This is a genomic window from Allobosea sp. OK403 (assembly GCF_900113835.1).
In the GTDB taxonomy this organism is placed as follows: Bacteria; Pseudomonadota; Alphaproteobacteria; order Rhizobiales; family Beijerinckiaceae; genus Allobosea.
This window is the reverse complement of the sequence record NZ_FOQV01000009.1, coordinates 1-57,671: the sequence shown is the minus strand read 5'-3', so window position 1 is coordinate 57,671 and position 57,671 is coordinate 1. Positions and strand designations below refer to the sequence as shown.

Genomic DNA, 57,671 nt, shown 5'->3' with positions numbered 1-57,671 from the left:
GCATGGCGGCTGGCGCGTCGTGATTCAACTGTCGGCAGCGAAGCGACGTCATATCTGCCGCCCGCCGATCCCCATCATCCCAGCACCCCCTTGACCATGTCCGGATCCGAAGCCGATGTGGGTTCATCCATCAGCAGGATCTTGGGCTTCATATTAGCCGTGAGCCGCCACGGCTGCCTTCGCGAGGATACCGGGATCCACCGCCTTCAAATTCTCGATGGCCAGCCGCCGTTCGAGCTTGCGCAGCGCCCATGAGAGCGTTGTCGTGATGCAGAAATAGATGGTGCCCGCGGTCAGAAACACTTCGTAGGGGGCGTAGGTGTTCGTCACTTCCAGACGCGCAACGCCGGTCAGATCGAGCAGCGTGATCGTGCTCGCCAGCGAGGTCGCTTTCACCGTCAGGATGATCTCGTTCTCGTAAGCGGGGAGCGCGGCGCGCATGGCGAGCGGAAGGGTGACCAGGAACTGCGTTTGAAACCATGACAGCCCCATGGAGTGCGCCGCCTCGACGAGCCCCTTCGGGATCAACCTCAGCGCCCCCGAGATGATTTCGGCGGTGTAGGCTGCCGAGTTCAGACCCAGCGCCAGGATCACGCAGAAGAACGGGTCGCGGAAGACGGGCCAGAGGAAGGAGCTGCGCACGATCTCGAACTGGGCGAGGCCGTAATAGACCAGAAAGACCTGCAGCAGCGCGGGTATGCCCCGGATGATCAGGATGTAACCGTTTGCAGGCAGCGACAGCCATGTCGACGTCGCATTTCGGGCAAAGGCCAGCGGCACGGCCAGGAGCATTCCGACGATCAAAATCAGGATGGCCAGCTTTCCCGTCATGCCCAGGCTTTTGAGCATCGGCGGAAGGACGTCGGCCATGATCGAGACATCCAGCATGGTGCCCTCACGCGAAGCCGCGATTGGCTCGGCTCTGCGCCCAGCGAAGCAAGACGGTCGCGATCGTCGTCATGACCAGGTACATGAACGCGGCGATCGCATAGACGTAGAACGGTTCCCGGGTGGATCCGGACACGACCGCCGAGGCGCGAAGCAACTCCTCCAGCCCGATGACGGAGATCAGCGACGTCTGTTTCAGAAGGATGATCGTGAGGTTGCTGAACCCGGGAAGCGCAAACCTCCAGGCCTGCGGGAGAATGACGTGGAAAAACGCGATTCTCTTTGAAAGCCCGAGAGCGTCGGCAGCTTCCTTCTGGCCTCGGGCCACCTGTTGGATGCCAGCTCGGATGATGTCGCTGGCATAGGCGCCGAAGATGAGCCCAAGGGCGAACACGCCGGCCGTGAAGCCGTTGACGTCGACATAAGCGCCGGTCAGCTTGGTCAGGGCAACGGTGCTGCCGAAATAGATCAGGTATATGACGATCAGGTCGGGGACGCCCCTGACGACTGCCGTATAGGCTTCGGCGATGTAGCGCAGAGGATGGGGACCGTAGATCTTCGCGGCGCCAAGCCCCAGGCCCAGAACCGAGCCGAAGATCAGGGCGAAAAACGTGACGGAGAGCGAAACGAGCGCGCCAGTGAAGAGCTGGTAGGTGTAGCCGGAGAAGAGGGTCACGTGCGCGCTCGCGCCAAAGGGCTGGGCTTGGCCGAAGTCTTGGGCTTGGCCAAAGTCTTGGGCTCGAGAGGCCTAAGCTTGATCGCCGCCTTGTTGCGAACGAACTGAGCGCCCGGGCTGTCATACCATGCCTGAAGCCTGCCACCGGACGTGCGTTCCGTGCCGTAGACGATCCACACATCGTCGGGCGAGCCGATGATCTGATCGATCCGAACCCGATCGGGATGCTGGTCCGCGTATTCGAGATAGACGAGCGCGGAATCGTATTTTCCGCCCAGCAGATTCTCGAAAATGATCGGAAGGGACCGTTCCGACACCCTGGTTTCCCATTTGTCGATGTCGATATAGCTCTCGGTCGCCGGCATGAGCAGGCCGATCGATTTCGGCGTCTCGACCTCCCTGCGGGTCAGGACGGCAAGATCCTTGCTGCGCGAGATGAACGTGTCGATCGCGAAGACTTCGTTGAAATGGGCGCCCATCGTCCCCGGCGTCGCCGGATGGACCGCGCATTGCAGCACGAAATCATAGAGGCCCGCTCGAAGCCCCGTGATCGCGACTTCGAAATTGTCGACCAGGGCGATATGCGCGTCTTCCAGCTGGTTGAACGCGATGTATTGCTTCGTCACCAGCTCATGGTTCGTCCCGGCCGGACCGAGCGTTGCAAAGGAAATCATGGCGTCATCCTGACTGGGAGGGTTGGCGCCGCAGGCCAACCCTCCAGGGGCGTTTCACATCAGCTTGAAGGTGAAGTATTTCGCCGTGACCTTGTCATAGGTTCCGTCCGCGATGATCGCATCGATCGCGGCATTGACCTTGGCAAGCAGCTCCGTGTCTTCCTTGCGCAAGGCAATCGCATTGCCGTCGCCGAGCAGGCCGCCGCTGTATTCTTCGCCGAGAAGTTCGAAACCTGCCGCTTCGGACTTCTTCAGGAAGCCGAGCATCGACGTGACCTTGTTGGCCAGCAGCGCGTCGACCCGGCCCGACAGCAGATCCATCTCGACATCGGTGGTCTTGTCGTAGCGGACGATTTCCGACTTCGCGTAGGTCTGGGTCAGGAAGGTGTCCTGGATCGAACCACGCTGCACGCCGATGCGCTTGCCGGCCAGCCCTGCAGGCGAGGTGTCCGTCAGGGTGCCCTTCTTGGCCGCGAACTGGCTGGAGGTATTCTTGTATCTCTTGGTGAAGGCGACCTGCTGCTTGCGCTTCTCGGTCACGCCCATGCTGGCGACGATCAGGTCGTATTTCCTCGCATTCAGGCCGGGGATGATGCCATCCCATTCCTGCGCCTGAATCGTGCACTTTGCCTGCATCTGCTTGCAAAGCGCGTTTGCGATGTCGACGTCCCAGCCGGTCAATTGGCCGGCATTGTCGACGAAACTCCACGGCGCATAGGTGCCTTCCGTCGCAATCCTAAGGGTCTTCTCCTGTGCCGACAGGTTAGTGGTCGTAACGACGGCGGAAAAAATCATCGCCGACGCAAGAAAGAGCCCACTGAAGCTGGATTTCTTCATTCAGATTGTCCCCTCTTTTTATCGTGACCGGCATTGAAAGCTCCTGACATCGAGCAGCACTCAGCCAGCGAATGGGCAATTTTCAGCGATTGGAACCGGCCGGTCAATTACGTGGAAAATATTTTCATCTAAGGAAAACACCCCATCTCACTCACCATTGAAGGGTTCATGATGCGCGCCTTTCTGCGATCCCTTCATGCGAGCCCGGACAGCCTCGGTGCGTGGGTCTTCCCGCACGATTAAATCCATCTCCACGCCATGAAGACAGGGATCACCGCGTTGGCCATAGTGGCTCGCGATGCTAGAATCCCGGGCCGGATACGAGCCGGTCCGATGCTTCGAAGACACCGCAGGGCCGTTGCGGCTTCATCACGAAACGGGGCGACTCTCTTGGCGCAGACGACAGTCAAAAAGAAGCCCACGGCGGCAAAACGCGTCCGGCGAGGCGCGCTTGCGATGATGATCCGGCCCAAGACCGACGACGCGAATGAAGACGATGCGCAATCCAGCGTTGCTTCGGCGAAGGCGAAGGAAACCGATGCGCTCGCCCTTGCGGTCGGCAAGGAAATTCGCAGCCTGCGCTTGAGCCTCAACCTGGCGGCCAACGCACTCGCCGAGGCGGCCGGCCTGTCCAATGGAATGCTCTCGAAAATCGAGAGCGGCCAGTCGACCCCGTCATTTGCGACCTTGCTGGCACTCTCGAGCGTGCTGAAGGTGCCGGTGGCACGGCTGTTCGCCAGCCACAACACGCATGCCGATTACTCGCTGGTGCGCGCCGGCAAGGGGATCGACGTGCAACGCCGAGGCTCGAAGACCGGGTTCAATTATCAGCTTCTGGGCCATCTTCTCTCTGGTGAAAAATATGCCGAGCCCTATCTGGTTACGATCAGCGACACAGCGTCGCCCTCGCCCGGCTTCCAGCACACCGGCTTGGAGTTCATGTATATTCTGGAAGGTTCGATGATATACCGTTATGCGGATACTTTGGTCGAACTGCATCCCGGCGATACGATGGTATTCGACGCCAATTCGATTCACGGGCACGAGCGGCTGCTGACATCCCCCGTGCGTCATCTCTCGGTTGTCTTCAACCTTCGCGCTTAGCAATGGCCCTTGATTTCGAGCTGTCGTCATTGCGAGCGCAGCGAAGCAATCCAGAAGGACGTCGAGCGCTGCCGCCTCTGGATTGCTTCGCTTACGCTCGCGATGACGGCTGAGGGTTCGAGCCGATCAACTCTAAGGCCCTGGGTATGAGAGCCTAATTGGAAACTCCAGCCCTCATGCTGGAGAGCCGCGGAGCGGCGTCTCGAAGGACGAGCACTATCCGCCGACAACCCGGCGCACCTCGCCATTCGCGGCCGGCGGCAGCGGCAGGGAGAGCAACTCGCTCACACGCGCCCTCACCTGCTCGACCGCCTTGTCCTTCACGGGGCCATAGCCGCGGATGTCCATCGGCGCCCTGGCGATCTCGGCTGCACCCGCGGGCCCCTGCTGCGGCAAGCGCTCCAGCAACTGGGCGACGATCCCTTCGTACCAGCCTATCAGGCCCCGCTCCATCCTGCGCTCGGCTGTATAGCCGAAGACGTCGAAGGCGGTCCCCCGCAGCCGCTTGAAGCGAGCCAGCGCCCGCAGCGGCGTCTGGATCCATTGGCCGAACTGGCGCTTGAGCGGCCGGCCCCGGGCATCCCTACCGCTCGCGAGCAGAGGCGGCGCGAGGTGGTAGTTCACGGTGAAGTCGCCTTCGAACTCGCGCTTCAGCTCGTCGAGAAACCCGCTCTGCATGTGCAGCCGCGCGACCTCGTATTCGTCCTTGTACGACATCAGCTTGAAGAGCGAGCGCGCGACCGCCTCAGTCAGTGCGGTGGAATTGAAGGGCGCCTCCGCAACCCGGACACGTTCGACGGCGTCGCGGTAGCGTCGCGCCCAGGCCTCGTCCTGATAGCCGACGAGAAATTCGGCGCGGCGCGCGATCACCTCGTCGAGCGTCTCGGGGCCGACCGCTTCCTCCCTGCCGTTGAAGTCCGGATCGGCGCAGGCCAGGCGCCCCGCTGCGAAGGCCTGCCGGTTCTTCTCGACCGCGACCCCGTTGAGCGCGATGGCGCGATCGAGCGCCGCATGCGAGACCGGCACCAGCCCTTGCTGCCAGGCATGCCCGAGCATGATGACATTGGCGAAGACGGCATCGCCGAAAAGCTTTTCCGCCATGGCGTTGGCATCGAAAGCGCTGACGTTTCCGGCTCCCGCCACAGTCTCGATTTCACGCAGCCGGCGGCGCGAGGCGAGATCGGCATCACGGATGCGGACGATGTCGCCGGTCGGCATCTCGGCAAGATTGACGACCGCTCGCATGCCGCGCCGATAGGTCGCCGACGCCTTCGGCGAGGAGGACACGACAATGTCGCAGCCGATCAGGGCGTCAGCCGCACCGTCGTCGATCCGGACCTGGTTGATGGCCGATGGCGTATCGGCCAGGCGGATGAAGGACAGGACCGGCCCGAACTTCTGCGCAAAGCCGGTGAAATCGAGCACCGAGCTGCCCTTGCCCTCGAGATGGGCCGCCATCGCGATCAGCGCGCCGATCGTGATGACGCCGGTGCCGCCGACGCCGGTGACCAGAAGATCGAACGGCTTGTCGAGCGACATTGGCGTCGGCGCCGGGAGGACGGCGGCGCGGGCGACGAAATCGTCTTCGGTCACGGTTTTCTTGCGCCGCGTGGCGCCTTCGACCGTGACGAAGCTCGGGCAGAAGCCGTTCAGGCAGGAGAAATCCTTGTTGCAGTTCGACAGGTTGATCTTGCGCTTGCGCCCGAACGGCGTCTCCTTCGGCTCGACGCTGAGGCAGTTCGACTCGACAGAACAATCGCCGCAGCCTTCGCAGACGAGATCGTTGATGTAGGCGAAGCGCTTTGGGTCCTCCATCGTGCCGCGCTTGCGGCGGCGACGCTTTTCGGTGGCGCAGGCCTGCTCATAGATCAGCACCGAGACGCCCTTCACATTGCGCAGCTCGCGCTGCACGGCGTCGAGTTCGCGGCGGTGATGAATGGTGATGCCGGCGGGCAGGTCGCGGCTTGAGAATTTCTCGGGCTGGTCCGACACCAGCGCGAGACGCTCGACGCCTTCGGCGCGGACCTCCTGCGCGATCGCCTGCACGCTGATCGGCCCGTCGACCGGCTGACCACCGGTCATCGCGACGGCGTCGTTGTAGAGGATCTTGTAGGTGATGTTGGCTTTGGCCGCGATCGCCTGGCGGATCGCCATCGACCCGGAATGGTAATAGGTCCCCTCGCCCAAATTCTGGAAGATGTGCCCCTTGCCGGTGAACAGCGACGAGGCCGCCCAGTTCACGCCCTCGCCCCCCATCTGGATCAGCGAGGTCGTCTCGCGGTCCATCCAGCTCGCCATGAAATGGCAGCCGATGCCCGCCAGCGCCTTGGAGCCTTCGGGCACCTTGGTCGAGCTGTTGTGCGGGCAGCCCGAGCAGAAATAGGGCGTGCGCGTCGCGCCCGGCACCTGGATGAGGCGGCCGGCTTCGGGCACCAGGCTCGCCGCCCGCTCGGACAGGCGCAGATCGGGAAACAGCGCATCCAGGCGCCGCGCAACGATCGGGACCAGCATCCTGGGCGACAATTCGCCGATCCAGGAGATCAGCCGGTTGCCGTCCTCGTCGCGCTTGCCGACCATGGCGTGGGGCTTGTGGCCGGGGTAGTCGTAGAAATACTCCTTGAGCTGACTTTCGATGATGCCGCGTTTTTCCTCGACGACGAGGATCTCGCTCTTGCCGCGCACGAAATCGAGCGCATCGCGGCGCGCCAGCGGCCAGACCATCCCGACCTTGTAGATGTCGATTCCAAGTTCTCGGCAGACCGCCTCGTCGACGCCGAGCAGGCGCAGCGCCTCCATCAGGTCGAGATGGCCTTTGCCAGTGGTGACGATGCCGAAACTGGCTTCGGGAATGTCGTAGATGCGGCGGTCGATCGGATTGGCCTCGGCGAAGGCGAAGACGGCCATCTTCTTGGCCTCCATCCGCTCCTCGATCTGGGGCCCGGGCAGATCGGGCCAGCGATAATGCAGGCCGGTTGCAGGCGGCGTGTAGGCGGGCGCGTTGAAATCGCGCGGCGGCAGAATCTCGACCGATTGGCCACTCTCGACGGTTTCCGAGATCGCCTTGAAGCCGACCCACATGCCGCAATAGCGCGAGAGCGCGTAGCCATATTCGCCGAAGGCCAGGTACTCGCCGATCGAGGCCGGATTCAGCGTCGGCATGAACCAGGCCATGAAGGCGACGTCGGACTGGTGCGGCATTGAGGACGACACGCAGCCATGATCGTCGCCCGCCACGACGAGAACGCCGCCATGTGGCGATGAGCCATAGGCGTTGCCATGCTTCAGCGCATCGCCGGCGCGGTCGACGCCCGGCCCCTTGCCGTACCACATCGCAAAGACGCCCTCGACCTGCTTGTCGGGATTCGTCTCGACCTGCTGCGAGCCGAGCACGGCGGTCGCGGCAAGGTCCTCGTTCACCGCCGGCAGGAACGCGATCTTATGCTGCGCGATCAGGTCCTCGGCGCGCCACAGCTCCAGATCGACACCGCCGAGCGGCGAGCCGCGATAGCCCGAAATGAAGCCCGCCGTATCGAGGCCAGTGGCCTTGTCGCGCCGTGCCTGGTCGAGCGCGATGCGCACCAGCGCCTGCGTTCCGGTCATGAAGACGCGCCCGGAGCTCTTCGCGTAACGGTCGCCAAGCGCGTAGTCGCGAACCGGGACATCGTAAGCCATGAGCGAAATCTCCCGCATGTTATTATTGCGGTCGATTCAACCAGAATTCTCTGGAAAATCCTGTCTGACTTTGTATGTTTTGCCTGTAATTCGGTCTATCCTACCGAAAATTGCTGCAACATCGGTGGAAATTTCCAGAATGGCGAAGATCGAGCTCAGCGCCCAGGACAGCAAGCTGCTGCAGATCCTGCAGTCGGATGCGCGCGTCTCCAATCAGGATCTGGCGGATCAGGCCGGCATGTCCGCGTCCGCCTGCTGGCGCAGGGTGCGGATGCTGGAGGAGGCTGGTGTGATCGCCAGCTACATGGCGATCGTCGACGCCGAGAGGGCGGGGTTTGGCTTCAGCGCGATCGTGCATGTGACGCTGCTGCGTCACGAAGCCGACCACGTGTCCAATTTCATCGCGCGCGTCGCCCAGCAACCCGAAGTGGTTGAATGTTTCGCGACCACCGGCGAGGCGGATTATCACTTACGCGTCGTCTGCCGCGACAAGGACGACTACAACGTCTTTCTCGAGCAGTTCCTCTTCCGCCTGCCGGGCATCGCCCATGTACGCACCAATCTGGTGCTGAAGGAGATCAAGCTGCACGGCAAGATTCCGGCCTAGGGAGATGGTGCGGCCACCGCGAGGTTGTCATGCATCAGCATGCGAATTCGAGCCCTCGAGGGGTTGCGCGCAGGCAACACCGGGATCGTCACAACTTGTCGCGCGTTGCGAGAAGGAAGGCCGGAAAGACGGGATGCGGCGCGCTCGTCGCGGGGGTCAGTTCGGGGTGACCCTGGAGGCCCAGGAAGAAGGGGTGCGCTGGCCATTCGACGGCATCGACGACGCGGCCGGCGAAGCTGGACGCGCTGACGACGAGGCCCGCCTCCTGCAGATCGCGACGCAGCGACGGGGCCAGATGGAATCGATGGTTGCAGCGCACGCGCATCGTCTGCGTTCCCATCAAGGCGGCGAGACGCGTGCCCGGTACGAGATCGACGTTTGCATCACCGGTGCGATGTTCGGGCAGGATCGCAGAGCCATCGGCGGTCGTCTCCGCGGCCATGGCGACGAAGCTCTTGGTTCGCGCCTCGGGATCGGCTTCGGCGAGGTTGACCATGCCGTCCCCCAAGACCCTTTGCGCGAAGGCGGTCGTCATGGTCTGCATGCCCAGGCACAGGCCGAGCACGGGAACGCCGCGAGCCAGCGCAAATCGCGCCGCACGGATCTGGCCGGGGACATTGCCCATGTCCGAACCGCCCGGCAGGAGGATGCCGGCGGCATCCTCGTACAGCGCTGCATCGCTGTCCCGCGGATCGATGAAACGGATGGCGATCGCGAGATCGAGGGCCGCAATGGCGTCCTGCAGCGAGGCGAGCGCAGCCGGGTAGACGTTGCGATGGTCGTGTTCGCGCCCGACGAGACAAATGGCACGGGATGGCTGGCTGGACCGGGCGTGGGCAGGTGCCGCTTCCGCCTCCTCCGGCACTGCGGTCTCCTCATCGATCGGGATGCCGGCCTGCAGCGCGCCTGCGCGCAGCAGGCGGCCGTCCTGACCGAAGCTGGGATGAATCGGCACCACGACATCGACTTGGCGCGCCTCTGACAGGATCTCCACAACGCTCGCCGCCGCCGCGATCGGGCGCCCCAGCATGCGCTCGGCGAAATAGAGCCCGCTCGGCCCGAGGCCGCCGGCGGCATGGACATATTGCTCGGCGTCGGGATGCGCTGCGAGATCGAACATCGCAGGCAGATGCATGAAGCGCGCGCCGCGCCGGCGCGCCACGACCGCCGCCGCTGCTCCGAACCGGGCCGGACGAGCCGTGTGGTCGATCACGAGATGGAGCGTCACGGCGTCCCCATGGTGCGAAGCGCGCGGTCGAGATGGATCAGGCCACTTTTTGGTTCAAGCCACTTTTTGGTTCAAGCCACTTGCAGCAGCGCTCTGTCGATGGCGCCGAGCACGCGGTGGCCGGTTTGCGTCACCACGATCGTCTCGCTGACGCCGACGGTAAAGCGGCCATAGATGCGCAGCGCCGGCGGCAGGTGGAACGCCATGCCGGGCTGGAGTTCGGTCTTGACGCCCTTGTTCAGATTCAGGATCGCGCCTTCGCCCCAATCGGGCGCGAAGGAGATGCCGACGCTGTAGCCGAGGCGCTTGCGGAAGGCGTCGGTATAGCCAGCCTTGTCGATCACGGCCTGGCAGGCGAGATGAGGAACCTCGCAGGCGACGCCCGGCCGGATTTCGTCCAAGGCCGCGGCAAGGGCATCCTGGCAGGCCTTCATCATGTCGCTCGCCACGGCTGGCGGCGCACCGAGCCAGGCCGAGCGCATCAGCGCGGCGTGGTAGCGGTCATGGCAGGCGGCCATTTCCAGGAAGGCGGGGTCGCCCGCCTCGATGCGGCGGCGTTTCCAGGTACCGTGCGGCACGCCCGAGCGCGGACCCGACGAGACCAGCGGCTCCATGCCCATATATTCCGAGCCGGCCGCGATCGCCGCGCCCATCATCGCCGCCACGAGATCGTTCTCGGTCGCGCCCAGCTTCACGGCGGCCAGGCCCGCCTTCATCCCGGCATCGACATAAGCTGCGGCATAGTCGAGCTTCTCCAGCTCCAGCGGCGACTTGATGGCGCGCAGCGCCTCGACGATACCGGCCGCATCGCCGATGGTGCCGAGCTCGGCCTGGAGCGCTTCATAGACGGCGATCGGCAGGAACCAGCCGCGCTTGTCGATGGCGACGCGCTTGCCGGAGAGGCCCTTGTCGCGGATCACCTTGGTCAGGAAGCCGACCGGATCCTCGCCGTCCTGGTAGATGGCGGCATCCGCGATGAAGGTGTTGGCGATGAAGTTGAAATATTCGAGCTGCCGGATGACGAAGACGGGGTCGCCCTCGACCGGCAGCACCAGCGCCTGGAAGGTGTAGTAGCCCGGCGTCTGCTGCCCGGTGAGGTAGAAGATGTTCTCGGGCCCGGTGACGACCATCACGTCGAGCTCGGCCGCAGCGAGACGCTGGCGCGCCCTGGCGACGCGGCCGTCATATTCGCTCTTCGGAAAGGCCGATTCCGAGCCCTGTACGACGCTGCCGATATCCATCGCTCAATTCTCCCAGAGTGTTTCGGTGCGCTCGCGCGCGAAGGAAAGGCCGAGGCCAGGCCGCGCCGGAGCGAACACCAGGCCATCCGCATAGACGAGACCGGGCGCCGGATCGTTGCTCAGGCCGTCGGCACCGTAGAGCTCGGCGAAACGCGGCTGCGTGGCGACGCACAGATGCAGCGCGGCGGCGGTGGCGAGGCCACCCTCATTCATCTGCCCGATCATGCAGGGCACGCCGGCCACTGCGAGCGCCCGGGCGGCGCGCAAGGCGGGCGCGAGGCCGCCGAGCTTCACCAGCTTCAGATGCGCCATCAACCTGTGGCCGCCAGTGGCCAGGCGCATCGCGTCGTCCTCGCCCCTGACGCTCTCGTCGAGCATGATCGGGATCGGGCTGGCCTCGGCGAGCTGTGCCAGCAGCTCAAAGCCAACCGGCGCAACCGGCTGCTCGACATAGGTGAGATCGAACGGCGCCAGCGCGTCAAGCCGTGCCGGCGCATCCGCCAGGCTCCAGGCCGCATTCGCATCGACCGCGATCTTGACGTCGGCGCCGAAGCGCGCGCGCAGGCTGCGGATGCGGGCGAGATCATCGGAGAAATCGGCCGCGCCGATACGCACCTTGAGATCCCTGAAGCCGCGCCCGACATAGGCCTGCGCCTGACGCAGGAAGGTCGCATCATCCGATATGAACAGGGTCTGGTTGGTCGGATAGGCGATGGGCACGGCCGCGGATTTGCCCAGCTCGGACTTGCCCAGCTCGGACTTGCCCAGGAACGCCGCCAGCGGCTGGCCGGCGCGTTTGGCGGCGAGATCGTGCAGGGCGAGATCGACCAGCATGCGCAGCGGTGCGCTTGCGCGCGACAGCAGCGGCGGCGGTGCGGCCAGGAGCATCTCAGGGGCGGGCGTCAGGTCGAGGCGCGGCAGCAGCGCGAGCGCCTCCGTGACGACATCCTCCGCGGCGAGCCCGTTGAGATAGGCGATGTTGATCCGGACCTCGCCTGTGGCCTTGATGCCATCGGCGTCCTGCAAAGCGAGATAGAGCGTGTCGAGGCCCGCGACCGGCCCCGACGAGGCCGTGTGCAGCAGCAGGCCGCCGCCATAGCTCAGCATCGCCCGGTGCAGGGACAGGCGCATCGGCTTTCCCCCTCAACCCGACAGCATCGCGACGGCGACGTCGCGATAGATCAGGCTCGCGGTCACGAACTCGTCGGCCGGTACGAACTCGTCGGCCTTGTGCGCGACGGAGAGCGAGCCCGGACCGATCACGACGCCCTCGGCGCCCGTCGCGCGGAAATGCACGAGGTCGCAGCCGCCCTGGAAGCCGAACGGTCCCGGCTCGGCGATGCCGTGGCGGCGCGCCGCCGCAAGGCTGCGTTGCACGATCGGACGGTCGGGGGCGGTCTCGGTGGCGCCGCCCGTAGTGGCTTTCCACTCCAGGATATCGGCGCGCAGGCCGAAACGCGCATGGGCCTGTTTCAGCAGCAGCGCGATCTCCGCCTTGACCCCATCCTCGTCCTCGCCCGGCACCATCCGCCGGTCGAGCAGCAGGTCGCAGGCGCCGGGCAAGACATTGTCGGCATGGCCGCCATGGATGCGCGTCACGGTGAGGCTCGCCTCGCCGACGAGCGGGTGGGTGCGGCGTCGGACATTCGCCTCATGCTCCTCGGCGACCATGGCGAGAAGCTGCCCGGCGCGCAGGACGGCGTTCTCGCCGAGATGCGGCGTGCCCGAATGGGCCGGGACGCCGTGGACGCGCACGAGCGGGCGCAGGCTGCCCTTATGGGCGCTGTAGATCGTGTTGGAGGTCGGCTCGCCGACCACGGCGGCATCGATCTTGGGCCGCTTGGCGGCGTAGTGCTTGGCCCCTTCGCTGGCGATCTCCTCATCGGCGACGAAGATGGCGAGCAGCGTGCCCGACCAGCTCTGACGCGTCGCGGCCAGCATGCGCACGGCCTCCAGCATGGCCGCGAGCGGACCCTTGCAGTCGCAGGCGCCGCGCCCGTAGAGGCGCCCTTCAGCCTCGCGCAGGATGAAGGGATCGCTCGTCCAGCCTTCGCCGGCGGGCACGACGTCCATATGCGTGTTGAAGGCGAAGACCGGCCCCGGCCCGTTGAGCAGGCGCGCCTCCACATTGACGCGGCCGGGCTTGTATTCGTCGAGCGTGACGTCGAGGCCGATCTCGCGCAGCCGCGCCGCGACATAGTCGGCCACCTCCAGCTCGCGCCCGGGCGGGTTTTCCGTGCGGATCGCGATGAGCTCGGCGAGCTCGCGCTTCATGCGGGACGCGTCGGGGGTGGTTGTCATGGCGTGTCTCGAAACCGGCCGCTCAAGGCCTGATGCATGATGCCGAAAAGTGGGAACCGGTTTTCGGACGACGTCATGCGCTCGCTCAATGCAGGATCTGGTCGAGGAATTGCCGCGCCCGCGCATTCACGGTGCCGCCGAAGAAATCCGCGCTATTGGCGATCTCGACGATCCGCCCGGCTTCCATGAAGACGATGCGGTCTGCGGCGCGCTTGGCGAAGCCCATCTCATGGGTGACGACGATGCTGGTCATGCCCTCGGCCGACAGCTCCGCCATCACATCGAGCACCTCGCGGATCATTTCCGGGTCCAGCGCCGAGGTGGGCTCGTCGTAAAGCATCACGGCCGGCTTCATCGCGAGCGCCCGCGCGATGGCGACGCGCTGCTGCTGCCCGCCGGAGAGTTCATCGGGGTAGCTGTCGGTCTTGTCGGGGATGCGGACCTTCTTCAGCAGCCCGAGCGCAATGTCATGGGCATCGTGACGCGACAGGCCGAGAACCTTCATCGGTGCGAGCATGATGTTCTCGGCGGCGCTCAGATGCTGGAACAGCTCGAAATTCTGGAACACCATGCCGATCTCCTGCCGGATCAGCGGTGCCGCTCTCAGATCCCTGCCGATATCCTGCCCCTTGAAGACGATGTTGCCGCGGTCGGGCGGCTCCAGCAGGTTCACGCAGCGCAGCAGGGTCGATTTGCCGGAGCCCGACGGCCCGATCAGCACGACGGTCTCCTTCTCGTGAACCTCCAGCGAGCAGGTCTTCAGCGCCTGGAGCTGGCCGAAGCTCTTCTCAATGCCGATCAGTTCAAGCAGCGGGCGTTGCGCGGTCATGACGGCCTCCCGCGACCCTGACAGAATGCGTGCCTTGAGGATGGGTGCCTCATCGGATGTCGGCCGCCGCGGTCAGGCGCTCGACGAGCGGCTTGGCCTGCCTTCGTGCACGGGCCCGCTTGGGGTCGAGCGCCTGCTCGAGCCAGGCCTGCCCCGCCATGAAGATTGTCGTGAGCACGAGATAATAGATGCCGGCGGCCGAGAGGGCCTCGAAATAGCGGAAATTGGCGCTCGCTGTCTGGTTCGCGATCAGAAGCAGTTCCTCGACCGCCACAACGGAGACGAGCGCGCTCGTCTTCAGCATCCCGATCATCTGGTTGCCGACCGGGGGAAGGATGATGCGCAGCGCCTGCGGCAACACGACGTGACGCATGACGCCGGCACGCGTCATGCCGAGCGCAAGGCCGGCCGTGCGCTGGCCCCTGGTCACCGATTTGATGCCGGAACGCAGGATCTCCGCCATATAGGCGCCCTCGTTCAGCGACAGCGCGATCACAGCCGACATGAAGGCCGACAGGCGAATGCCGAAGCCGGGCAGGACATTGTAGATGAAGATGATCTGGAACAGCACGGGCGTGCCGCGGAACAGCCAGAGATAGAAGAGCGCGATGACGCGCAGAAGCGTCAGCCTCGCCTCCTGAAGCAGGGCGACGACCAGCCCCGCCAGGATGCCGAAGAACAGGGACGTCACGGTGATGAGCAGCGTCATCAGCGCGCCGTGAAAGAAGATCGGCGACAGCACGTAATCGAGGACGAGCTGAAAGGACATCAGGACACTCGGCCATGCATGGTTCTGAGTGCCCGTCTGACTTCTCCCCGAGCCCTCATCCTGAGAGTCTGTCCGACACTTTGGTAAATGATTTCAGTATCTTGTAGTTTCGTATCGAAATGCGCCGTCATCCCGGGCGGAGCGAAGCGCAGACCCGGGATCCATGCCGGAACGCCTATCGCGAAAGGTTCAGGCATGGATCCCGGGTCTCCCTGCGGTCGCCCGGGATGACGGCGCGATTGTTGCCAAGGGCCAGGCTTCTGAAAATAAGGACATCATTATCGGCCAGGCTCTGAGGAGCCATTCCCTTGGGAATGGCGTCTCGAAGGATAAGGGCTGAAGGTTCCAAACGGTCTCTGAGGTCTCGCATGGTTCTGAGATCTTGGCTGCGCGGCAACGTCACGGCGGCCTCGTCAGGCGAGACCGCCGGTCTTGCGGAACTCAGTTGAAGATGGAGACCGAGGCCGGCAGCTTCCACTTCGTCAGAAGGCCCTTATAGGTTCCGTCCGCGACGACCTCCGCGATGGCGGCCTTGAGCGAGGCCTGCATCGCTTGATCGCCCTTGCGGGTGGCGATGCCGATCGAGGTGTTCGACTCGAACTCCGCCCCGACCGTCTCGAAGACCCCAGGCAATTCGTCGAGCACCTTCGCCGCACCCGGCGTCGAGTCGTAAACCGCGTCCGCTCGCCCCTGACGCAGGTTCAGCCAGGAATCCTGCGCGGTCGGAAAGGTCTTCACATCGACGCTCTTGAGGCCCTTGTCCTTGCAGTTCTTGTCATCGGCGCGAGCCTGGCTCTCCTGGATGCCGCCGAGCGTGACGGCGATGGTCTTGCCGCAGAGCGTCTCGTTGCGGCCGGTGATCTTGCCGGCATTGCCGGCCTGGACCACCACCATGTTGCCGATCTTCATGTAGGGCACGAAATCGACCTGCTCGGCCCGCGCCGGGTTCATGTACATCGCCGAATTGATGATATCGAGCCGCCCGCCCTGCAGCGCGGGAATGAGCCCCTTGAACTCCATGTTCATCGGCGCCGGCTTGGCCTTCAGCTTCTGGCTGATCGCTTCGACGAAATCGATATCGAAGCCGGTGAGCTTGCCATCCTTCTGGAACTCGAAGGGCGCGAATGTCGCCGCGACGCCATAGGTCAGCGTGCCGGCCTCGACGACGCCGCTCTTGGGCAGCTCGGCGGCCATGGCGGCGTGGACCAGCCCCAATGGCACTATGAATGCTGAAGCGAGTTTTCGAAGCATGCCATTCCCCTCGTCGCGAACAGATTGCTCTATTAGTCAGCAACAGTACAAGCCGGAACCGGAAAGGAGTCAACGCAGCCCCCGCGCGGCGCTTGATCAAATACCGGGCACGCACTGGCGAAATCCGCGCCGGAATCTGCTTGCCGCTGGCGCAATGTGAAGGCGAGGCTCGCATCTCTTGGAACCGCCCGCTCAACCGTGGCGCCGCTGCGCTTGCCCAAAACCGCAACCCCATTGTATCGATTGTTTGAAAGAGTTCGATCAGTGCGATCAGATAGGGACAGGATGGCCCGCGGTTCGAGCCAGCGGCGGCACAAGCTCGCCAATCAAATTCTCGATGTCGTCCGCGAGGCGCGCTTTGAACCCGGACACCATCTGCGCGAGCAGGCGCTCGGCGACCTGCTTCAGGTTTCGCGGACGCCGATCCGCTCGGCGCTGCAGCTCCTCGCCGAGCGCGGCATCCTCGAAGCGCGCCGCAACCATGGCTATTTCCTCCTGGCGCGCCCTGAAGAGCTCTACCGGCTCGAGCTAGAGGTGCCCTCGACATCCGATCAGGATCTGTATGCGCTCATCGTGCAGGATCGCCTGGTCGGGCGGCTGCCGGTGACCTTCATCCAAAGCGATATCGCGCGACGTTATGAGGTGGACCGCGCCGCGCTCCAGCGGACGCTGCTGCGCCTGCTCGACGATGGCCTCATCCATCGCAATACCGGGCGCGGCTGGAGCTTCGTGCCGACATTGGACACCAAGGTCGGCATGCACGGCAGCTACGCCTTCCGCAGCATCATCGAGCCCGCCATCCTGCTGCTGCAGGACTTCCGGGCGGATGCGGCCATGATCGAGCGCAGCCGCCTGCAGCACCTCTATCTCGTGGCCCACCCCGCGATCGAAACGGTGGACCGGGCCCAGCTGTTCGAGACGGATGCCCAGTTCCACGAAATGCTGGCGGAGTTCGGCGGCAACCCGTTCTTCCTCCAGGCCATCCAGCAGCAGAACCGCATGCGGCGGCTCCTCGAATTCGGCGGCTATGTCAATCGCCGCCGGGTCAAGGACTGGTGCCGCGAGCACCTGGCCATTCTCGACGCGGTCGGAGCCGGCGCCCGCGAGAAGGCGGCCCAGATGATGGGCGAGCATCTGAAAAACGCCTTCGCTGCAGTCCCGAACTTCAGCCTCGAGGATCGCAGCCCTCACCTGGCGAAACAGCGCGCCTGACAACAGTGGCGAGTTCGTCGCGGGACGACGACTGTCGTCGCTATCGCCCATGAAGCGCGTCAGTCGACGCCGCCACGCTGGGTGAACGCAGCCCGGGACCACGCCGCTCAAGGGCCGGATCGCCGTCAGGTTCTGAAGCATGAGGCCAGTGCGGCGAGCCTGCGGATGTCTGCTTCTGCTTGCGCCGCCCCCCGGGCGCCGAGATCGTAGCTCGCAACCATCGTGGCGCCTTGCATCACGCCGGCCAACCGGTTCTCCGGATCATAGGCGTAGGCGTAGGCGAAGCTTCCGTCCGAGATCAGGTTTCCGTTGCCGTCATAGCTTGGCGCTACCTGTAATCCCCAAATACAGAAAGATGGAGCTTACAGTCATCGACGTCGGAGCGAGCTTCCTTTTTATTTATTCTCAATGTGGAAGATATAACTTAAATTCGAGAAAAAAACCGGCACTCTCAATTGATTCTCGAGCTTTTGCGAAAAATAACTTGGCTTGTTCGCTCATAGAAAATCTTCCGACTATACTAATGGCAATCGGCAGACCCTGCGCATCAGGAAATTTCTTAACTATCTCTCCGCTTTCGATAAAACTTAAATAGGAGTTCAATTTTTCCTGCAGAAGAAGGAGATGAGATCCTTCATCATGGCTCCAATCAAGATGATCGCTAATGGTAAGCACGACACGCCGCGTAGCGCGGTCGAGGTTCACAAAATCTACCTTGTCGGTTTGCTCAATGGACATCTGTCAAGGACCTCGAATAATATCTACTGCTGTTGGCGGTATCTTGATGCCGCCAGGGAAGCCAGGCTTGCCGGCGCCAACGACTGTTCCACCCTGTTGCCCAATCTCCGGAAATCCCAATCCCTGATTCCGCGTAAGTGACGCTGTTGGACTGGCTTTGCATTCGATGCACCTTATTGTGCCGACTGAGTCTCGCGTCAAAAAATCCAACCTTGTTCTCACTCCGCTTTGCGTTTGAATAGTTACCTGACGGCCGATAGTCACACCAGTTTGCTCCAAACTCGCACCTACGGCATTCTCGAACGCATTTCCGGCAGCTCTATTTGCGAGAACTTGATGCGGGATTGTCGCTGCTGCGTTCGTTTCTCCTAGCGCACCCGCCCTAACTGCCATAATTGGCGCGCTCATGCCCAGCCCAACGAGCGCGGGTTCAGCACGCTGTAAGAACAGGCCGGGATCAGAAACAGCATCTTGCGCCATATCCCGAAAGCCCGACGGGATACGCGAAAGCGCGTCAAAGCTGGAGCTGAGATAGCCGGTGAAGCTCTGAAGCAAGCTTCCCCCGCCTCCGGGGGACTGCCGTTCCCATCCCCATGGATCGATCAGGTTCAGCGGATCGTTCCCGACATAGGCGTAGAGGTTGAGCCCGCCTTGTGTCCCGATCGGGTCGGGCTGGAGGAAGCGGCCGAGCGCGGGGGCGTACATGCGGGCGCGGTAGTAGTAGAGCCCGGTCTCGGGGTCGATGCGCTGGCCGGTGTAGCGAAAGGTGCCTGTCGATGCCGCGCTCTGGCCGAAGGGCAGATAGCCGGCCTTGGCGAGCGTGCCGGTGGCTGATGCCAGCGTCGCCTGTACGGAACCCTGGATATCGGGAATGAAGCTCGTGCGCGTCGCGGATGGGACCTCGATCTGGTTCAGCGCCTCATTGGAGCCCAGGCCATAGGCATACCAGCGCAGCACCTGCCCGCTCGTGCCGTCATATTCCAGCACCTCGCGATTATCGGCATCGGTGACGAACACCGTCTTGGCTGAGCCGACCGTCTTCTGCTTGCGCCGGCCCTGGGCATCGAAATCATAGCTCGCGACCGTCGTCGCGCCTTGCATCACGCCCGTCAGCCGGTTCTCCGGATCATAGGCGTAGGTAAAGCTTCCATCCGAGGCCAGGTTGCCGTTGCCGTCATAGCTCGGCGTGACCGCGCCGACGGCCGTGTACTGGTCGAGATTATTGGCGGTGTAAGTGGTCGTGCTCGCGGCCGCAGGCGAGAGCCACCAGCTGGCATCGTTCGTGGTCTGACCGATGCGCTGATTGGCCTGGTTATAGCTGTAGCCGAAGGCGACGCTGCTGGTCGTCGGCGCAACCGCCGGCGCCGGGGTCGGGTTCCAGTTCACCGCGAGCGGGCGGTTCAGCGCATCATAGCTCAGGTTCGTCGCGAAGCTCACGGTTCCGCCCGAAGGCGGCAGCGCATTGACCAGCGACGCGCCGGTATCGCTGACCGAGATCACCCGCCCGGCGAGATCATAGACGTAGCTCACCTGATATTCGCGCGATAATTAAAATATAAAACCTCACAAACAAATATAATTTAATTTTATATCTTACTCCATGAATTTATTTCTTTCGAAAAATCAGGATCTTTACTCAATTTAACAATAATATCCTTAGTTTTCTGTGATTTAAATCTCTTTAAGCCGCGCAAAATTAACAATCTACTATCTCCATTCCTCTTATCATCCAGTAAATTACTGATTTCATCAATAAATTCGTCCGAGCAAATCACAGAGATCGCGGTTGCCAACCCATTCTTGAATCCAGTCCCCGCGTTTGATTTTTTATATTCATTTAATATCGTTGACCAAGCATATGAAGCGTCAGGGACAGCTAATGAGCGAGCGATCGCCTCTTTTGTGCGATCTGAATAATCTATAGAAAGATGCCTCAACAGTATTGGTATTATTCTCGCATAATTATTATTACTATTGACTAACTCCCATACGGATTCAAAATTGAACCCTTCCTCCTTAAGCTCAGCCAAAATATCATTTTGCTCAATTTTATCTCTCGTATCAAGAGCGATTCTAAATTTATCCCTCTTAGATTTCTCTAAAACATAATCGTGATTCAATTTTAAATTATTTATCAATTCTGACGCCGATATTCTTTTCTTCATGTTGATAATCCTCGTCAATATGGTGGTATAATGAGAGGATTAATATTTCCACTCTCTATGGCGCGAGCCAATGGTCCAGAGATATTTGTTGTCCCTCTCATATATAAGTCAAAACTTCGCCCAGTTGACTGAGCAAAATCGGAATAATCTCTCAATTGCCGGGTAAAGCTCAAATTCGCAACATTCTTCACTTCACTCACCACTTGACCGGTGAGGCCGTCCGGAATCCTCACTAGGCCATTGATCGGGATAGCAATCTTAGGGCCAATATCATACGCACTTCGAACCGCGGTTTCACCAGCCACACCAATCTCTCGTGCGGTCGCGGTTGCTATAGATCTCACAGATCTAACGCCGGCTTGCACCTCCGTGCTAGCACCAAAAGTTGCAATTCCAAGCGCTGCATCGCCCAAGGCCATTGCCCCGTAGATGGCTGCGTTTCCATAGTTGCCGGCTCTGAATTCCTCCGGGACACGGCCGCCATAGTAAGCCCCCGGCACCGCGTTGACGAACGACGTCAACAACCGCTGACCAAAGGAACCCGCCGTTTCCTGCACCCAACCAGTCGGATCGATCAGGTTCAGCGGATTATTCCCGACATAGGCATAAAGGTTGAGCCCGCCTTGCGTCCCGATCGGATCGGGCTGGAGGAAGCGGCCGAGCGCGGGCGCGTACATGCGGGCGCGGTAGTAGTAGAGCCCGGTCTCGGGGTCGATGCGCTGGCCGGTGTAGCGGAAGGTCCCCGTCGATGCCGCGCTCTGGCCGAAGGGCAGATAGCCCGCCTTGGCGAGCGTGCCGGTGGCAGAGGCCAGCGTCGCCTGCACGGAACCCTGGATATCGGGAATGAAGCTCGTGCGCGTCGCCGACGAAACCTCGATCTGGTTCAGCGCCTCATTAGAGCCCAGCCCATAGAAATACCAGCGCAGCACCTGCCCGCTCGTGCCGTCATATTCCAGCACCTCGCGATTGTCGGCGTCGGTGACGAACACCGTCTTGGCCGAGCCGACCGTCTTCTGCTTGCGCCGCCCCTGAGCATCGAAATCATAGCTCGCGACCGTCGTCGCGCCTTGCATCACGCCCGTCAGCCGGTTCTCCGGATCATAGGCGTAGGTAAAGCTTCCATCCGAGGCCAGGTTGCCGTTGCCGTCATAGCTCGGCGTGACCGCGCCGACGGCGGTGTACTGGTCGAGATTATTGGCGGTGTAAGTGGTCGTGCTCGCGGCCGCTGGGGAGAGCCACCAGCTGGCATCGTTCGTGGTCTGACCGATGCGCTGATTGGCCTGGTTATAGCTGTAGCCGAAGGCGACGCTGCTGGTCGTCGGCGCAACCGCCGGCGCCGGGGTCGGGCTCCAGTTCACCGCGAGCGGGCGATTCAGCGCATCATAACTCAGGTTCGTCGCGAAGCTCACGGTTCCGCCCGAAGGCGGCAGCGCATTGACCAGCGACGCGCCGGTATCGCTGACCGAGATCACCCGCCCGGCGAGATCATAGGCATAGCTCACCGTCGGCTGGCCGCTCGAGGCCTTGGTCGTCTGCCGGTTCAGCGTGTCATAGGCGAAGGAAATCGTCTGGTTCGCGCGCGTCTGGCGCGTCTGAACATTGTTGTCGTTGTCGTAAGTGAAGGTCTCGGTGCTGGCGTTGGGATAGGTCGCGACGCTGAGACGGTCGAAGCCATCATAGATGTAAGAGGTGACATTGGTCAGGCTGTTGCCGCGCGCGATCGTCAGGCTCGCCGGCAATCCGTCCGGCGTATAGCCCTGCTGCAGCAGCGGATTGCTCTGGACGGCGAGGTTCGAGACCGAAATGCGCCGCCCCGCAAGATCGTAGCCATACTGTGTCTCCCGGCCGAGCGCGTCACGGATGCTGGCCGGCCGGTCGGCCACGTCATAAGCATAGCGCGTGATGTTGCCGTTCGCGTCGGTCGACGTCGCCGTCTGCCCGCTCGGGGTATAGGTCGCACTGGTGGAACGCAGGAACACGCCATTGGCGCTCTGCTGCGTCAGCAGCACACGGCCGTCGGGATCATAATTCAGATCGGTGACGATGCTGCCGAAAGCCGCGCCGGTGGGGGGAGCCACGCTGCGGACCAGGCGGCGATTGGCGTCATAGCTGTTTCGGGTGACGTTCCCGTTGGGATCGATCGTCGAGGTGAGGTCGCCGAGGCCGTTATAGGCCGATCGCGTGGTCTGATTGAGAGCCCCGGCACCTCCGGCGTCCCTGACGATCTGAACGACATTGCCCTGCTCATCATAGGCATATTGCGTCACGGTGCCGACCGGATCGACCGAGGAGAGCGGCTGGCCATAGGCATTGTAGCTTATGCGGGTCGTAGCCTTGTATCCTGCACTGCCCGCATCCCGGACCACCGAGAGAAGGTTGCTGGTGACCGGGTCATAGGCCAGCGCCGTGATGAGTCCGCGCGGATCAATGGTCTGCGTCAGTTGGTTGAAGGGCGAGTTGTATTGGAACGTGGTGGTCAGGGGCGAAAGCGGCGAGCCTGGTTTGGCGGTCCGCATCGTCGCCATGACGTTGTGCTTGAGATCCAGCGAATAGGCATAAGCCGCCGTGCCACCTTCCGGGCCCGTGGTCAGCACCAAGCGGTCTTGCCCGTCATATTGATTGGTCGTGATGTTGACAGCGCCATTCTGCTGCACTGTGTCGCCGAAGACCGTTCCAAAGCTGCCGCTGAGGACGGTTGCGTCCCTGACGATCTTGCCGCGCGGTGTCTGGTAGGTAACGCGACGACCGCCGGCCGGATCGACGATTTCGCTGCGGGAGCCGGCGAAATAAAACTGCGAGACATTGCCGTTGGCATTGGCCTGCCTGACGACATGCCCCAGCCCGTCATAGTCGTTGCTGACATAGGGGATGCTGGGATTGGACGGATAGAATACCTGCGTCAGCTGACTCTCGGCGTCGTAGGCATAAGTCGTGACGCTGCCGAGCGGGTCTGTCGCGGAAACCAGATTGTCGCCGCTATATCCGAAGGTCACGCTCCGCTCGCCGTCAGACACCGCGCTGATGCGGCTCCCCACATAGGACAGCGATATCTGCCGCCCCAAATTATTCGCCACGGTCAGAAGATTGCCGGATGCGTCATAGGCGAAATCGACCGCCATGCCGTTGGGGTGACGCCAGGTGGCGATGTTCGAAGCGGTCTTTCCAGCAGGCGGCGCGCCGAAGCCGAGCGTGACGCCGTCCTTGGCGACATAGCTGTAGGCGCTGGGAATGCCGGAATTCAGCGCTGTTCCGGTCAAGGTTGCCGCCGAGCCGAGGGGGGCGGAGTAGCCAATGCTCGTGGCGCCATCGGTACGGGGCAAGGCGATGAAGGCCTCAGAGGTTTCCGGCTGCGAAACCACGACGGAGTTGTTCGTCAACTGGTCGCCGAGCCAGCGATTGACCATCCAGGCCAGGGTCAGCGATTGCACGCTTTGGCTACTGCTCGTCAGATCCTGCGAAACATAGATCGCGGCGACGGCAGAGGCAGCGTCGATGGCGGAACTTGCGCCCAGACCCGCATAGGGATCGCTGTTGAAGCTTGCGCTATAGGAGAAACTGTGGCTCCAGCCCTTGCCTAGGCCGACATCCGTCTTGCTGGACGACGAGCGATAAGTCCGGGCGAACGATAGCGAGTACGGAAACGAACCGCTGCCGATCGACAGATCCGCTTGATTATATACATTCGCCCCCGTCACCAGATCTATGGGATCCGAGACTTTCTCGGATCCCGGCGCGGGCTGCGAATTGAAAAAGGCTGGAACATTCAAGACACCGGGCAGCGTCGGAATCGTACCGACCATGTTCGAAATCTGAACAAAGGTCGGAATGTTGGTGCCGCTATAGCCGCCGCTCAAGCCGCCACTGATCTTCTGACTGACGGTGATCGCGCTCGGCGTTTGCGTCATTATTGTGTAGCCAGCGCCGTGCCAAAGTCCAACAGTCGCATTCCCGTTGATCGGTAGCAGGGCCTTGTTGCCCGCCGGACTCCCCGTGGATTGGCCGTTGCTCGAAATTGCCGCATCGATGACCGCTAAATCACTGCTTCCATAGGTCGATACCAAATTCGGCCTGATGACATTGAAATATGATTGCAAGCCCGCAGCTGTCGTCCCATCAGCTAGGAACGTCTTTGCTCCAGACGCAGCGTTCAAATCGATGAGCTTTACGGTCGAAACCGCAGCCATATTGGGCGTCGGCGCTTGCGTTTGCTCAAGGACCGCGGATTCAAATATGCTCAGGGCGGCAGACAGAGAAAATATCGCTCCGACTTGAACCGAGTTGAATTGCGTGTTGCAGTTTGGTTGTTGCCAGCATATTTGCAGCGTATTCCGGAGTAAATTCTGCGGTAGATCGACAAAAGGCCCTTGGGTGCCGCTATTGGATTGGATCTCGCTTTGCGCGACGACCCCCATGCTGAATAGAAACTGGGAACTCGCCAGCGACATCCGGTCCGCGATCTGCTGGTAAGCCGCAAGCTGGGCCAACCAGTTAAAGCTCAGCACCGCAAGGCTTTCGCCCAAAACCGTTTCCAGCGGAGAGCCCGCAATCGATCGCGCATTTGCGAGCTGTCGGCGATGATAATCGACCATGCCGCGGCTAGCCTTCCCATAGCCGGAACCCAGGAGGCTCGACCCTCCGACCTTGAAACTCAAATCAAAGCAAAGCGAAGCGTTCTCAGGCCCGAAAAAGGACACGCACTGGTTTTCCAGGCCCGGCGACTGAACCGAGACCCTGGCCGGATATGATTGGCCGTAGGGGCGAGACGGCGCCCGATTTGAACCCGACGAGGGCACGGCGCCATCGATCAACAGGGTCAGGATATAGTTGCCAACGATATTCGGATCGACTTCAGAGAAAACCGTAACCCGTTTCGTGTATATCTCGTCTGAATACACGATAATGGAATCAGGCTGAGGAGAACTGCATGTTGCCTCGGGGATGTATCGTGTGAACGCGATGGCGATGCAGGTTCGATAAGCGTTCGGGATGACCGACCAGGTCTGAATGCCGATAGGCTGATTTGTAGACAGATAAGGCAAGCTCAGCAGGCGGATCGGGGATCCAGAGAGCGGAACGATAACCTTTCCGCCGACGAGCTCCCCCAATGTCATCGCCGGATTGGAGGCTTTGATGTTGCTGACAAGGTTCTCCGCATAACGGGTCATGCTCGCGCGTAGAGCAGCCCTGTTCACGGAACTGATCGAATTCGAATCTACGACACCGCCGGAACTCCCAATAAACGCCTGCCGGTCATAACCTATTCTACCAGCAAGATTTCCGGCCGCCTGAACGCTGGAGTTCGATTTCAAACTTGGATCGAAAACGTAGTTGGTTCCGTTCAAATTCACCCGGACCCAAACATGCGCAATGTCGATCTGAATGAGAGTGCCGTCGGAGGAGTTGATCACGACGCCTGCGATCGGGACGCCTCCATTGGCGAGCAATTGCGCAATCGCTGTGCCGTCGTTCTTGACCCCGAGCCAGTTGGAAGCCACGGCGCCGGTAAGGGTAATATAGCCGTATTGATACGCGGCCTGGTTATTCCCAGCCGCATTCAAAAGAGCCACGAATAATTGGGCCTGATCCCAATCATTACCACGACCGTCGAGCAATGTTCCGAGCGGGCCTTTGTTGCTTCCAAATAATGGCTCGTATTCAATATTATTGTAGACGTATTCGAAGATGAGATCGGGATCGCATCGGAGGGAAGACGCCAGGGTCGCAATCTCGATTGGTTGAGGCAAAGAGCCTGGGCAAGTCCCCGCCAGCGGGGAGACGCCAAGCAGAGACATATCCGCGCTCGACGGCGCCCCGGCCACACCGCCTCGCGACAATCCCGACAGACCCGGACGCCCAGGCGGATAGCTTGAGGCACGCTGCTGCAGAAATTCGTTGGCCTCGGCGATCCCGATGGCCTGTCTCTGGGTTAGGCTTTGGGCAAGCGCGCCGACACCAATAAAGCAAACGGAAAAATAGGAGAAAATTGTCACAAGAACAAATAGCAGATTGCACCGCTTAATTTCCTGAAACACGTTATTCTCCCGCTTTGATTATCAAGCGATATAAGCCGCCGTAAATACGTGATAAAAATCTACTAAGATCTTATTTCTGTTGCTTCTATTGATGCCAGATGGCCTCACCCCAATTAAAGCTACCCCAAGCAGCCGAGGCGCTGTTGACGTTAATGGTTTGGGCCGTCCGGTTTCCATTTGCGTCATATGAGTAAATTATGATGATGCCGGTATCGTAACTGGCCGACGCGATCCGCCCGAGCGCGTCATAGGTATAGACAACAGAGGCATTTGCAGCTCTGACTTCGTTTAGTGTCATCGCTGAAAATATAACAAATGATACTGTCAGCGCCGCAGCGAATTTACGTCGATATAACCTGAAAGCCATTTAGCGGTCCCCTCCGATAAGAAATTACGTTCAATTTTATTTCTATATTTCTTTTCCGCATCTGGATTCTGCACAAATTCGCGCCTTCAGCTCGCTGCTTTTCCGATTTCGATCTCAGCACCCCCGAATGTGCCGAGGCGGCCCCTTGCAATCAAGAGGATTTTTTGCACTGATCAGCAATCAGACGTTGTGCTGCCTTCCGATTGGTCATCCCCATCTTCGCCGCCCTTCATTTTGCCTTGAGGAATCCCACATGCGCCTGATGCGGAAACTTGTTGCGGCGGCGATCCTCGCCCTCGGCGTGAATCACGCTGCTTTGGCTCAGACTTGTCCGTCCAGCCCGTACACGCTGACGAATGGGGCGAATGCCGACGCAAGCCAAGTCATGGCCAACTTCAACAATCTGTTGAATTGCATCAATTCCCGGCCGGGCCTGGTCTTTGCGCCAGCGGGCCGATTGACCCTGACGACTGGGACACCAGTACTGACGTCCGCCGTCAGCGCAGCTGGAACGGTATACTACACCCCTTATACCGGAAATCTGGTGCCCGTTTGGACCGGAACCGGCTTCGTCGCCGCCACCTTTGCCGAACTGTCCAATGTGCTCGCCAATTCATCGGCCGGGAATGCGGGGCCCGCCGCCGCGATCGCCGGCTCGATATATGATTTGTTTGTTTGGTCAAACGCCGGCGTCATGACGCTGACTCGCAGCCCTGCATGGGCGAACGCCACCACACGCAGCACAGCCATAACGCGCGTGAGCGGCCTGCTAACGAACTCTGTAGCGATCACAAACGGCCCAGCGGCCGGTTTCGGGACTTATGTCGGAACTATCATGACGGACGACGCTGGCGCGACCGTCAGTTATATCCCCGCCACCGGCCAACCCGGCGGGAGCACCGCCATCATAGGCCTTTGGAATAATTTCAATCGGCGGGAGGTCGTTGGCACCGCATCAAACACGAACGCCACCTGGACCGTGATCGCAGTTGCGCCCCGGGAAATCCAGGGCGGCCTATTTCGGGTACGTTTTATAATCGGCCTTTCTGAAGATATCGTCTCCGCGATCTATAAATCGCTTGTAAACCCAGCACCCGTCGCTAATACTTATGGAAGAATTGGTATCGGCCTCGATCAGAGTGTTAATTTTGATCAAAGCAGCATATATTCAAATAATTTAGCAGGATCAATTTGGTATAGCCCGACCGTGACAAACCAATATCAACCTCAATCTGGCAGACATTACATAGCAGCACTGGAAAATTCTGACGGCGGTAATTACCAAACTTTCTATGGTGGAACTTATAGCCAGCTTGCAGTTAAGTACCCTTATTGAAAGTCTAAATCGAGTGCGCGGTTTTGTTCGCGCCGATAGGACGGGATCATCCCCATATTCGCCGCCCTTCTTTTTGCCTTGAGGAGTCCCACATGCGCCTGATGCGGAAGCTTGTTGCAGCGGCGATCCTCGCCCTCGGCGTGAATCACGCCGCTTTGGCTCAGACCTGTCCGTCCAGCCCGTACACGCTGACGAATGGAACGAATGCCGATGCAAGCCAAGTCATGGCCAATTTCAACAATCTGTTGAATTGCATCAACTCGCAGCCCGGACTGGTCTTTGCGCCAGCAGGGCGATTGACGCTTGCGATCGGCACGCCCGTGCTGACATCGACAGTCAGCGGCGCGGGGACGGTCTACTACACGCCCTATACCGGCAATCTGGTGCCGATCTGGACCGGGACGGGCTTCGTCGCGAGAACCTTCACCGAACTTTCAAATATTTTAGCCAATTCGACCGCAGGAAATGCCGGCCCGGCCGCTGCGACCGCCGGCGCAGTCTATGACCTCTTCGTGTGGTCCAATGCCGGGACCGTCACTTTGACGCGCGGCCCCGCATGGACCACTCAAACGACGCGCAGCAGCGGAACGAATCTCGGGCGCGTCAACGGCATTCTTACCAATACAGTCGCCATCACGAATGGGCCTGCGGCTGGCTTTGGTACATACATCGGCACGATCGCGACGGACACAAGCAACGCCACGGTGTCCTGGAATCCGGGGTCAGCAGCGACCGGCGGCGGAGCCTCATGGCTTGGCGTGTGGAACGCATTCAATCGCGTCGATGTTGGAGCGTTTGTTCAGGACAACACCCCCGTTTGGACGTACACGAGTTCTGCATTTCGTTCCGCCAACAACAGCAACAACAACAGGGTAACATTTGTAACAGGCATTTCGGAGGATAATTTCTCCGCAACATATTCCGTTAGAGCGCAGTCCCCCGGCGTCGGAGGAGAAGCTCAAATCGGAATTGGCCTAAATAGTACAACTGGACCCGGTTCGCGATCAATTATTGCAACTGTGTGGAATTCAGTGGCAAATGCCGCTATCGTTACGCTTGTAGCGCCGATCAGTGATGTGCAACCGATTGGTGTTAGCTACCTTCAAGCGCTCGAAAGATCTGACAACACCAACACCGATTATTTCTACGGCGTGGACGTTAATCTCAGTATGGCTCTTGCCGCTAGGCTGCGGATGTAGCTCTTAGCCCCCGAGCTGTGGTTCTCACCCGCCCAGCGAGACGGCTCCGCACTCAGAGTAGGTGGACTGGCAATTGATGAGCCGGTCCTGCCGCCAGGTGGGCCGTTCGCATCCGCTCTGACAGCCAACGCAGATACGAACAGCCGATACTACGTTCATTCCGTGAGCGGAGATGGCCGCGCGGTTTTCACACCGGTCGGGCTTTTTCAACGCGACCGCCCCGTCGCGGATATTGCGGCGTCCTGAAGAGCAGGGAATTCCGCATGACCTGGTCGATCATTGCGCGGGATGCGCAAACCGGTGCGTTTGGCGTGCTGTGCGCGTCGCGGGCGCTGGCGGTCGGGGCGGTCGTTCCCTATGGGGCGGGTCGAGCCGGCGTGGTCGCGACGCAGGCTTTCGCAAATCCGTTTTTCGGCGTCGACGGCCTGAGGATGCTTCGGGAAGGCTGTTCTTCCCAGGATATCGTCTGCGCGCTCGTGGCGGCCGATGAAGGTCGCGATCACAGGCAGGTGCATGTGATCGCTCGCACGGGCAGCGCGGCATGCCATACCGGCTCGGCCTGCATCCCATGGAGCGGCAGCGTCAGCGCTCCCAACGTCGCCGTCGCCGGGAACATGCTGGCAGGGCCGCAGGTCGTCGAGGCGACCCTCGACGCCTATCTCGCAGCATCCGCACTCGATTTCGACGAGCGCCTCATCGTCGCGATGGAAGCCGGCGAATGCGAGGGCGGCGACAGCCGCGAGCGTCAGTCCTGCGCCATCCGCATCTGGAACGATGCCCCGTTTGCGAGCTTCGACCTGCGCGTCGACGACCATGCCGAACCGCTGAAGGAGCTTCGGCGGCTCTGGCGGCTGGCGCATCAAGGCTATGCGCCGTTTCAAACGGCCCTGCCCTCGCGCGCGAAGCCGGCGGGTGTCACGGACCGGGACGCCGTCTATCGGATGTGCGCCGACTATGCCGAAGCCTGGAACTCCCGGCACCCGGAATAGCTGCCAATCACAGCAGCGAAAGCGGCCGTCACGGCTCGGCGCGCCCCTGCATGACGTAACAGCCTGAATGATTTCAGCGATGGTCGCCTGCAATTTTAGCGTTGCTTGGCACGATGTCCTTCGCTTTCTGCCCTATACGACCGGGGCTGATCGTCACAATTGCGCAGGCGCCATGTATCGAACATTGTCGTGCTTGACGGATGAGCATGCCGCCTGGGTGCTGCCCTTGTCGGCGCTGGTCTGCTGGGTGTCATGCCATGCAGCCTTCGGCCTGCTCAAACAGGCGCGCGAAAGCGCGGGTTGGGCCGCCGCCATCTGGCTCGCCGCCACCGGTGCCGCGGCCGGCGCAGGCATCTGGAGCACGCATTTCATCGCCATGCTCGGCTACGAGCCGCCGCTCGCCATCGGCTATGATGTGGGCCTGACGCTGGCCTCGCTGGGCGTCGCCATGGCGACCGCTTTTTGCGCCGCGAGCCTGATCCGGGGCGCTGCCGGCGCCACCGCCGTCGTCGCCAGCGGCATTCTGCTGACCGCAGGCATCGCCGCGATGCATTTCACCGGGATGGCGGGCGTTCGCATTCCCGGCCGCTTCGTCTGGGACGAGGCGCTCGTCGCGGCGGCGCTGGCGTCCGGCGCCGTGCTGACCTGCGCGGCGCTGTTCGTGTTCACCCGCCGCCCGACCCGCTACCCCCGCGCCGTTGCCGCGACGCTTCTGGCCAGCGCCATCGGGACCATGCACTTCGTCTCGATGGCGGCAGTGCAAGCGGTGCCGGACCCGTCAATCGCCGCTCCCGAGGGCGGGCTGGCGCGCGGGGCGCTGGCGGCCGGCATAGCAGCCGTGATGCTGACGACCCTGGCGTTCTCCGCGCTCAGCTTGTTCGCCGACCGCCTCCGGCGCGCCAACCGCACCCTCGCCTCGCATGGCGCGGCTTTGCGCGTGAGCGAGGAGCGCCTGGCGCGGGCACTGGATGCGGGAAGCGACGGGCTGTGGGACTGGAATGTCGGCACCGGCCAGGCCTGGCACTCCGATCGCTGGCTGACCATGCTGGGCTATGAGCCGGGAGAGCTGGAAAGCCATGTCGCGACCTGGCACCAACTGGTCCATCCCCAAGATAAGCCGAAGGCCCTGGAGCTCCTGCAGGCGCATTTCGAGGGCCGCTCGCCGGTCTATGAGTGCGAGCATCGCCTGCGCCGCAAGGATGGCAGCTGGGGCTGGGTGCTCGCGCGCGGCAAGGTCGTGGAGCGCGACGCCCAGGGCCTGCCTCAGCGCATCGTCGGCACGCATATCGACATCGAAGCGCGCAAGCTCGCCGAGCAGCAGATTGCCCATATGGCGCGCCATGACGGGCTGACCGGCCTGACCAACCGAACCTGCTTCTACGAGCTGTTGCGCTCCGCATTGCAGGAGATCGCCCATGACGGCGGCACTTGTGCCGTGATGTGCCTGGACCTCGACCGCTTCAAGACCGTCAATGATACGGTCGGTCATATGGCCGGCGATGAGCTGCTGAAACGCGTCGCCGGCAGGCTCGCCGAGCGCATGCATCCGGCCGACACCGTGGCGCGCATGGGCGGCGACGAGTTCGCCGTTCTGGTCAGGAGCGACCCGAGCGATGAAAGCCTGCGCCGCCTGGCCAGGGAGCTGATTTCCGTCGTCGGCAAGCCGTTCTCCTTCGGCGGACAGGCCATCGAGGTCGGCCTCAGCATCGGGATCGCACGGGCGCCGCAGCACGGCCTGGTCGAGACGCTTCTGTTCAGCCGGGCCGATCTCGCGCTGTACCAGGCAAAGGCCGAGGGGCGAAATTGCTCTCGCATGTTCGACGCGGCGATGGACGAGGCGATGACGCGGCGCCGCGAGCTTGAGCGCGATCTCAGGACCGCGCTCGCGGACGGGGGGCTGGAACTCCACTACCAGCCGCAGGTCAGGGCCAGCACCTGCGAGCTCCTCGGTTTCGAGGCGCTCGCGCGTTGGCGGCATCCGGCGCGCGGCCTCATCCCGCCCGGCGAGTTCATTCCGCTCGCCGAGGAGACCGGCCTCATCTCGGCGCTCGGGGAATGGGTCCTGCGGAGCGCCTGCAGCGATGCGGCGCGCTGGACGCAGCCTCTCAAGGTCGCGGTCAACCTGTCTCCTCGCGAGTTCCAGCAGGACGATCTTCCCGAGCGCATCTTCGCGATCCTGGCCGAGACCGGCCTGTCGCCGAACCGCCTGGAGATCGAAATCACGGAGACGGCGATCTTCGCCGATATGAGCCGCGCGCTCTCGATCCTGCGGCGGCTGAAGGCGCTGGGCATCAGCATCGCCATGGACGATTTCGGAACGGGCTATGCGTCGCTTGCGACCCTGCAGGCCTTCCCCTTCGACAAGATCAAGATCGACCGGTCCTTCGTCGGGCAGATCGAAACCAGCCCGCAGGCCGCGGTCATCGTGCGCGCCGTGCTGGGACTGGGACGCAGCCTCGGCATCGGCGTCGTGGCGGAAGGGGTCGAGACCGCCGGCCAGATGCGCTTCCTGGTCGGCGAAGACTGCGAGGAGCTGCAAGGCTATCTCTTCGGCAAGCCCCAGCCGATCGAAAGCTTCGCAGACGCCATTGGCGGCCTGAAGGCGGCCGATCTCTCGATCAGGCTGGTGCCGGCGCGCCAAGCTGCCGCGCGCATGGCCTTCGCTTCGTAAGAGGCCTGCAGCATCAGGCCGAATATCGTATCCGGCCTGATGCTGCAGAGCTTCGAGCTTGCATGGGCTTGGCCCCGAAAACCGTTCCCCGTTTTCGGGCCGATGCTCCAGGAGCCGGTTGGACATGTGAGCCCTGATCCTGGGAGGCTGGCCGATAACGATGCCGCCGTTTTCAAAAGCTTGAACCTCAGGGAAAAACGCGCCGTCATCCCGGACAAGCCACGTCAGCGGCGCCGATCCGGGATCCATTCCGGAGCGCTTGCGAGTGAGGTTCCGGCATGGATCCCGGGTCTCCTTGCAGTCGCCCGGGATGACGGCGCGTTTCCCGAAATTCCAACCGGCTGAAATCCTTGCTCACATGATCGGCCAGACTCTGTGGAGCCGCGCAGCGGCGTCTCGAAGGGTGCAGCAGCGTGCACGGAAGCCTCCTGGAGCATCCTTCGAGACGCCATTCCATGTGGAATGGCTCCTCAGGATCGGCAGCAGCTTTGGGATGGGGCCTGAGTTTCCACGGGCTCCAAGTCGGAAAGAGCCAGCCCCCGGCCGCCTGTCGCAGGCCTGTGATATATTTGCGGCTTTGTAAACGCTCTGTTCGGTGTGTTGCCAGGACGCCCTTGCGGCAACGAGCGAATCCCGGAATTCTTGCAACCTAGGATATTTCCAATTTTTCCTCGAGATTCGCGATGGAGACGGGCGTGGGCGGGGCTGCAGGCATGGAATATAGGGGAAAAGCGAGGCTTTTCGCCGGGGTCTCCTGCGCCGTGCTGGCCCTCGCCTGCCTGATGCCGGCCTCGGCCGCGACCTATTCGGCGGGCAACCAGGGACAGTTGGACGGTGCCATCAACGCAGCCAACGCCTCCTCGGATCCAAGCGCGACGATCCTGCTAACCGGCAGTTTCTCCGTCAATACCACCAGTTTGGCCGTGCCGACCAAGCCGATTACGATCGATACCCAAGGCTTTACCCTCTTCGCGCCGGGGAGCAACGGCATCGCGTTCTCCGGCGCCGGAGCCGTCCGGACGCTGGTGGGGACGTTCCAGGGCGCCACCGGCGGATCATCCGGAGCGGCTCTCGCCATTCGCGCCGGGGCATCCGTGACGAATATGGGGCTCGTCCAAGGTGGATCTAACATTACGGGGAACGGGGGTCCCGGCGTCGATTTTGGCGGTCCCGGAGCCATTGCGACGCTGACGAACCATGGCGTTATTCGCGGCGGAACGGGAATAATCGGCGGCCTTGGCATAGGGGCGCGCAATGGCGCCGGCCAGATCATCAACACCGGCACGATCGAAGGCGGCAGCGGTAATTTCGCGATAGCCAGCAGCTCCGCCACATTGGCTCTTAATATCATCAACAGCGGCACGATCCGGGCCGGCGCTGGCGCCAATGCGATCGGCTGGCTCGCCAGCGTCACGCCGACGACGGGCTCGATCACACTGGAGCTTCAGGCGGGCTCGGTGATCGAGGGCAATGTCGTCGCGAATGCCACCGGTGTGAACGACATCTTCCGCCTCGGCGGCACCGGGACCGCCAGCTTCGACGTCTCGACCATCGGCCCGAGCGCGCAGTACCAGAACTTCGACAGCTTCGAGAAGACCGGCACGGGCACCTGGAGCCTGACCGGCACCGGGACGGCCACCACAAACTGGACGATCAACCAGGGCACGCTGCAGATCGGCAATGGCGGCACCAGCGGCAGCATCATTGGCAGCATCACGACCAGCAGCACCGGCACGCTCGCCTTCAACCGCTCCGATGCCTTCACCTTCGACAATCTCATCCTCGGCAACGGCACGCTCCGCCAGATCGGCAGCGGCACGACGATCCTGACCGCCAATAATGCCGCCTTCGCCGGCACCACCTCGGTCGAGGCCGGCACATTGTCGGTGAACGGGGTACTGGGCGGCACTGTGACGGTGCTCGGCGGCCGGCTGCAGGGCAACGGCAGCGTCGGCGCGACCACGGTCGCGGCCGGCGGCACCATCGCGCCCGGCAACTCGATCGGCACGCTCACCGTCAACGGGGCCTATCTGCAGGCGGCGGGCTCGACCTATCAGGTCGAGATCGACCCCGCGACCGTGACCTCCGACCTGATCCGGGTGAACGGCACGGCCACCTTGGCAAGCGGCGCAGCCTTCACCGCCGTCAATTACACCGGTGCGACGCTGCTGGCCGGCCAGCGCTACACCATCCTGACCTCGACCGGCGGGCTGACCGGACGCTATGGCTCGGGCGACTTCGCGATGACGCCGTTCCTGAGCCTGCGCGACAGCTACGACGCCAACAACGCCTATCTGACGGTGATCCAGTCCCGGACCGTCGCCTCCGCCGGCGCGACAGGTAACCAGGTTGCGGTCGGCAGCGGTGTCGACAGCCTGCCGGCGAGCAACCCGGTCCAGACCGGCTTGGTCAATCAGGCTTCGGTGGAGGGCGCCCGCACGGCGCTCGACCAGATCTCCGGCGAGATCCACGCCTCGGCCAAGACGGCCCTGATCGACGAGAGCTGGCTCCTGCGCGCCGCCGTCAACGACCGGCTGCGCTCGGCCTTCGGAGGCGTCGGCGCGGCGCCGATGGCGACGCTGAATTACGGCTTCACCGCCGACCTCGCCCCGAGCGTGAAGGGGCCGATGCCGACGCTGAACGCCGACCGCTTCGCGGTCTGGGGCCAGGGCTATGGGTCCTGGGGCCACAGCGACAGCGATGGCAACGCTGCAAGGCTGACACGCTCGACCGGCGGGTTCCTGCTCGGCGCTGACGCCGCCCTGTTCGACACCCTGCGGATCGGCGCGGTCGCCGGCTACAGCCGCAGCACGTTCGACGTGAACAGCCGGTTCTCCTCGGGCGAGAGCGACAACTACCATCTCGGCCTCTACGCCGGCGGGCGCTGGGGGGCGCTCAGCCTGAGGACCGGCGCGAGCTATAGCTGGCACAATGTCGAGACCAGCCGCACCGTCATATCCTCGGCCTTCGGCAGCAATCTGCGCGCCGGCTACGATGCCGGCACGGCCCAAATCTTCGGCGAGCTCGGCTACCGGGTCGATCTCGGCAAGCTGGCGTTCGAGCCCTTCGCGGGCCTGGCCTATGTCAACCTGCATACGGACGGCTTCAGCGAGACCGGCGGGTCGGCGGCCTTGACCGCCCGCGGCGACGATACCAGCCTCGGCTATTCCACGCTGGGCCTGCGCGCCTCGACCAGCCTCAGTTTGCAGGGCATGGAGCTGAGCCTGCGCGGCGGGCTCGCCTGGCGCCATGCCTTCGGCGACGTCGACCCGACCGCGACGCTCGCCTTCGCCGGCTCCAGCGCCTTCAGCATCGCCGGCATCCCGATCGCCCGGGACGCTGCCGTCGTCGAAGCCGGGCTCGACCTCGCCATCGGCAAGAGCGCCACGCTCGGCCTGGCCTATACCGGGCAACTCGCGCAGGACACGCAGGACCATGCCTTCAAGGGCGTGCTGGCGGTGAAGTTCTGAGAGGCAGCCGCTAGAGCATTTCCGCGTTTCTCCGAATCGCGGAAATGTTCTAACTCCTTGTTTTAACGCGTTTTCTTCACGCGAACCGGTGTCCACTTCGCTCGAAAACGCTCTAGGCTTTGCCCTCCCGGCTGTCGACGACCGCGAAGTTTTCCCCGAGGGCGGGTTTGGCAGGCGGCTTTTTCACCGGTTCGGATTCAGGTTCGGTCCAATGCTTTTCGGCCGCGGTGCCCTCAGGGTCGGCGGGATCATAGGGCGCGTGCGGTCCGGTGGGGTTTACCGAGCGCGGGTTCGGCCCGGCGCGCCGTTCGGCATCCTCGCCGGACTGTCCGGGGCGCTGCGGCGTGCTGTAGGGCACTGGCGCATCCGTGGCGCGATGTGACGTCTTCGTCATGGGGTGGTCCTCCTTGAAGGGAGAACCGCCCGTCATGGGGTCCGGTTCCCCTGCCCCGGCCTGGATCGGATGGCGCTGCCGTGTTGCGCGCTCCTGCGCATCCGGCAATCCTTAACTGACCATGCCCGCCGGACTGACCATGCCTGCCGCGATCTGCTCGACATAGCGGAGCCGGGCCGCGGCGGTGTTGGGCGCCGAGCCCAGCCATGCCAGATAGGCGTCAGGCTTGATCGTGACGATCTGGATCGCTTTCCCGGCAGCGAGAGCTTCGGCCAGAACGCGGCGGGCATTGCGATGCCATTCCGCGTAGTCGGGCGAAATCTCGTCGCGATCATGAGCGAGCGACCAGAGCCGCGCGAAATCCTCCTCCTCGTACCACGGCATCGCGACCGTGTACGCCCCGGATAACGGCTTCATGCCGACCTCCCCCTGCCAGGCACATTGCAACGCGGCGACAATGCCGCCCTGCACGACGTCACCATGGAACGAAGCCTCCGTCTTGTCCGTTTTATGGTTTTGGAGGTCGCCATGAAAACGCATGTGCAACATGACCCTGCCGACCGGGCATCAGATGCTCCCACGAGAATCCAGATCGAGACGCCGGAAGATTATGCGCTGGCGCTCGGGCGCATCAAGGCCCTGAACAAGTCTCAGCGCTCGCAGAGCGAGGAGGCGGAGCTTGAAGCGCTGAACCAGGCCGTCCGCGGCTGGGACAGGCGTCACGTCGCCGGCTAGCAAGGCTCGGTCCGATTGGATCGGACTCGTCGTTCTAGCGCCCCCGCTTGCCAAACAGCGCCGCACCCGCAAGTCGTCGCATCCCGGACGTCCCCGCTCCATACAGGCGACAGCCTCATCGGCGCGTGGCGACGATTGCCGAGAGCAGTTTCGCCACGCTGTAACCGATATCCTCCCGCGTCTGTCCCATGCGCAGGATCACCAGTTTCTGGGAGGGGATGATCGCGATCACCTGGCGCAGATGCCCTTGCGGAGCGCTTGCGAGTAAGGTTCCAGAATGGATCCCGGGTCTCCTTGCAGTCGCCCGGGATGACGGCGTGTTTCCCGAAATTCCAACCGACGGAAATCGCTGCTGACGTTATCGGCCAGGCTCTGAGGACCCCGCAGTTCATCCGGGGGCCTGACGCGGCTGAGGAGCGACTGCCGGCTATCGCATCGCCTCGAGCCTGGTCAGGATTGCCAGGAACTGGTCAGGCGCTGCAGCGATGATGTTGTGCCTGGTCGGCATCTCCTCGACCCGCCAGTCCGCGAGCTTCCTGAGGCGCTCGACCGTTGGAGGAAACGGGCTGTCGGCCCAGCCGGTGGCGTAGACGAAGAGCTTCTCGCGAACCTCTTTCCAGCGCCCGGCCAATCGGATCTTCTGGAGAAACGACGCTAAGGGATGCGGCCGGCAACGCGGATCCATATGCGCGGGCGGTCGGACGCTGAGGCCGTCCTCGCCGGCCCCCTCAATGGCGATCGCCCGGAAGTGGTCGTTGACCAGGTCCCACCAGGACTGGCCATCCTCGGGCACAAGCGCGTCGATATAGACGAGCGCGGCTATGCGCTCGGGCATGCGATCCGCCACCCCTGTTATCACCATCCCGCCATAGCTGTGCGCGCACAGAACGACATCGGAGAGATCCTCGAACTCGAGCAGATTGGCCACATCGAGAATATGCGTGTCGAGGTTGGGCCGCGCCGCCGCGAGGTGTACCCGTTCGCCCAATCCGGTGAGCGTCGGCGTGAAGACCTCATGTCCAAGCGCACGCAACCTGCGCGCGAAGGGCGTGAGCTCGCAGCCGCCATGCCAGCCGCCCGCCACGATAACGACGTTCGCCATCCCTCATCTCCTCGCCGAAGCCCTGCTCGATCACGCCGCATTGGGGAGATTTAGCCCTTTTGGCCATGCATGAATTTAGATATTCTGCCGATCGATTATCAAAATCGGTCAATCCATGCGGCAGCCGCTTCACTATCCCTGGCTGGATTTCGATGTGGACGGAGCCGCCGCTCCGGCGATTTCGGTACGCGTCGACGTCCTCGAAACCGGAGCGGAGGTCGCCGCTCATCAGCACCGCAAGGGCCAGCTCGTCTTTGCGCTGACTGGGGGCGTAAGCTGTCGCGTTCCCAGCGGCTTATGGATGGTGCCGACGCATTGCGCGGTCTGGATTCCAGGCGGCATGACACACAGCAATATCGCGACCGCCAATGCGAAGCTCTTCTTCGTTTACATCGAACCCGGCGCTGCCGATCTCCCAGTGCGATGCTGCACCGTTTCGATCTCACCCTTGTTGCGCGAGCTGATCGTCGAACTTTCGGAACGTCCGGGTGCCGATGACGCCGACGCGCTTCTGGCCAGGCTGCTGCTCGCCGAATTGCCACGCATGCCTGTCCAGCAGCTCTATCTGCCGATCTCGTCGGGACCGCGCCTCCGCCGCATTGCCGATGCCCTGGCCGCAAACCCTGCCGACCGGACCAGCTTAAGCGCATGGGCCCATCGCGTCGCGCTCAGCGAGAGCAGCCTCAGCCGCCTGGTGGTCAAGGAAACCGGGTTGAGCTTCGGGCGCTGGCGACAACAGCTGCACCTGATCGTCGCCATCAGGGAATTATCCAGGGGCGCGACAGTCCAGCAGGTTTCGGCCGCGCTCGGCTACGAATCCGTCGCTGCCTTTATCACCATGTTCAAGAAGGCGCTGGGCAAGCCGCCAGCGAAATACCTTGCGAGTGTGAAGGACCCGGCAAGCGTCATGCACGACGACCGCGCATAGGAGGTCGATGCGGTGCAGCCTCTAGGGGCTTGGACGCTTGCCGCCGGTTTTTCGCATCCTGCTCCACCTCTTTGATGTGCGCCCTGCCCCGGTGAATCCGCAGCCCGAGGTCGCGAGGCTGGAGCTAGTCAGCGCTCGATCCCGGAACCGACCCGCCAATTGCAGCGGTCAGGTCCTCGGATGCTGATTTGACGAGCCGGATCGCCAATTCCAGTTGCCCGGCGTTCATCCTGGTCGCCGGGGCGCCGACATTGATGGCGCCTGCGATGGCCCCGCCCAGCTTGAAGACCGGAGCAGCGACAGAGACGAGGTCCGAATTGATCTCGCCATGGCTGACGCCAAACCCCTCATGCACAATTCGCTCCAGCGCCGCTTTGAGCTGCTCGCCATCGACCAGGGTATTTGCGGTAAAGCGCTGCCTTGCATGCGAGAGAATCCGGCTCTGCTCCTGCTTCGGCAGATGGGCCAGAATGACCTTGCCCGCTCCGGCGTAAAGCGGCCGCTTGCGGCCGATCAGGCCCTGAACGTGAAGATCGCGGACAGGCTCCCAGCTTGCGACGCACATCGTCTCATCGCCATCCAGCATCCGAAGCTGCGCCGTCTCCTGAAGCTTCTCTCCGAGGCGGGACAGGAAGGGCTTCGCCATCGCGACCAGATCGATCTGGCGCGATGCCTTGGCGCCAAGCGTCAAGGCAGACGGGCCGAGGCGATATGTCCGGTTAGGCTCGGCGCAAACGACCAGCCCGCGCTCCTCGAGCGTCTTCAACTGCCGGTAAACCCGCGCCTTGCCGGCCTTCAGGCGGCGCGACAGATCGGACAGGCCGAGATCCGGCTGATCCGCGACGAGCATCAGAAGGGAAATCGCAGTGTCGAGCGCCTGGATCGTGTAGCCCCCGCCGCTCGCGCTTTCAGCCGCATCTCCGGCCTTGAGCGAAACCGCCTCCGTGCGCCTCTCGATCATGGACAATCTCTCCTTATTGGTTCGTCTGTCGAACCAGCGTATCCCTGCAGTTGACACCCTTGCAGACCTGCGTCAATGAGAATGTGTCCAAGAGCGCATGAATGCGCCGGACACCGGGGAACGGAGAGCAGCGATGCCGGAGATGGATTTGACTCGCCGCAGGCTGATGGGATCGGCGCCCAGCGCCGCGTTCCTGGCTCCGGGTATCGGCTTCGCCAGTCTGGCGCGTGCCCAGGCAGGAGCTCGGCTGCGCATCGGACTTGCCGCGCCGAACACGACGCTCGACCCTCATCTGCAAAGCAGCGCGAAACAGGCCACCCGCGCGATGGACAACGACAAACGCGCCAAGCTCCTGGCCGAGGTCAACGAGATCGTCTTCGCCGATCGCGCCATCCTGCCGCTGCACCATGAAGGGCTGACCTGGGCAGCCAAGAAGAGCATCGGCTACACACCCCGCGCCGACCAGTACACGCTCGCCATGAACTTCACCACGAGCAGCTGATGCCGCTTCCAAATCCGCCGGGCACCAGGCGTCCGGTGCGAAGCCTGTTTCCAAGGACACGCCATGAACACTTCCGTTCCGGGCGCGACGCGTCGCGCGCGCGCCGTCTATGATCTCGGCCATGCCGCCATCTCCGCCGCGGCGGCCGATCCGCAGCGCGACGGCATGGCGATCTCGCTCTGCGCTTCCCCCTCGGGAGAGCGCTCATGATCGGCTGGCTGTCGCGCCGCGTTCTGCAAGCCTTGTTCGTCGTGCTGGCGATGACGGTGATCGTCTTCATCGGCGTCAATGTGATCGGCGACCCCGTCGAAATCCTGATCCCACCGGATGCCGACCAGGCCGAGCGGCTACGCGTGATCGCTCAGCTGGGTTTGGACAAGCCCCTGTGGGAGCAATATGTCTCGTTCCTCTCAGGTGCTCTGCACGGCGATTTCGGCAAGAGCTTCGTCTTCAGCGAGCCGGCGCTGCAGGTCATCCTTCAGCGCATGCCGGCAACCCTGGAGTTGGCGATCTGCGCGGTTCTGCTGGCGATCGTCATCGGCATTCCGCTTGGCCTCTATGCCGGCCTGAAGCCGAACTCGATCTTCGCCAAGACCGCCATGGCGGGGTCGATCCTCGGCTTCTCCTTGCCGAGCTTCTGGGTCGGATTGCTCCTCATCATGGTCTTCGCGGTGCAGCTCGGTTGGCTGCCGTCGAGCGGCCGCGGGGAGACGCGCGCGCTGCTCGGCATCCAGTGGTCATTCCTGACGCTGGACGGGCTTAGCCATCTCGCCCTGCCGGCGCTCAACCTGGCGCTGTTCAAGGTTTCGCTGGTGATGCGGCTGGTGCGCGCCGGCGTGCGTGAAGTGCTGCCGCAGGAATACATCAAGTTCGCCCGCGCCAAGGGTCTGACCGAGCGCCGGGTGATCTTCGTCCATGTGCTCAAGAACATCATGATCCCGGTCGTCACCGTGATCGGGCTCGAATTCGGCTCGACCATCGCATTCTCGGTGGTCACCGAGTCGATCTTCGCCTGGCCCGGCATGGGCAAGCTGATCATCGACAGCATCAACATGCTCGATCGCCCGATGATCGTCGCCTACCTGATCCTCATCGTCTTCCTGTTCGTCACGATCAACCTGATCGTCGACCTCCTCTATACGGCGCTTGACCCACGGGTCCGGCTCGACAGCGAGGGCTGAGCCATGACCCTGCAAACTCCCATCGCTACCGCGTCCGCGCCGACATCATCGCGCCCGAGCCCGGTAGAGACGCCGCTGCGCCGTGTGCTGCGCGAGTTCGCCTCCTCCCACCTCGCGCTGCTGGGCCTCTTCGTGCTGGGGCTGATCGTGCTGCTGGCGCTGTTTGCGCCGCTGATCGCGCCGCAGAACCCTTACGATCTGATGCAGCTCGACGTGATGGACGGACGCCTGCCGCCTGGCTCGCAATCGCTGAACGGCATGACCTTCTGGCTCGGCACCGACGATCAGGGTCGCGACATGCTGTCGGGCATCCTCTACGGCCTGCGCATCTCGCTTACTGTTGGAGTCTCTTCGGCTCTGATTGCGGCGCTGGTCGGCGCATCGCTCGGGCTGATCGCAGCCTATGCCGGCGGCCGCACCGAGAGCACGATCATGCGCATCGTCGACCTGCAGCTTTCGTTTCCCTCGATCCTCGTCGCCCTGATGATCCTCGCCTTTCTCGGCAAGGGCGTGATGAACGTGGCGCTGGCGCTGATCATCGTGGAATGGGCGACCTATGCCCGCACTTCGCGGGGCACGGCGCTGGTCGAGCGGCGCAAGGAGTATATCGAGGCGGCCGAGTGCCTGGTCGTTCCGCGCTGGCGCATTCTGTTCAAGCATCTGCTGCCGAACTGCCTGCCGCCGCTCATCGTCATCGCCACCGTGCAGGTGGCACGCGCCATCGCGCTGGAGGCAACCTTGTCCTTCCTGGGACTGGGCGTGCCGGTCACCGAACCCTCGCTCGGGCTGCTGATCGCCAACGGCTATCAATACATGCTTTCGGGCAAATTCTGGATCAGCTTCTACCCCGGCATCGCGCTGCTCGTGACCATCGTCGCGATCAACCTCGTCGGCGACCATCTCCGCGACGTGCTGAACCCCAGGAGGCCGTCATGAGCCCCCCTCTGCTCGAACTGCGCGGGCTCAAAACCGGCTTCCCGACACGCGCCGGCGAGGTCAAGGCGGTCGACGATGTCTCCTTCACGCTGAAGCGCGGCAAGGTGCTCGGCCTCGTCGGCGAGTCCGGTTCGGGAAAGTCGGTGACCGGCTTCTCGATCATGGGGCTGATCGAGCCGCCAGGGCGGATCAGCGGTGGCCAGATCCTGTTCGACGGCATCGACCTGGCCAAGCTGTCGCGCGAGGAGATGCGCAGCCTGCGCGGCCGGCGCATCGCCATGATCTTCCAGGATCCGATGATGACGCTGAACCCGGTCCTGCGCATCGACACGCAGATGATCGAGGCCATCGCGGCCCATGAGAAGGTCTCCCGGGCGGAGGCCCGCACCCGGGCCCGCGACGCGCTGGCCCAGGTCGGAATCCCCTCGCCCGAGGAGCGGCTCGACGCCTATCCGCACCAGTTCTCCGGCGGCATGCGCCAGCGCGTCGCGATCGCCATCGCGCTGCTGAACAAGCCCGACCTGATCGTGGCCGACGAGCCGACCACAGCGCTCGACGTCACCATCCAGGCGCAGATCCTCGCCGAGGTGCAGAAGCTGACCACGGAACGCGGCATGGCGCTGATCTGGATCACCCACGATCTCTCGGTGGTCTCGCGCCTCGCCGACGACATCGCCGTGATGTATGCCGGCCGCATCGTCGAATACGGCACGGTCGCCGATGTCATCGACCGGCCCCTGCACCACTACACGGCGGGCCTGATCGGCTCGGTGCCGAGCCGCAACAAGCGCGGCAGCCGCCTCGCCCAAATCCCCGGCATGACGCCCTCCGTGCTGAATCTGCCGGAAGGCTGCGCCTTCCGCACCCGCTGCGCCCATGCCGATGCAGCCTGCGAGGCGACCCCGGCGCTGGTTGCCCAAGCCGGCCATCTTCATCGCTGTTTCCACCCGCTGCGCGAGGTGGCGGCATGACCCTGACGAGCATCGCCGCCATGCCCCAGAACGCGCCATCCGCGACGCCCATGATGGGTGCACCCATCGTCGAACTGCGCGGTATCTCGCGTCGCTTCGGCAAGACGCCCGATCTGATCGACCGCGCCGCCATATCCCTCGGGCTGGCCAAGCCGCCGCCGGTGGTGCGCGCAATCGACGATGTCGACCTCAGCATCGCCAAAGGCGAGGTCGTCGGCCTCGTCGGCGAGTCCGGCTGCGGCAAGTCCACGCTGGGCCGCGTCGTCGCCGGCATCCTGCCGCCCTCCTCGGGCCAGGTCTTCTGGAACGGCCGCGCCATCGACACGCTGCCCGCGGCCGAGCGCCGTGCCGGCGCCTTGCGCACCCAGATGGTGTTCCAGAATCCCTTCGCCTCGATCAATCCACGCCTGCCGATCTCCGAGGTCGTCGGTGAGGCGCCGCGCATTCACGGCCTGATCAAGGGCGGGCGGTCTGCGCAGGCGGCCTATGTCGACGAACAGTTGCGGCGCGCCGGCCTCGATCCCTCGCTGAAGGAGCGCTACGTGCATCAGTTCTCCGGCGGCCAGCGCCAGCGTATCGGCATCGCCCGCGCGCTCGCCGTGCAACCCGACATGCTGGTCTGCGACGAGGCGGTGGCAGCGCTCGACGTCTCGATCCAGGCGCAGATCCTCAACCTCTTCATGGACCTGCGCGAGACACTCGACCTGACCTACCTCTTCATCAGCCACGACCTCGGCGTGGTCGAGCATCTCTCCGACCGTGTCGCCATCATGTATCTCGGCCGCATCATCGAGGAAGCGCCCACCGAGGAGATCTTCGGGCGGCCCAATCACCCCTACACCCAGGCGCTGCTGGAAGAGGTGCCGCGCATCGAGACCACCAAGCGCGCCTTCTCCTCCCTCAAGGGCGAATTGCCGAGCCCCTTGCATCCGCCATCCGGATGTCATTTCCACCCGCGCTGCCCCCACGCCTTCGACCGCTGCAAGGTCGAACGCCCCGCGCTCAAGACCATCGCGTCGAAGCACAAATCCGCCTGCCATCTCAACGAACAGCTATGAGCCGGGAGAGCCGAATGACACGCATCAGTTTAGTCGCAGCTCTTGCCCTGGCGGGCCTTGCAACAATGCCGCGGACAGCGGCTTTGGCGCGCGACCTCGTCATGGGCGCTTCCACGGAGCCCTCGGCGATCGACCCGCATTTCTCGCGATCGAGCAACAACCAGAACATCGCCGCGCAGATCTTCGACCGGCTGGTGACGCTGGATGCCAATCTCCAGCTGAAGCCGATGCTGGCGGAATCCTGGCAGAATCTCGATCCGTTGACCTGGCGCATCAAGCTTCGCGCCGGCGTCCTGTTCCAGGACGGCGCGTCCCTAACGCCGGAAGATGTCATCTTCTCCATGGAGCGCGCCAAGGATATCCCGAATAGCCCGGCGCCTTTCACCGGCAATGTCGGCGCCATTGCTGCGATGGTTGCTGTCGATCCGCTGACCATCGAGGTCAAGACCAAGTCGCCGACCCCCGATCTCATGGACCAGATCGGCCTCGTCTACATCGTGGAGAAGAAGCGCGCTGAGGGAAAAAAGCTGGATGCCTTCGCCAAGGGCGAAGCCGCTATCGGCACGGGGCCGTTCCGGTTCAAGGAATGGGTGCCCGGAGACCATATCACGCTGGAGCGCAACGAGCGTTACTGGGGCGAGAAGCCGGCCTTCGAGACGGTGACGATCAAGCTGATCACCAACAACGCTGCCCGCGTTGCGGCATTGCGGACCGGAGCCGTCCAGCTCATCGACGCCGTGCCTCCTTCCGATATCAAGGCGCTGAGCGCGATGAAGGAGGTCAGGCTCTTCTCGATCGCCTCCTCGCGCATCATCTATCTCGCCCTCGACACGGACCGTGACGCCTCGCCCTTCGTAACCGGGACGGACGGCCAGCCGGCCAAGTCGAACCCGCTGAAGAACCCCAATGTCAGGCTCGCGCTCTCGCGCATGATCAACCGCAAGGCGATCGTGGAGCGACTGCTCGATGGCGCCGGCGAACCGGCGGGGCAGATCGTGCCGGAAGGGCTCGGCGGCTACGATCCGGCGCTCAAGCCGGAGATCTACGACCCCAAAGGGGCCAGGGCGCTTCTCGCCGCAGCCGGTTATCCGCAAGGCTTCGGGTTGACGCTGCACTCCTCGAACGATCGCTTCACCGGCGACGGGCAGGTCGCGCAAACCCTTGGCCAGATGTTCGCCCAGGGCGGCATCAAGATCAACGGTATCGTGACCCAACCCTATAACGTCTACGCCGGCGCAGCAGGCAAGCAGTCCTTCTCCGCCTTCATCTTCTCGCTCGGCACGGTCTCGCCGACCTCCGCCACCAGCCTGCGCAACCTGCTGATGACCGTCGACAAGGAGGGCGGGCAAGGCGGCTTCAACCGCGCGCGCTACTCCAACCCGGCCTTCGACGCCAAGATGAAGACGGCCATGGCGGAATTCGATCCCGTCAAGCGCAACACCCTGCTCGCGGAAGCCACCGCCCTCGCGATGAATGATACCGCCCTCATCCCGCTCTACTGGCCGATCGTTACCTGGGCCGCCCGTTCCGACATCACCTACACCGCCAATCGCGGCGAGGATTTCCAGGCCGATTATGCGGGGATAGCGCCGCACTAGATTGCATTGCAATCGGACGAAACCGCCGCCTGAAGGCCAACGCCAGAACAGGATCTGACACCATGTCCACACAAGCCAGCCCACGGCAGATCGTCTCGACCGGCGAGGTCCCCCTCGACGCCGTCTCCGGCGCACGCATGATGGAACAGCTGCGCGAGTTCGCAGGCTGGACGAAGCTCGCGGGCACACCGGGCGAGGCGGAGAGCTTCGCCTGGCTGAAAGCCCAACTCGAAGCGCTCGGCCTGCCCGCAACGCTGCTGTTCCATGATGCCTATATCAGCCTGCCCGGGCCGGCTCATCTGAGCTGCGGTGGTGAGCGCATCGACGCCATCACCCACTCGATGTCTCGCTCTTCGCCTGCAGAAGGCTGTAGCGGCACGCTCGTCGACCTAGGTGACGGCTCCGCCGGCGCGTTCTCCGGCCGGGACGTCACCGGCCGGATCGTGCTTGTCGACGGCATCGCCAGCCCCGTCATCGCCATGCGCGCCACGCGTGCCGGCGCTCGCGGCGTCATCCATGTCAGCCCTCATGCGCTACGGCATGAGATGTGTATCTCACCGGTCTGGGGCAGTCCGTCCCTGACCACCCGCGAGGCGCTTCCCGATGTCGTCGTCGTGACCGTCACGGCCGAGGACGGCGCGGGTTTGCGCCGCCGCCTTGCCCAAGGCGAAACGCAGGTGACCTTGCATGCAACGGTCGATACCGGCTGGCGAAAAACCCCGCTTCTCGTCGCCGACATGCCGTCCCCGGCCGGAGCAGACGCGCCGTTCGTATTGCTGTCCTGCCATGTCGATACCTGGTTCCACGGCGTGATGGATAACGGCTCGGCGAATATCGCCATGCTGGAAGTCGTGCGGCTTTGCGCTGCGATGCGCGACCAGTGGCGGCGGGGCTTGCGCCTCTGTTTCTGGTCAGGCCATTCCCAAGGCCGCTATTCCGGTTCGAGCTGGTATGCCGACAATCACTGGCTCGAACTTGACGAGCGCTGCGTCGCCCATGTCAATCTGGATAGCCCCGGCGCGATCGGCGCGACCAATCTGACGCAGACCGGCTCGGCGGGCGCGCTGTTTCGCATCGCCGCGGCGGCCATTGCAAGCGAAACCAAACAGATGCTCGCGGGCAAGCGCAAGGCGCGCTCGGCCGACGATTCCTTTCCAGGCGTCGGCATTCCTTCAGTCTTCGGCAGCCTCAGCACACAGGAGCCCGGCGCGCTGAAGCTGCGCAACGAGCTGGGTTGGTGGTGGCACACCGAGCACGACCTGATCGACAAGATCGAGCCCGCCCATCTCGAGCGCGACACCCGCATCGTGCTGCGCGTGGTCTGGGACCTGCTCGGGAACGAGCGCCTGCCCCTCGACTTCTCCCAACAAATCTCCGGCCTGCTCGGCGAGCTCAGCGGATTATCCGAGCGGCTGAAGGATCGTTTCGATCTCGATATGGCCTGCCGCGAGGCGCGCCTTCTCGGCCAGCGCCTGGAGCAGCTTGCCCGAACTCCGCCGGCCGGCAGTGCCGAGGCCTTCAACCGGGCGATCCTGGAGTTGAGCCGCATACTCGTACCGCTCGACTACACGACCGGGGATCGCTTTTCCCATGATCCGGCGACGCCGCTTGCGGCTTGGCCCGTGATCGAGCCGATCCGCTGGCTCGGTGCAACGAAACCCGGCGACGCGGACGAACCATTCGCCAAGGTCGATGCCGTGCGCGCCCGCAACCGTCTCGTTCACGGTCTCCGTAAAGCCGTCGCGGTGGTCGACAGCCTTCGCAACGGAGCATTCCCATGAGCGCGAAAAGCCGGACCGCGAAAGGCCGCCTCCTCCTGCCGTTCAAGGCCATCGCGCTTGCCGCAGCAATCGCCCTGCCCTCCGCGGCGGCCTGGGCGCAGGATTTGCGGATCGCGATGAAGGGGGCCGTCGACAGTGCCGATCCGCACCTGCTGTTCACGATCAACCGCAACGTCCAGATCCATGTCTACGAGCCTCTCGTTTTCCAGGATCGCTTCCTGAAGCCGCTTCCCGGACTGGCGGAAAGCTGGAAGCGCCTCGACGAGACCAGTTGGGAATTCACCCTCCGCGCCGGTGTGAAATTCCATGACGGTTCCGACTTCACGGCCCGCGATGTCGCCTTTTCGATCAAGCGCGCGCAGGACGTCACCGGGCCGCGGACATACCGCCACTATCTGAAGGACATCCTGAAAGTCGATCCGATCGACGATCTTCATGTGAGGATCGTCACATCGGTTCCTTCCCCGCTCCTGCCGATCAATCTGACGACGTTGGGAATGGTGTCGGCGCGGGCCGCCGCGGGTGCAGGTCCCGAAGACTTCAAGTCAGGCAAGGCGGCCATCGGCACCGGCCCCTATCGCTGGGCGAGCTGGACACCGGGCCAGCAGGTCGTGCTGGAGCGCAACGATGCCTATTGGGGCGCCAAGGAGCCCTGGGCGAAAGTGACCGTCCGCACGGTGTCCAATGACGGCGCCCGCGTCGCGGGCCTGCTCTCGGGCGACGACGACGTCATCGACGCTGTTTCCGGCAGCCTCGCCGCCCGTCTGCAAAACCAGAGCAAGGTCAAACTCGTCTCCGATACCTCGATCTTCTTTCTCTATCTGACGCTCGACCAGTTTCGCGACAGCTCGCCCTTCGTGGCCGACAATGACGGCAAGCCGATGGCGCGCAACCCGCTGAAGGACGTCCGGGTCCGCGAAGCGATCAGCCTCGGCCTCAATCGTGCGGGCCTCAGCGACAGGGTGATGGAGGGGGCCGCCGCGCCGGCCGGGCAAATCGCCCCGGAAGGGTTCGCCGGCCATGATCCTGCGCTGAAACAGACGGCCTATGACCCGCAACGAGCCCGGCAGCTCCTGCGCGACGCCGGCTGGCCGAACGGCTTCCAGTTGACGCTGCATTGCCTGAACGACCGCTATGCCGGCGACAGCCAGACCTGCCAGGCCGTCGCCTCGATGCTGACCGCGATCGGCGTGAGATCGAAGGTGGAAGCCTTGCCGGCAAGCGTGTTCTTCCGACGCGCGGCTGGGAAGGGCGAACCGGAATTTTCAGCCGCCATGTCGATCTTTGGCAGTTCCAGCGGCGACCCGATCCAGTCCCTGGTCACCATCGTCGAGAGCTTCGACATGGACAAGAACCATGGCGTCAACAATCGCGGCCGCTATTCCAATCCGCAGGTCGATCAGTTGATCGAGCAGGCACAGACAAGTTTCGATGAGGCAGAGCGTGAAAAGCTCGCTCGCCAGGCGACGGCGCTCGCCGTTTCCGAGGGCGGATTGATTCCGATCTACTTCCTGAAATCCAGCTGGGGCATCAGCTCGAAACTGCAACTGTCGCCGCGCGGCGATGGCTACACCATGGCGACGCTGATCCGCCCCGCCCCCTGATCAGATCGCCAGCCCTTTCATCTCCGGAGACCCCCGTGTCGCTCCTCACGCTCAACACGCCCGCCGCTGGCGTGGCCGCACTTCCCGAGCCCGAACGAATCTCGGCCACCCTGCTGTGCTTCCGCGATGTGATGATCGCGATGCGCGACGGCATCCAGCTGGCGACCGACATCTATCTGCCCGCGAACCGGAATGGGCCGTTCCATGCGGTTCTGGAGCGAACGCCTTATGGCAAGCACAAGCCGTCGCGCGCGGAATTGGCGGTTGGCGCGGATACGCCGATGACGCGCGAGGAGACGGCCGCGGCCTTCTGCGCGGCCGGCTATGCCCTGGTTTTCCAGGACTGCCGGGGGCGACATCGCTCGCAAGGCCTGTTCACGAAATATGTCGCGGAGGGACCGGACGGCTACGATACCATCGCCTGGATCGCGGCTCAGCCCTGGTGCACGGGCAAGGTCGGCACGATGGGCCTGTCCTATGCGGCCCACACGCAGATGGCCGCCGCCTGCCTGGCACCGCCGGCGCTTGCCGGAATGATCCTCGATTCCGGCGGCTTCTCCGACGCCTATCGCTGCGGTATCCGGCAAGGTGGCGCATTCGAGCTCAAACAGGCAACCTGGGCCTGGAACCATGCACAGGACAGCCGCGCCTGCGAAGCCGAGCCGGGGCTGCGCGCCGCCCTCGCCGCGGAAGACGTCACGGCCTGGTTCAAGCGGATGCCCTGGTCGAAAGGCAATTCGCCGGTGCGATGGGAGCCGGAATACGAGGCCTACCTGCTCGACCAGTGGCGGCACGGAAACTTCGACGATTATTGGAAGGTGATCGGCCTCTATGCGGCCGGCTATTACGACAAGATCCCCGACATCCCGGTGCTCCTGATGTCGAGCTGGTACGACGTCTATGTCCCGACCACTTTTGAGAACCTCGCAGGCCTGAGCCACGGCGATCACCGGCCGCAGGTCATCATGGGCCCCTGGACCCATGGCAACCGGACCGAGCGCGTTTTCGGTGATGTCGATTTCGGGCCGGATGCCATCTTCGACGGCAATGTCGCAGCGAGCTGGACCTCTTTCCGCATCTCCTGTTTCGACGCCTGGCTGAAGGGCGAAGAGGCCCCGAAAAGCGACGTGGCGATCCGGCTTTTCCTGATGGGCGGAGGCTCCGGCCAGCGCACGCCGGATGGACATCTCGATCATGGCGGGCATTGGATCGGCGCCACGCAATGGCCCCTGCCGGAGGCTCGCCCGACCGCATTCTATCCGCATGATGACGGCAGCCTATCAACCGAGCCGCCGGTCTCGCCGAGCAGCCGCCTCACCTATGATTTCGATCCGCGCAATCCGGTTCCGACGATTGGCGGAGCGCTGACCAGCGGCCAGCCGGTCTTCGAGGGCGGAGCCTATGACCAGCGCGAGGATCTGCGCTTCTTCGGTTGCGCGACGCCCGGCCTGCCTTTGTCCTCGCGGCCCGACGTCCTCATGTTCGAGACCGCACCGCTTCGTGAAGACCTGGCTCTGGTCGGGCCTGTCACGGTCGAGCTCTGGGTGTCGTCGGATGCGCCGGATACCGATTTCACCGCCAAGCTCATCGACGTGCACCCGCCCTCCGCCGATTATCCGACCGGCTTCGCCATGAACCTGACCGACGGCATCTTCCGCTGCCGGTATCGCGAATCCTGGGAAAAGCCATCGGCGCTCGAGCCGGGCGCGGTCTTCCGCATCGTGATCGAGCCCTTCGCCACGGCCAATCTCTTCAAGGCGGGCCATCGCATCAGGCTGGACATCTCCTCGTCCAATTTCCCGAAATTCGACGTCAACCCCAATACGGGCGAGCCCGAGGGCACGGGACGCGCCTGCAACATCGCCCGCAACACCGTCCATCTCTCGGCGGAGCGACCCTCCCGGATCATCCTGCCGCTTGTCCCGCCATCGTCGCTGCGTCGCATGTGAGGAACATCATATGACCGTCATCGAGGCCATTGCCGACTGGTGCGCGGGCGCGGCAGCGTTCTCCCCCACGGCGATCGCGCGTGCCGAGCACGGCTTCTGCGACACCATCGGCTGCATCATCGCCGGTAGAAGCGACCCTGCGACCCTTGCTACCGCCCGGGCCTTCGAGACGCGGCCCCGTAGTGGAACCAGCGCGGTCGTTACCGGCGCCCGCACCGATCCCGCGATCGCCGCCCTGGTCAATGGGGTCGCGGCCCATGCGCTCGATTTCGACGACAACTTCCACGGCGCCACAACCCATGCCTCAGCGGTTCTTGTGCCGGCGCTGCTTGCCACTGCCCAGGCCTTTGGTCGCGATGGCCGGCAGATGCTCGAGGCCTATATCGTCGGGTTGGAGGCACAGGCCTGGATCAGCCGCGGCGTGAACCCCTCGCACTATACGGCCGGCTGGCATGCGACCTCGACTGTCGGCTGCATCGGAGCGGCTGCCGGCGTAGCAAGGCTGATGGGGCTGGAACGCAATGGCATCGCACAGGCGATGAGCATCGCCGTCAGCATGGCGGCAGGCGTCAAGGGCCAGTTCGGAACCCCCGTCAAACCGCTGCATTCCGGTCTCGCAGCCCGCAACGCGGTCGATGCCGCCCAGCTCAGCGCCGCCGGCATGGCTGGCCGCCTGGATATACTGGAATCGCGCCAGGGCTTCCTGACGCTCTATGGCGGCGATTATCCCAAGGGCTGGTCGCAGGATCCGGGCCACCCCCATCCGAACGAACTTGCAATCGAGCGCTTCGGATTGACCGCCAAGCGGCACCCCTGCTGCGGCGCGACACATCGAGCCATCGACGCGATCCTCGATCTCAAGCGCGACAATGGCTTCTTCGCAGAGGATGTCGCCTCCATCAATGTCACTGTGACGGAGGCGCATGCCCGCAACCTCGCCTATTCCCGCCCCGACAATGAGATGCAGGCGCGCTTCTCGATGCAGTACGCGCTCGCGCGCGCCCTGTCGCAGGATTCGCTCGGGCTTTCGGACTTCACCCATGCAGCAGTGCAACGCGCCGATATAAGGGCCCTGCTCCCGCTGACCGAATTGTCGATCTACGATCAGGCCAGCGAGAGGGCGGCCACTGGGCGGCTGCCCCATCGCATCGTTGTGGACTTGAAGGACGGACGTCGTCTCGAAGACATCCGTCAGGCAGCCAAGGGCGAAGCGAGCCTGCCCTTCAGCACCGATGAGAGACGGATCAAATTCCTCGATTGCGCCGGTTTCTCGGGCCTCCCTGCGGACGAAGCGCAGGAACGGTTCACGCGCTCGAGCCATCCCGCAGCGCTTGACGTGCTCGGGCTCTCGAATTTCGAGCTGTCAGGCTGAGCAGGTCCCCGGAACGAGCCCCATCACCGCATGGCCACGGAACCGGCAGCAGGCCATCGTGATGCGCAACCTGGCACCGAGCGCGGCAAGTTTGGCACCGCTGCGCATCGCTAGGTGGTTGGGTGGCAAGAGGTGTGCATTCACAACTGGGGGCTCATGGAAGTTCCAACGGCCTCATGTGAAATGTAGCCGTGCGAAATTCCGCCCAACGGCAGAAGATCTTATGGAGCGGGCTTCTAGGTCGGATACCGGCCGCAGATGTGCCAACCTGGATGGAGGCCTTGCCGCATATGCCTATCGTGGGCTAGCCACCCGTCTCTTCCGGCAATGCCCGCCCGCCATAGAGAATGTTCGACACGACCACCTCGTCACCCTCCACCAGGAAGGCGATCGTCACGCGGCGCTCGAACCCGACGATGCGCAGACCCGGGCGGATGTCGTCGCGGCGCGTTCCGCGCTCGGGGAAGGTATCAAACCCTGCCAGATAGGCCATGATGCGCTGGACATAGCCTTGGGCAATGGCCTGCGAGGCTTGATCCCGGATGTAGTCGTAGATGGCGGCAAGGTCGGCCTCCGCCTCCGGCAAAAGCCTGATGCGGTGGACCATGGTCAGCGCGCTTTGTCGGCGTCTGCGTTCATCCTGGCGGTGAGGCGTCCGAACGCCTCGTCGAGCGGCGCGCCCCTGGCCGGATCGGCGCGGTAGCGGTCGAGGCTCGGCCCGACCTCGTCCTGAAGCCACCGCTCCACCACGGCGTCACGTTCCAGCAGCGCCCGCAAGCCTTCGCGGATGACCTCGCTCTCGGAGGCGTAGCCGCCTGCCTCGACCTTGGATTTCACCATCCGCGCCAGTTCCAGCGGAAGGGTGATGCTCATTTGTTGAGTGGTTCTCATGGTCGGAGCCTTTCCTTAGCTCGCTTATAGCACGCAGTAGGATTGTATCCTATCCGTTTGCCGGCATGACCTATGCCGATCCGCCTTCTATTCCAACCTGCCCGAGAGCCTTACGCGTTGGCGACAAGAGGCCAAGACAGAACAGGCCAAGACAGAAAACGTCCACAAGATGAGTTGAGAACTCGCCTCTGACAGCGACCATTCGAGGTTGCCATGGCGGCGGCACAGCAACCATAAGGAACGATGTTCAGCTTCTTCGATTCACTTGTTGATTCGACAGCATCGCCTCCGGGAGAGCCTCCCAGCGGACTACGAACATTCTATTGGCATTTCATCCGCCAGGCGAAGGGCCTGTTCGCGGCGCTGTTCATCCTCGGCTTTGCGCTTGCCGTCGTTGACGCCGTGGTGCCTTATCTGATCGGGCGCCTCGTCTCCATCCTGTCGTCGGTGCCGCGCGAGCGCGTTTTCGACGCGGCTGGCCATCTGCTCCTGATCATGGCGGCGATCGTGCTCGTGGTGCGCCCGCTCGGCACGATCCTGTTTCGCCTGCTCGTGAACCACTCGATCGCCGTCTCTTTCACGACGCTGATTCACTGGCAGAATTACTGGCACGTCGTCCGCCAGCCGCTGGCCTTCTTTCATGACGACTTCGCCGGGCGCTTGGCCAACCGGGTCACGCAGACGGGCCGGCCGCTGCGGGATACCATCGTCTCCTTCGTTCGCGCGGTCTGGCAGATCCTGATTTTCGGCGCGACCGCGATCGGCCTTCTCGGCACGCAGGACATTCGCCTGGCCGCGCCGATGCTGGCCTGGTTTCTGTTCTACGGTGCGCTCCTCGCCTACACGCTGCCGAAGGTGCAGGTCCGCTCGCGCGAGACCTCGGAGATGCGCTCGGCCATCTCCGGCAAGATCGTCGACACCTTCACCAATATGATGACCGTCAAGCTGTTCGGGCGCCGGAGCGATGATGACGCCTATATTCGCGACGGCTTCCAGCGCTTCCAGGCCGCTTTCGCCCGCCAGCAGCGACTCAATACCGTCTATGTCTTCTGTCTGGTCTGCCTCAACGCGATCCTGTTGGCGACAACCTGCGGTATCGGCGTCTGGCTGTTCTCGCAGGGACGCGTCGATGCGGGCACGCTGACGACCGCCGTTCTTCTGACAACCCAGATCATCGCCATGTCAAATTGGGTGGCGTTCGAAATCTCAGGGATTTTCGAGAATATCGGCGTCGTCCAGGAAGGCATGAAGACGATCGCGCAGCCGCTGAGCCAGCTCGACAGGCCCGATGCGCACCCGCTCGCGGCTCGCCATGGCGAGATCCGGTTCGAGGATCTGCATTTTCACTACGCCAAGCCGCACCGCGTGGTGGACGGGCTATCCCTGACCGTTGGCGCCGGCGAAAAGGTCGGCCTGGTCGGGCGCTCGGGCGCGGGCAAGTCCACGCTCGTCAATCTGCTGCTGCGCTTCTACGAACCGCAATCGGGCCGTATCCTGATCGACGGCCAGGACATCGCCGGCGTCACCGAAGAGTCGCTGCGCGCCCGGATCGCATTGGTGGCTCAGGATTCCTCGCTCCTGCACCGCTCCATCGGCGAGAACATCCTCTACGCCCGCCACGACGCCGATCAGGAGATGATGCGTGACGCGGCCCGGAAGGCGCAAGCCGACGGCTTCATCGACAAGCTGGTGGACAGCAAGGGGCGCCAAGGTTTCGAGGCCTTCGTCGGCGAGCGTGGCGTCAAGCTCTCCGGCGGACAGCGCCAGCGCATCGCCATCGCGCGGGTGATCCTGAAGGACGCCCCGATTCTCCTACTCGACGAGGCGACGTCATCCCTCGACTCGCAGGTCGAGGCCGCGATCCAGGATGCGCTCTCGGACCTCATGCGCGGAAAGACCGTCATCGCCATCGCGCATCGCCTCTCCACGCTGCAACTCATGGACCGGCTTGTGGTGATGGATGGCGGGCGCATTGTCGATCAAGGCTCCCATGCGGAGTTGCTTGATCGCGGCGGGCTCTACGCCGAGCTGTGGGCGCATCAATCGGGAGGCTTTATCGTGCCACCACGCCCGCAGGATTCCCTGAAGCGGTAAGCCTCCCCGCCGGCGCAACTCCTGCCGGCTTGCAAGCGAGCCTGTCGGAAGGCCGGTTTTCGGAGAGTCCGCAAGGGGTGGGAAGCGGACGTTGAAATCGACGTTACGGACAAGGTCAGGTGAGCTTTCCTGAGCGCCGCAGCGCCAGCCCGACACCGCTCAATGTCAGGGCGACAGCAAGAATTTCCCGCCCACCCAGGCGATCTCCGAGCAACGGAATGGCCGAGAGCGCCCCGACGATCGGGACAAGCAGCATACCGGTCGCAGCGACTGAAGCGGGCAGGCGCCTGAGCGCGCCAAACCAAGTCAGGTAGCACAGCGCCATCGGGCCCGCCGCCATATAGACAAGGCCACAGAGGCCCGGGAGGGACAGCGAGAAGATATGCGGCTGCTCTAGGAACAAGCTCAGTATCACCATCGGCAGACAGCCCAGAGCCACCTGCCACGCGGTCAGTGCGGTTGGATTCATGGGAACGGTCATGCGGGCTGTGACCGTGCCGATGGCGAACAGGATCGCGGCGGCGAGCGCAAACAGGATTCCGGGGAGCTTGCCGCCAGCCAGATCGGGACCGCCCATCAGCACGGCGATCCCAGACACACCCAGTGCCAGCGCCAGCAAACTGCGGTTGTTCGGTCGTTCGCCGAGCAGAGGCCACGCGATCAGCATCGCCCATATCGGCATGGAATAGGCGATGAGCGCCCCTTCCGAGACCTTGAGCCAGTTCAGCGACAGAGCGGTGAAGCCCATCCAGGCGAAGACGTTGATGCCGGCTGCCGCGGCAAGGCGTAGGCGCGCCTCTCTCGGCACCACGAAACACTCGCCGCGGAATGCCGCAAAGGCGGCCAGGCCGACCGCACCTAGCAGTCCGGCGCTACCGCGCGCGAACAAGGGAGGCCAGTCCTGGAGAACGAATTTGAGGACGGACCAGTTCAGCCCCCAGCCGATTGCTGTGACCATGAGAAGAATCCGACCTGACCGCTGATTGGCGGTCTCGGCTGACGCTGCTGCCTCGCTACGCATCGTTAAGGCCCGACGCTCAATCGTGCCCGGCTTTCAGCGCCTGGTCGAGGTCGGCGTAGAGGTCCTCGACATCCTCGATGCCGGTCGAGAGTCTGAGCAGATCGGTGGGGCAGGGCGAGCCCGCGCCCTCGATCGAGGCGCGATGCTCGATCAGGCTCTCGACGCCGCCGAGCGAGGTGGCGCGCTTGTAGAGCTCGACATGAGCCGCCGCCTTGATCGCAGCCGCTTCGCCGCCCGTCACCTGCACCGAGAGCATGAAGCCGAAGCCGCCTTCCATCTGGCGCGCGGCGATGTCGTGACCGGGGTGCTGCGGCAGGCCGGGATAGAGCACGCGCGC

The 57,671-nt window shown here is 63.2% G+C and carries 47 protein-coding genes (1 of these 47 running past the window's edge); 23 read left to right on the top strand and 24 right to left on the bottom strand.

Features of this window, described 5'->3' with window-relative positions; translation table 11 throughout:
• Nucleotides 1–23 carry the 3' portion of a LysR family transcriptional regulator gene (locus BMZ97_RS23595; protein WP_139221302.1) on the top strand. Its footprint begins 940 nt before the window's first position, so only the last 23 of its 963 coding nucleotides appear in the window; the start codon falls outside the window, past its left edge; it ends in the stop codon at nucleotides 21–23.
• 130 nt (nucleotides 24–153) lie between these two features.
• Here the strand turns inward: BMZ97_RS23595 and BMZ97_RS23590 are convergent, their stop codons facing one another.
• From BMZ97_RS23590 to BMZ97_RS23575, 4 genes are read right to left on the bottom strand one after another with little or no spacing between them, the layout of a single operon-like run.
• A complete protein-coding gene (locus tag BMZ97_RS23590) occupies nucleotides 154–888 on the bottom strand; it encodes an ABC transporter permease (protein WP_092175551.1) in 735 nt (244 codons plus the stop codon).
• A 7-nt stretch (nucleotides 889–895) separates the two neighbouring features.
• Nucleotides 896–1,564: an ABC transporter permease gene (locus tag BMZ97_RS23585; protein WP_092175548.1), complete on the bottom strand. Its 669-nt coding sequence runs from the start codon at nucleotides 1,562–1,564 to the stop codon at nucleotides 896–898.
• Nucleotides 1,561–2,238, bottom strand: coding sequence for a hypothetical protein (locus BMZ97_RS23580; RefSeq protein WP_092175546.1), 678 nt, complete (start codon nucleotides 2,236–2,238; stop codon nucleotides 1,561–1,563). Before BMZ97_RS23580 ends, BMZ97_RS23585 begins: the two co-directional genes overlap by 4 nt.
• A gap of 54 nt (nucleotides 2,239–2,292) precedes the next feature.
• The gene (locus BMZ97_RS23575; protein ID WP_210188319.1) at nucleotides 2,293–3,075 is read right to left on the bottom strand and encodes a transporter substrate-binding domain-containing protein; all 783 of its coding nucleotides are present in this window, start codon (nucleotides 3,073–3,075) and stop codon (nucleotides 2,293–2,295) included.
• Nucleotides 3,076–3,465: 390 nt separating this feature from the next.
• Here BMZ97_RS23575 and BMZ97_RS23570 point away from each other — a divergent pair, with 390 nt between their 5' ends.
• The gene (locus BMZ97_RS23570; protein WP_175525698.1) at nucleotides 3,466–4,179 is read left to right on the top strand and encodes a helix-turn-helix domain-containing protein; all 714 of its coding nucleotides are present in this window, start codon (nucleotides 3,466–3,468) and stop codon (nucleotides 4,177–4,179) included.
• Nucleotides 4,180–4,395: 216 nt separating this feature from the next.
• Here the strand turns inward: BMZ97_RS23570 and BMZ97_RS23565 are convergent, their stop codons facing one another.
• A complete protein-coding gene (locus BMZ97_RS23565) occupies nucleotides 4,396–7,851 on the bottom strand; it encodes an indolepyruvate ferredoxin oxidoreductase family protein (protein ID WP_092175537.1) in 3,456 nt (1,151 codons plus the stop codon).
• A 139-nt stretch (nucleotides 7,852–7,990) separates the two neighbouring features.
• Between BMZ97_RS23565 and BMZ97_RS23560 the strand changes: the two genes are divergently transcribed.
• Nucleotides 7,991–8,458, top strand: coding sequence for an Lrp/AsnC family transcriptional regulator (locus tag BMZ97_RS23560; RefSeq protein WP_092175534.1), 468 nt, complete (start codon nucleotides 7,991–7,993; stop codon nucleotides 8,456–8,458).
• Nucleotides 8,459–8,546: 88 nt separating this feature from the next.
• Here the strand turns inward: BMZ97_RS23560 and BMZ97_RS23555 are convergent, their stop codons facing one another.
• The 7 genes from BMZ97_RS23555 to BMZ97_RS23525 all read right to left on the bottom strand — a co-directional run bounded on the left by BMZ97_RS23555 (nucleotide 8,547) and on the right by BMZ97_RS23525 (nucleotide 16,077).
• Nucleotides 8,547–9,686, bottom strand: a complete 1,140-nt coding sequence (locus BMZ97_RS23555) for a glutamine amidotransferase-related protein (RefSeq protein ID WP_092175532.1) — start codon at nucleotides 9,684–9,686, stop codon at nucleotides 8,547–8,549.
• Between the two features lie 71 nt (nucleotides 9,687–9,757).
• On the bottom strand, nucleotides 9,758–10,927 hold the full coding sequence (locus BMZ97_RS23550; protein ID WP_092175529.1) for a M24 family metallopeptidase: 1,170 nt from the start codon (nucleotides 10,925–10,927) through the stop codon (nucleotides 9,758–9,760).
• Between the two features lie 3 nt (nucleotides 10,928–10,930).
• Nucleotides 10,931–12,058: a mandelate racemase/muconate lactonizing enzyme family protein gene (locus tag BMZ97_RS23545; RefSeq protein WP_092175527.1), complete on the bottom strand. Its 1,128-nt coding sequence runs from the start codon at nucleotides 12,056–12,058 to the stop codon at nucleotides 10,931–10,933.
• 12 nt (nucleotides 12,059–12,070) lie between these two features.
• Nucleotides 12,071–13,228 (bottom strand): M20 family metallopeptidase, encoded by a 1,158-nt coding sequence (locus BMZ97_RS23540; protein ID WP_092175524.1) that lies wholly within the window; start codon nucleotides 13,226–13,228, stop codon nucleotides 12,071–12,073.
• Between the two features lie 85 nt (nucleotides 13,229–13,313).
• Nucleotides 13,314–14,057 (bottom strand): amino acid ABC transporter ATP-binding protein, encoded by a 744-nt coding sequence (locus tag BMZ97_RS23535; RefSeq protein ID WP_092175521.1) that lies wholly within the window; start codon nucleotides 14,055–14,057, stop codon nucleotides 13,314–13,316.
• A 49-nt stretch (nucleotides 14,058–14,106) separates the two neighbouring features.
• The gene (locus BMZ97_RS23530; protein WP_092175519.1) at nucleotides 14,107–14,826 is read right to left on the bottom strand and encodes an amino acid ABC transporter permease; all 720 of its coding nucleotides are present in this window, start codon (nucleotides 14,824–14,826) and stop codon (nucleotides 14,107–14,109) included.
• A 441-nt stretch (nucleotides 14,827–15,267) separates the two neighbouring features.
• Entirely contained in the window at nucleotides 15,268–16,077 is an 810-nt protein-coding gene (locus tag BMZ97_RS23525) for an ABC transporter substrate-binding protein (RefSeq protein WP_092175516.1), read from the bottom strand.
• A 285-nt stretch (nucleotides 16,078–16,362) separates the two neighbouring features.
• Between BMZ97_RS23525 and BMZ97_RS23520 the strand changes: the two genes are divergently transcribed.
• Nucleotides 16,363–17,289, top strand: a complete 927-nt coding sequence (locus BMZ97_RS23520; protein ID WP_092175512.1) for a GntR family transcriptional regulator — start codon at nucleotides 16,363–16,365, stop codon at nucleotides 17,287–17,289.
• 405 nt (nucleotides 17,290–17,694) lie between these two features.
• On the opposite strand, the gene BMZ97_RS23515 is transcribed toward BMZ97_RS23520, so the two are convergent.
• The 4 genes from BMZ97_RS23515 to BMZ97_RS23505 are packed head-to-tail and all read right to left on the bottom strand — an operon-like array spanning nucleotide 17,695 to nucleotide 26,224.
• Complete coding sequence (locus tag BMZ97_RS23515) at nucleotides 17,695–18,027, bottom strand: DUF6572 domain-containing protein (protein WP_092175509.1); 333 nt, start codon at nucleotides 18,025–18,027, stop codon at nucleotides 17,695–17,697.
• Nucleotides 18,028–18,030: 3 nt separating this feature from the next.
• The gene (locus BMZ97_RS23510; protein ID WP_092175506.1) at nucleotides 18,031–19,557 is read right to left on the bottom strand and encodes an RHS repeat-associated core domain-containing protein; all 1,527 of its coding nucleotides are present in this window, start codon (nucleotides 19,555–19,557) and stop codon (nucleotides 18,031–18,033) included.
• 56 nt (nucleotides 19,558–19,613) lie between these two features.
• Nucleotides 19,614–20,192, bottom strand: coding sequence for a hypothetical protein (locus BMZ97_RS30865; RefSeq protein ID WP_139221301.1), 579 nt, complete (start codon nucleotides 20,190–20,192; stop codon nucleotides 19,614–19,616).
• A 14-nt stretch (nucleotides 20,193–20,206) separates the two neighbouring features.
• Complete coding sequence (locus BMZ97_RS23505; RefSeq protein WP_139221300.1) at nucleotides 20,207–26,224, bottom strand: RHS repeat-associated core domain-containing protein; 6,018 nt, start codon at nucleotides 26,222–26,224, stop codon at nucleotides 20,207–20,209.
• 620 nt (nucleotides 26,225–26,844) lie between these two features.
• Between BMZ97_RS23505 and BMZ97_RS30860 the strand changes: the two genes are divergently transcribed.
• The 5 genes from BMZ97_RS30860 to BMZ97_RS23480 all read left to right on the top strand — a co-directional run bounded on the left by BMZ97_RS30860 (nucleotide 26,845) and on the right by BMZ97_RS23480 (nucleotide 36,256).
• Complete coding sequence (locus tag BMZ97_RS30860; protein WP_139221299.1) at nucleotides 26,845–27,927, top strand: hypothetical protein; 1,083 nt, start codon at nucleotides 26,845–26,847, stop codon at nucleotides 27,925–27,927.
• Nucleotides 27,928–28,019: 92 nt separating this feature from the next.
• Nucleotides 28,020–29,126, top strand: coding sequence for a hypothetical protein (locus tag BMZ97_RS30855; RefSeq protein WP_139221298.1), 1,107 nt, complete (start codon nucleotides 28,020–28,022; stop codon nucleotides 29,124–29,126).
• A 263-nt stretch (nucleotides 29,127–29,389) separates the two neighbouring features.
• Nucleotides 29,390–30,115: a DUF1028 domain-containing protein gene (locus BMZ97_RS23490; RefSeq protein WP_092175496.1), complete on the top strand. Its 726-nt coding sequence runs from the start codon at nucleotides 29,390–29,392 to the stop codon at nucleotides 30,113–30,115.
• A gap of 193 nt (nucleotides 30,116–30,308) precedes the next feature.
• Complete coding sequence (locus BMZ97_RS23485; RefSeq protein WP_348272128.1) at nucleotides 30,309–32,786, top strand: bifunctional diguanylate cyclase/phosphodiesterase; 2,478 nt, start codon at nucleotides 30,309–30,311, stop codon at nucleotides 32,784–32,786.
• A gap of 713 nt (nucleotides 32,787–33,499) precedes the next feature.
• Complete coding sequence (locus tag BMZ97_RS23480; RefSeq protein ID WP_175525697.1) at nucleotides 33,500–36,256, top strand: autotransporter outer membrane beta-barrel domain-containing protein; 2,757 nt, start codon at nucleotides 33,500–33,502, stop codon at nucleotides 36,254–36,256.
• Nucleotides 36,257–36,368: 112 nt separating this feature from the next.
• Here the strand turns inward: BMZ97_RS23480 and BMZ97_RS23475 are convergent, their stop codons facing one another.
• Nucleotides 36,369–36,650: a hypothetical protein gene (locus tag BMZ97_RS23475; RefSeq protein WP_092175488.1), complete on the bottom strand. Its 282-nt coding sequence runs from the start codon at nucleotides 36,648–36,650 to the stop codon at nucleotides 36,369–36,371.
• Nucleotides 36,651–36,761: 111 nt separating this feature from the next.
• Complete coding sequence (locus BMZ97_RS23470; protein WP_092175486.1) at nucleotides 36,762–37,190, bottom strand: hypothetical protein; 429 nt, start codon at nucleotides 37,188–37,190, stop codon at nucleotides 36,762–36,764.
• Between BMZ97_RS23470 and BMZ97_RS23465 the strand changes: the two genes are divergently transcribed.
• Entirely contained in the window at nucleotides 37,179–37,385 is a 207-nt protein-coding gene (locus tag BMZ97_RS23465; RefSeq protein WP_139221297.1) for a hypothetical protein, read from the top strand. The two genes, BMZ97_RS23470 and BMZ97_RS23465, sit on opposite strands and share 12 nt — an antisense overlap.
• 427 nt (nucleotides 37,386–37,812) lie before the next feature.
• On the opposite strand, the gene BMZ97_RS23460 is transcribed toward BMZ97_RS23465, so the two are convergent.
• Complete coding sequence (locus BMZ97_RS23460) at nucleotides 37,813–38,487, bottom strand: alpha/beta fold hydrolase (protein WP_092175481.1); 675 nt, start codon at nucleotides 38,485–38,487, stop codon at nucleotides 37,813–37,815.
• A gap of 115 nt (nucleotides 38,488–38,602) precedes the next feature.
• Between BMZ97_RS23460 and BMZ97_RS23455 the strand changes: the two genes are divergently transcribed.
• A complete protein-coding gene (locus tag BMZ97_RS23455) occupies nucleotides 38,603–39,415 on the top strand; it encodes an AraC family transcriptional regulator (protein ID WP_092175478.1) in 813 nt (270 codons plus the stop codon).
• A 124-nt stretch (nucleotides 39,416–39,539) separates the two neighbouring features.
• Here BMZ97_RS23455 and BMZ97_RS23450 read toward each other — a convergent pair whose 3' ends face one another.
• Nucleotides 39,540–40,376: an IclR family transcriptional regulator gene (locus BMZ97_RS23450; RefSeq protein WP_092175475.1), complete on the bottom strand. Its 837-nt coding sequence runs from the start codon at nucleotides 40,374–40,376 to the stop codon at nucleotides 39,540–39,542.
• Between the two features lie 133 nt (nucleotides 40,377–40,509).
• On the opposite strand from BMZ97_RS23450, the gene BMZ97_RS23445 reads away from it, so the two are divergent.
• The 11 genes from BMZ97_RS23445 to BMZ97_RS23400 all read left to right on the top strand — a co-directional run bounded on the left by BMZ97_RS23445 (nucleotide 40,510) and on the right by BMZ97_RS23400 (nucleotide 53,328).
• A complete protein-coding gene (locus BMZ97_RS23445) occupies nucleotides 40,510–40,878 on the top strand; it encodes a hypothetical protein (protein WP_092175472.1) in 369 nt (122 codons plus the stop codon).
• Nucleotides 40,879–40,941: 63 nt separating this feature from the next.
• Nucleotides 40,942–41,088: a hypothetical protein gene (locus tag BMZ97_RS31365; RefSeq protein ID WP_175525696.1), complete on the top strand. Its 147-nt coding sequence runs from the start codon at nucleotides 40,942–40,944 to the stop codon at nucleotides 41,086–41,088.
• Nucleotides 41,085–42,059 (top strand): ABC transporter permease, encoded by a 975-nt coding sequence (locus BMZ97_RS23440; RefSeq protein ID WP_092175470.1) that lies wholly within the window; start codon nucleotides 41,085–41,087, stop codon nucleotides 42,057–42,059. The genes BMZ97_RS31365 and BMZ97_RS23440 overlap by 4 nt, the downstream gene beginning before the upstream one ends.
• 3 nt (nucleotides 42,060–42,062) lie before the next feature.
• Nucleotides 42,063–42,995, top strand: coding sequence for an ABC transporter permease (locus BMZ97_RS23435; protein WP_092175467.1), 933 nt, complete (start codon nucleotides 42,063–42,065; stop codon nucleotides 42,993–42,995).
• Nucleotides 42,992–43,966 carry an ABC transporter ATP-binding protein gene (locus tag BMZ97_RS23430; RefSeq protein WP_092175465.1) on the top strand — a complete coding sequence of 325 codons (975 nt, stop codon included), beginning with the start codon at nucleotides 42,992–42,994 and terminating at the stop codon, nucleotides 43,964–43,966. The genes BMZ97_RS23435 and BMZ97_RS23430 overlap by 4 nt, the downstream gene beginning before the upstream one ends.
• A 50-nt stretch (nucleotides 43,967–44,016) precedes the next feature.
• Nucleotides 44,017–45,024 carry an ABC transporter ATP-binding protein gene (locus BMZ97_RS23425; RefSeq protein ID WP_210188324.1) on the top strand — a complete coding sequence of 336 codons (1,008 nt, stop codon included), beginning with the start codon at nucleotides 44,017–44,019 and terminating at the stop codon, nucleotides 45,022–45,024.
• Between the two features lie 14 nt (nucleotides 45,025–45,038).
• Nucleotides 45,039–46,622, top strand: coding sequence for an ABC transporter substrate-binding protein (locus BMZ97_RS23420; RefSeq protein ID WP_092175462.1), 1,584 nt, complete (start codon nucleotides 45,039–45,041; stop codon nucleotides 46,620–46,622).
• A 62-nt stretch (nucleotides 46,623–46,684) separates the two neighbouring features.
• The gene (locus BMZ97_RS23415) at nucleotides 46,685–48,403 is read left to right on the top strand and encodes a M28 family peptidase (protein WP_092175459.1); all 1,719 of its coding nucleotides are present in this window, start codon (nucleotides 46,685–46,687) and stop codon (nucleotides 48,401–48,403) included.
• A complete protein-coding gene (locus BMZ97_RS23410; RefSeq protein WP_092175456.1) occupies nucleotides 48,400–50,007 on the top strand; it encodes an ABC transporter substrate-binding protein in 1,608 nt (535 codons plus the stop codon). The genes BMZ97_RS23415 and BMZ97_RS23410 overlap by 4 nt, the downstream gene beginning before the upstream one ends.
• Nucleotides 50,008–50,042: 35 nt before the next feature.
• Nucleotides 50,043–51,956 carry a CocE/NonD family hydrolase gene (locus BMZ97_RS23405; RefSeq protein ID WP_244546566.1) on the top strand — a complete coding sequence of 638 codons (1,914 nt, stop codon included), beginning with the start codon at nucleotides 50,043–50,045 and terminating at the stop codon, nucleotides 51,954–51,956.
• Between the two features lie 10 nt (nucleotides 51,957–51,966).
• The gene (locus BMZ97_RS23400) at nucleotides 51,967–53,328 is read left to right on the top strand and encodes an MmgE/PrpD family protein (RefSeq protein ID WP_092175454.1); all 1,362 of its coding nucleotides are present in this window, start codon (nucleotides 51,967–51,969) and stop codon (nucleotides 53,326–53,328) included.
• A 304-nt stretch (nucleotides 53,329–53,632) separates the two neighbouring features.
• Here the strand turns inward: BMZ97_RS23400 and BMZ97_RS23395 are convergent, their stop codons facing one another.
• A complete protein-coding gene (locus BMZ97_RS23395; protein WP_092175451.1) occupies nucleotides 53,633–53,935 on the bottom strand; it encodes a type II toxin-antitoxin system RelE/ParE family toxin in 303 nt (100 codons plus the stop codon).
• A gap of 2 nt (nucleotides 53,936–53,937) precedes the next feature.
• Nucleotides 53,938–54,219 carry a type II toxin-antitoxin system ParD family antitoxin gene (locus BMZ97_RS23390; protein WP_092175448.1) on the bottom strand — a complete coding sequence of 94 codons (282 nt, stop codon included), beginning with the start codon at nucleotides 54,217–54,219 and terminating at the stop codon, nucleotides 53,938–53,940.
• Nucleotides 54,220–54,462: 243 nt separating this feature from the next.
• On the opposite strand from BMZ97_RS23390, the gene BMZ97_RS23385 reads away from it, so the two are divergent.
• Complete coding sequence (locus tag BMZ97_RS23385) at nucleotides 54,463–56,313, top strand: ABC transporter ATP-binding protein (protein ID WP_092175445.1); 1,851 nt, start codon at nucleotides 54,463–54,465, stop codon at nucleotides 56,311–56,313.
• Nucleotides 56,314–56,428: 115 nt separating this feature from the next.
• Here BMZ97_RS23385 and BMZ97_RS23380 read toward each other — a convergent pair whose 3' ends face one another.
• Nucleotides 56,429–57,334, bottom strand: a complete 906-nt coding sequence (locus BMZ97_RS23380; protein ID WP_092175440.1) for a DMT family transporter — start codon at nucleotides 57,332–57,334, stop codon at nucleotides 56,429–56,431.
• A gap of 16 nt (nucleotides 57,335–57,350) precedes the next feature.
• A partial coding sequence (locus tag BMZ97_RS23375) for a PLP-dependent transferase (RefSeq protein WP_175525694.1) occupies nucleotides 57,351–57,671 on the bottom strand: 321 nt, incomplete at its 5' end.

Excerpts from the sequence above, each read along its gene's own strand:
- BMZ97_RS23590 (WP_092175551.1), bottom strand. The coding sequence starts at position 888 with ATGCTGGATGTCTCGATCATGGCCGACGTCCTTCCGCCGATGCTCAAA.
- BMZ97_RS23580 (WP_092175546.1), bottom strand. The coding sequence starts at position 2,238 with ATGATTTCCTTTGCAACGCTCGGTCCGGCCGGGACGAACCATGAGCTG.
- BMZ97_RS23575 (WP_210188319.1), bottom strand. The coding sequence starts at position 3,075 with ATGAAGAAATCCAGCTTCAGTGGGCTCTTTCTTGCGTCGGCGATGATT.
- BMZ97_RS23565 (WP_092175537.1), bottom strand. The coding sequence starts at position 7,851 with ATGGCTTACGATGTCCCGGTTCGCGACTACGCGCTTGGCGACCGTTAC.
- BMZ97_RS23560 (WP_092175534.1), top strand. The coding sequence starts at position 7,991 with ATGGCGAAGATCGAGCTCAGCGCCCAGGACAGCAAGCTGCTGCAGATC.
- BMZ97_RS23550 (WP_092175529.1), bottom strand. The coding sequence starts at position 10,927 with ATGGATATCGGCAGCGTCGTACAGGGCTCGGAATCGGCCTTTCCGAAG.
- BMZ97_RS23545 (WP_092175527.1), bottom strand. The coding sequence starts at position 12,058 with ATGCGCCTGTCCCTGCACCGGGCGATGCTGAGCTATGGCGGCGGCCTG.
- BMZ97_RS23540 (WP_092175524.1), bottom strand. The coding sequence starts at position 13,228 with ATGACAACCACCCCCGACGCGTCCCGCATGAAGCGCGAGCTCGCCGAG.
- BMZ97_RS23535 (WP_092175521.1), bottom strand. The coding sequence starts at position 14,057 with ATGACCGCGCAACGCCCGCTGCTTGAACTGATCGGCATTGAGAAGAGC.
- BMZ97_RS23530 (WP_092175519.1), bottom strand. The coding sequence starts at position 14,826 with ATGTCCTTTCAGCTCGTCCTCGATTACGTGCTGTCGCCGATCTTCTTT.
- BMZ97_RS23525 (WP_092175516.1), bottom strand. The coding sequence starts at position 16,077 with ATGCTTCGAAAACTCGCTTCAGCATTCATAGTGCCATTGGGGCTGGTC.
- BMZ97_RS23520 (WP_092175512.1), top strand. The coding sequence starts at position 16,363 with ATGGCCCGCGGTTCGAGCCAGCGGCGGCACAAGCTCGCCAATCAAATT.
- BMZ97_RS23515 (WP_092175509.1), bottom strand. The coding sequence starts at position 18,027 with ATGTCCATTGAGCAAACCGACAAGGTAGATTTTGTGAACCTCGACCGC.
- BMZ97_RS30865 (WP_139221301.1), bottom strand. The coding sequence starts at position 20,192 with ATGAAGAAAAGAATATCGGCGTCAGAATTGATAAATAATTTAAAATTG.
- BMZ97_RS30860 (WP_139221299.1), top strand. The coding sequence starts at position 26,845 with ATGCGCCTGATGCGGAAACTTGTTGCGGCGGCGATCCTCGCCCTCGGC.
- BMZ97_RS30855 (WP_139221298.1), top strand. The coding sequence starts at position 28,020 with ATGCGCCTGATGCGGAAGCTTGTTGCAGCGGCGATCCTCGCCCTCGGC.
- BMZ97_RS23490 (WP_092175496.1), top strand. The coding sequence starts at position 29,390 with ATGACCTGGTCGATCATTGCGCGGGATGCGCAAACCGGTGCGTTTGGC.
- BMZ97_RS23480 (WP_175525697.1), top strand. The coding sequence starts at position 33,500 with ATGGAATATAGGGGAAAAGCGAGGCTTTTCGCCGGGGTCTCCTGCGCC.
- BMZ97_RS23475 (WP_092175488.1), bottom strand. The coding sequence starts at position 36,650 with ATGACGAAGACGTCACATCGCGCCACGGATGCGCCAGTGCCCTACAGC.
- BMZ97_RS23465 (WP_139221297.1), top strand. The coding sequence starts at position 37,179 with ATGAAAACGCATGTGCAACATGACCCTGCCGACCGGGCATCAGATGCT.
- BMZ97_RS23470 (WP_092175486.1), bottom strand. The coding sequence starts at position 37,190 with ATGCGTTTTCATGGCGACCTCCAAAACCATAAAACGGACAAGACGGAG.
- BMZ97_RS23460 (WP_092175481.1), bottom strand. The coding sequence starts at position 38,487 with ATGGCGAACGTCGTTATCGTGGCGGGCGGCTGGCATGGCGGCTGCGAG.
- BMZ97_RS23455 (WP_092175478.1), top strand. The coding sequence starts at position 38,603 with ATGCGGCAGCCGCTTCACTATCCCTGGCTGGATTTCGATGTGGACGGA.
- BMZ97_RS23450 (WP_092175475.1), bottom strand. The coding sequence starts at position 40,376 with ATGATCGAGAGGCGCACGGAGGCGGTTTCGCTCAAGGCCGGAGATGCG.
- BMZ97_RS23445 (WP_092175472.1), top strand. The coding sequence starts at position 40,510 with ATGCCGGAGATGGATTTGACTCGCCGCAGGCTGATGGGATCGGCGCCC.
- BMZ97_RS31365 (WP_175525696.1), top strand. The coding sequence starts at position 40,942 with ATGAACACTTCCGTTCCGGGCGCGACGCGTCGCGCGCGCGCCGTCTAT.
- BMZ97_RS23440 (WP_092175470.1), top strand. The coding sequence starts at position 41,085 with ATGATCGGCTGGCTGTCGCGCCGCGTTCTGCAAGCCTTGTTCGTCGTG.
- BMZ97_RS23435 (WP_092175467.1), top strand. The coding sequence starts at position 42,063 with ATGACCCTGCAAACTCCCATCGCTACCGCGTCCGCGCCGACATCATCG.
- BMZ97_RS23430 (WP_092175465.1), top strand. The coding sequence starts at position 42,992 with ATGAGCCCCCCTCTGCTCGAACTGCGCGGGCTCAAAACCGGCTTCCCG.
- BMZ97_RS23425 (WP_210188324.1), top strand. The coding sequence starts at position 44,017 with ATGATGGGTGCACCCATCGTCGAACTGCGCGGTATCTCGCGTCGCTTC.
- BMZ97_RS23420 (WP_092175462.1), top strand. The coding sequence starts at position 45,039 with ATGACACGCATCAGTTTAGTCGCAGCTCTTGCCCTGGCGGGCCTTGCA.
- BMZ97_RS23415 (WP_092175459.1), top strand. The coding sequence starts at position 46,685 with ATGTCCACACAAGCCAGCCCACGGCAGATCGTCTCGACCGGCGAGGTC.
- BMZ97_RS23410 (WP_092175456.1), top strand. The coding sequence starts at position 48,400 with ATGAGCGCGAAAAGCCGGACCGCGAAAGGCCGCCTCCTCCTGCCGTTC.
- BMZ97_RS23400 (WP_092175454.1), top strand. The coding sequence starts at position 51,967 with ATGACCGTCATCGAGGCCATTGCCGACTGGTGCGCGGGCGCGGCAGCG.
- BMZ97_RS23395 (WP_092175451.1), bottom strand. The coding sequence starts at position 53,935 with ATGGTCCACCGCATCAGGCTTTTGCCGGAGGCGGAGGCCGACCTTGCC.
- BMZ97_RS23390 (WP_092175448.1), bottom strand. The coding sequence starts at position 54,219 with ATGAGAACCACTCAACAAATGAGCATCACCCTTCCGCTGGAACTGGCG.
- BMZ97_RS23385 (WP_092175445.1), top strand. The coding sequence starts at position 54,463 with ATGTTCAGCTTCTTCGATTCACTTGTTGATTCGACAGCATCGCCTCCG.
- BMZ97_RS23380 (WP_092175440.1), bottom strand. The coding sequence starts at position 57,334 with ATGCGTAGCGAGGCAGCAGCGTCAGCCGAGACCGCCAATCAGCGGTCA.